43 protein-coding genes and 1 pseudogene (1 of these 44 cut by a window edge) are annotated in these 47,640 nt (G+C 72.7%); 22 read left to right on the top strand and 22 right to left on the bottom strand.

Translation table 11 applies throughout. From position 1 onward, the window contains the following. Nucleotides 1-188: 188 nt before the first annotated feature. The 4 genes from ACF1BN_RS32260 (at nucleotide 189) to ACF1BN_RS32245 (ending at nucleotide 6,788) form a co-directional block, all read left to right on the top strand. Entirely contained in the window at nucleotides 189-1,382 is a 1,194-nt protein-coding gene (locus tag ACF1BN_RS32260; protein WP_392335126.1) for an alpha/beta hydrolase, read from the top strand. Beyond that, entirely contained in the window at nucleotides 1,379-3,142 is a 1,764-nt protein-coding gene (locus ACF1BN_RS32255; RefSeq protein WP_392335125.1) for an ABC transporter transmembrane domain-containing protein, read from the top strand. The genes ACF1BN_RS32260 and ACF1BN_RS32255 overlap by 4 nt, the downstream gene beginning before the upstream one ends. Beyond that, a complete protein-coding gene (locus tag ACF1BN_RS32250) occupies nucleotides 3,139-4,905 on the top strand; it encodes an ABC transporter ATP-binding protein (RefSeq protein WP_392335124.1) in 1,767 nt (588 codons plus the stop codon). The genes ACF1BN_RS32255 and ACF1BN_RS32250 overlap by 4 nt, the downstream gene beginning before the upstream one ends. 254 nt (nucleotides 4,906-5,159) lie before the next feature. After that, nucleotides 5,160-6,788, top strand: a complete 1,629-nt coding sequence (locus tag ACF1BN_RS32245) for a hypothetical protein (RefSeq protein ID WP_392335123.1) — start codon at nucleotides 5,160-5,162, stop codon at nucleotides 6,786-6,788. Nucleotides 6,789-6,858: 70 nt separating this feature from the next. Here ACF1BN_RS32245 and ACF1BN_RS32240 read toward each other — a convergent pair whose 3' ends face one another. From ACF1BN_RS32240 to ACF1BN_RS32230, 3 genes are all read right to left on the bottom strand, one after another. Then, the gene (locus tag ACF1BN_RS32240) at nucleotides 6,859-7,824 is read right to left on the bottom strand and encodes an SDR family NAD(P)-dependent oxidoreductase (RefSeq protein ID WP_392335122.1); all 966 of its coding nucleotides are present in this window, start codon (nucleotides 7,822-7,824) and stop codon (nucleotides 6,859-6,861) included. A 205-nt stretch (nucleotides 7,825-8,029) separates the two neighbouring features. After that, nucleotides 8,030-8,710 carry an NADPH-dependent F420 reductase gene (locus ACF1BN_RS32235; RefSeq protein ID WP_392335121.1) on the bottom strand — a complete coding sequence of 227 codons (681 nt, stop codon included), beginning with the start codon at nucleotides 8,708-8,710 and terminating at the stop codon, nucleotides 8,030-8,032. Nucleotides 8,711-8,892: 182 nt separating this feature from the next. Beyond that, entirely contained in the window at nucleotides 8,893-9,093 is a 201-nt protein-coding gene (locus ACF1BN_RS32230) for a CsbD family protein (RefSeq protein WP_392335120.1), read from the bottom strand. Between the two features lie 323 nt (nucleotides 9,094-9,416). Here ACF1BN_RS32230 and ACF1BN_RS32225 point away from each other — a divergent pair, with 323 nt between their 5' ends. Together ACF1BN_RS32225 and ACF1BN_RS32220 are read left to right on the top strand one after the other, a co-directional pair. Continuing rightward, on the top strand, nucleotides 9,417-10,601 hold the full coding sequence (locus tag ACF1BN_RS32225) for a spore photoproduct lyase family protein (RefSeq protein ID WP_392335119.1): 1,185 nt from the start codon (nucleotides 9,417-9,419) through the stop codon (nucleotides 10,599-10,601). A gap of 338 nt (nucleotides 10,602-10,939) precedes the next feature. Continuing rightward, entirely contained in the window at nucleotides 10,940-12,124 is a 1,185-nt protein-coding gene (locus ACF1BN_RS32220; RefSeq protein ID WP_392335118.1) for an FG-GAP-like repeat-containing protein, read from the top strand. Nucleotides 12,125-12,760: 636 nt separating this feature from the next. Here ACF1BN_RS32220 and ACF1BN_RS32215 read toward each other — a convergent pair. Next, nucleotides 12,761-13,339 (bottom strand): annotated as a pseudogene (locus ACF1BN_RS32215) (TetR/AcrR family transcriptional regulator); the annotation flags it as partial. Between the two features lie 63 nt (nucleotides 13,340-13,402). Between ACF1BN_RS32215 and ACF1BN_RS32210 the strand changes: the two are divergent. Beyond that, nucleotides 13,403-13,918 (top strand): SRPBCC family protein, encoded by a 516-nt coding sequence (locus ACF1BN_RS32210; protein WP_392335117.1) that lies wholly within the window; start codon nucleotides 13,403-13,405, stop codon nucleotides 13,916-13,918. A gap of 940 nt (nucleotides 13,919-14,858) precedes the next feature. Beyond that, entirely contained in the window at nucleotides 14,859-15,380 is a 522-nt protein-coding gene (locus tag ACF1BN_RS32205; RefSeq protein WP_392335116.1) for a pyridoxamine 5'-phosphate oxidase family protein, read from the top strand. A gap of 193 nt (nucleotides 15,381-15,573) precedes the next feature. On the opposite strand, the gene ACF1BN_RS32200 is transcribed toward ACF1BN_RS32205, so the two are convergent. Continuing rightward, entirely contained in the window at nucleotides 15,574-15,798 is a 225-nt protein-coding gene (locus tag ACF1BN_RS32200; protein WP_392335115.1) for a hypothetical protein, read from the bottom strand. 372 nt (nucleotides 15,799-16,170) lie between these two features. Here ACF1BN_RS32200 and ACF1BN_RS32195 point away from each other — a divergent pair, with 372 nt between their 5' ends. Then, nucleotides 16,171-16,557, top strand: a complete 387-nt coding sequence (locus ACF1BN_RS32195) for a hypothetical protein (protein ID WP_392335114.1) — start codon at nucleotides 16,171-16,173, stop codon at nucleotides 16,555-16,557. A 51-nt stretch (nucleotides 16,558-16,608) separates the two neighbouring features. After that, the gene (locus ACF1BN_RS32190; protein WP_392335113.1) at nucleotides 16,609-17,022 is read left to right on the top strand and encodes a hypothetical protein; all 414 of its coding nucleotides are present in this window, start codon (nucleotides 16,609-16,611) and stop codon (nucleotides 17,020-17,022) included. Between the two features lie 121 nt (nucleotides 17,023-17,143). Here ACF1BN_RS32190 and ACF1BN_RS32185 read toward each other — a convergent pair whose 3' ends face one another. Both ACF1BN_RS32185 and ACF1BN_RS32180 read right to left on the bottom strand, forming a co-directional pair. Then, nucleotides 17,144-17,674, bottom strand: coding sequence for a hypothetical protein (locus ACF1BN_RS32185; RefSeq protein WP_392335112.1), 531 nt, complete (start codon nucleotides 17,672-17,674; stop codon nucleotides 17,144-17,146). 111 nt (nucleotides 17,675-17,785) lie between these two features. After that, nucleotides 17,786-19,189: an MFS transporter gene (locus ACF1BN_RS32180; RefSeq protein ID WP_392335111.1), complete on the bottom strand. Its 1,404-nt coding sequence runs from the start codon at nucleotides 19,187-19,189 to the stop codon at nucleotides 17,786-17,788. Nucleotides 19,190-19,559: 370 nt separating this feature from the next. Between ACF1BN_RS32180 and ACF1BN_RS32175 the strand changes: the two genes are divergently transcribed. Beyond that, the gene (locus ACF1BN_RS32175; protein WP_392335110.1) at nucleotides 19,560-19,853 is read left to right on the top strand and encodes a hypothetical protein; all 294 of its coding nucleotides are present in this window, start codon (nucleotides 19,560-19,562) and stop codon (nucleotides 19,851-19,853) included. 132 nt (nucleotides 19,854-19,985) lie between these two features. Then, nucleotides 19,986-20,924 (top strand): MerR family transcriptional regulator, encoded by a 939-nt coding sequence (locus ACF1BN_RS32170; RefSeq protein WP_392335109.1) that lies wholly within the window; start codon nucleotides 19,986-19,988, stop codon nucleotides 20,922-20,924. A gap of 156 nt (nucleotides 20,925-21,080) precedes the next feature. Here the strand turns inward: ACF1BN_RS32170 and ACF1BN_RS32165 are convergent, their stop codons facing one another. Both ACF1BN_RS32165 and ACF1BN_RS32160 read right to left on the bottom strand, forming a co-directional pair. Continuing rightward, nucleotides 21,081-22,430, bottom strand: coding sequence for a phosphatidylserine/phosphatidylglycerophosphate/cardiolipin synthase family protein (locus ACF1BN_RS32165; RefSeq protein ID WP_392335108.1), 1,350 nt, complete (start codon nucleotides 22,428-22,430; stop codon nucleotides 21,081-21,083). Further along, the gene (locus tag ACF1BN_RS32160; protein WP_392335107.1) at nucleotides 22,423-23,262 is read right to left on the bottom strand and encodes a hypothetical protein; all 840 of its coding nucleotides are present in this window, start codon (nucleotides 23,260-23,262) and stop codon (nucleotides 22,423-22,425) included. Before ACF1BN_RS32160 ends, ACF1BN_RS32165 begins: the two co-directional genes overlap by 8 nt. 547 nt (nucleotides 23,263-23,809) lie before the next feature. Here ACF1BN_RS32160 and ACF1BN_RS32155 point away from each other — a divergent pair. Next, complete coding sequence (locus tag ACF1BN_RS32155; RefSeq protein WP_392335106.1) at nucleotides 23,810-24,133, top strand: hypothetical protein; 324 nt, start codon at nucleotides 23,810-23,812, stop codon at nucleotides 24,131-24,133. Nucleotides 24,134-24,199: 66 nt separating this feature from the next. On the opposite strand, the gene ACF1BN_RS32150 is transcribed toward ACF1BN_RS32155, so the two are convergent. Next, a complete protein-coding gene (locus ACF1BN_RS32150) occupies nucleotides 24,200-24,523 on the bottom strand; it encodes a hypothetical protein (protein ID WP_392335105.1) in 324 nt (107 codons plus the stop codon). A 189-nt stretch (nucleotides 24,524-24,712) separates the two neighbouring features. Between ACF1BN_RS32150 and ACF1BN_RS32145 the strand changes: the two genes are divergently transcribed. Then, nucleotides 24,713-25,309 (top strand): RDD family protein, encoded by a 597-nt coding sequence (locus tag ACF1BN_RS32145; RefSeq protein ID WP_392335104.1) that lies wholly within the window; start codon nucleotides 24,713-24,715, stop codon nucleotides 25,307-25,309. A gap of 160 nt (nucleotides 25,310-25,469) precedes the next feature. Here ACF1BN_RS32145 and ACF1BN_RS32140 read toward each other — a convergent pair whose 3' ends face one another. The 5 genes from ACF1BN_RS32140 to ACF1BN_RS32120 all read right to left on the bottom strand — a co-directional run bounded on the left by ACF1BN_RS32140 (nucleotide 25,470) and on the right by ACF1BN_RS32120 (nucleotide 30,710). After that, the gene (locus ACF1BN_RS32140; protein ID WP_392335103.1) at nucleotides 25,470-26,966 is read right to left on the bottom strand and encodes a protein kinase; all 1,497 of its coding nucleotides are present in this window, start codon (nucleotides 26,964-26,966) and stop codon (nucleotides 25,470-25,472) included. Next, nucleotides 26,963-27,709, bottom strand: a complete 747-nt coding sequence (locus tag ACF1BN_RS32135; protein ID WP_392335102.1) for an FHA domain-containing protein — start codon at nucleotides 27,707-27,709, stop codon at nucleotides 26,963-26,965. Before ACF1BN_RS32135 ends, ACF1BN_RS32140 begins: the two co-directional genes overlap by 4 nt. A 346-nt stretch (nucleotides 27,710-28,055) precedes the next feature. After that, nucleotides 28,056-28,796 (bottom strand): alpha/beta hydrolase, encoded by a 741-nt coding sequence (locus ACF1BN_RS32130; protein ID WP_392335101.1) that lies wholly within the window; start codon nucleotides 28,794-28,796, stop codon nucleotides 28,056-28,058. 212 nt (nucleotides 28,797-29,008) lie between these two features. After that, entirely contained in the window at nucleotides 29,009-29,452 is a 444-nt protein-coding gene (locus ACF1BN_RS32125; protein WP_392335100.1) for a hypothetical protein, read from the bottom strand. A 295-nt stretch (nucleotides 29,453-29,747) separates the two neighbouring features. Next, nucleotides 29,748-30,710, bottom strand: coding sequence for an ArsR family transcriptional regulator (locus ACF1BN_RS32120; protein ID WP_392335099.1), 963 nt, complete (start codon nucleotides 30,708-30,710; stop codon nucleotides 29,748-29,750). An 84-nt stretch (nucleotides 30,711-30,794) separates the two neighbouring features. Here ACF1BN_RS32120 and ACF1BN_RS32115 point away from each other — a divergent pair, with 84 nt between their 5' ends. Beyond that, nucleotides 30,795-31,868, top strand: a complete 1,074-nt coding sequence (locus ACF1BN_RS32115; protein ID WP_392335098.1) for an alpha/beta hydrolase family protein — start codon at nucleotides 30,795-30,797, stop codon at nucleotides 31,866-31,868. A gap of 105 nt (nucleotides 31,869-31,973) precedes the next feature. Here the strand turns inward: ACF1BN_RS32115 and ACF1BN_RS32110 are convergent, their stop codons facing one another. Next, nucleotides 31,974-33,488, bottom strand: a complete 1,515-nt coding sequence (locus ACF1BN_RS32110) for a multicopper oxidase family protein (RefSeq protein ID WP_392335097.1) — start codon at nucleotides 33,486-33,488, stop codon at nucleotides 31,974-31,976. A 131-nt stretch (nucleotides 33,489-33,619) separates the two neighbouring features. Between ACF1BN_RS32110 and ACF1BN_RS32105 the strand changes: the two genes are divergently transcribed. After that, nucleotides 33,620-33,766: a hypothetical protein gene (locus ACF1BN_RS32105; RefSeq protein ID WP_392335096.1), complete on the top strand. Its 147-nt coding sequence runs from the start codon at nucleotides 33,620-33,622 to the stop codon at nucleotides 33,764-33,766. 305 nt (nucleotides 33,767-34,071) lie between these two features. Here the strand turns inward: ACF1BN_RS32105 and ACF1BN_RS32100 are convergent, their stop codons facing one another. After that, on the bottom strand, nucleotides 34,072-35,193 hold the full coding sequence (locus tag ACF1BN_RS32100) for an amidohydrolase family protein (protein ID WP_392335095.1): 1,122 nt from the start codon (nucleotides 35,191-35,193) through the stop codon (nucleotides 34,072-34,074). Nucleotides 35,194-35,276: 83 nt separating this feature from the next. Between ACF1BN_RS32100 and ACF1BN_RS32095 the strand changes: the two genes are divergently transcribed. Beyond that, nucleotides 35,277-35,906 carry a MarR family winged helix-turn-helix transcriptional regulator gene (locus ACF1BN_RS32095; RefSeq protein WP_392335094.1) on the top strand — a complete coding sequence of 210 codons (630 nt, stop codon included), beginning with the start codon at nucleotides 35,277-35,279 and terminating at the stop codon, nucleotides 35,904-35,906. A 689-nt stretch (nucleotides 35,907-36,595) separates the two neighbouring features. Here the strand turns inward: ACF1BN_RS32095 and ACF1BN_RS32090 are convergent. The 3 genes from ACF1BN_RS32090 to ACF1BN_RS32080 form a co-directional block, all read right to left on the bottom strand. Next, nucleotides 36,596-37,288, bottom strand: coding sequence for a hypothetical protein (locus ACF1BN_RS32090; RefSeq protein WP_392335093.1), 693 nt, complete (start codon nucleotides 37,286-37,288; stop codon nucleotides 36,596-36,598). Between the two features lie 222 nt (nucleotides 37,289-37,510). Beyond that, on the bottom strand, nucleotides 37,511-38,989 hold the full coding sequence (locus ACF1BN_RS32085; protein WP_392335092.1) for an MFS transporter: 1,479 nt from the start codon (nucleotides 38,987-38,989) through the stop codon (nucleotides 37,511-37,513). Then, nucleotides 38,986-39,675: a TetR/AcrR family transcriptional regulator gene (locus ACF1BN_RS32080; protein ID WP_392335091.1), complete on the bottom strand. Its 690-nt coding sequence runs from the start codon at nucleotides 39,673-39,675 to the stop codon at nucleotides 38,986-38,988. The genes ACF1BN_RS32085 and ACF1BN_RS32080 overlap by 4 nt, the downstream gene beginning before the upstream one ends. 496 nt (nucleotides 39,676-40,171) lie before the next feature. Between ACF1BN_RS32080 and ACF1BN_RS32075 the strand changes: the two genes are divergently transcribed. The 4 genes from ACF1BN_RS32075 to ACF1BN_RS32060 all read left to right on the top strand — a co-directional run bounded on the left by ACF1BN_RS32075 (nucleotide 40,172) and on the right by ACF1BN_RS32060 (nucleotide 45,030). Then, a complete protein-coding gene (locus tag ACF1BN_RS32075; RefSeq protein WP_392335090.1) occupies nucleotides 40,172-41,884 on the top strand; it encodes a hypothetical protein in 1,713 nt (570 codons plus the stop codon). 421 nt (nucleotides 41,885-42,305) lie between these two features. Beyond that, nucleotides 42,306-43,037 carry a hypothetical protein gene (locus ACF1BN_RS32070; RefSeq protein ID WP_392335089.1) on the top strand — a complete coding sequence of 244 codons (732 nt, stop codon included), beginning with the start codon at nucleotides 42,306-42,308 and terminating at the stop codon, nucleotides 43,035-43,037. Further along, nucleotides 43,034-44,317 carry a hypothetical protein gene (locus tag ACF1BN_RS32065; protein ID WP_392335088.1) on the top strand — a complete coding sequence of 428 codons (1,284 nt, stop codon included), beginning with the start codon at nucleotides 43,034-43,036 and terminating at the stop codon, nucleotides 44,315-44,317. The genes ACF1BN_RS32070 and ACF1BN_RS32065 overlap by 4 nt, the downstream gene beginning before the upstream one ends. Before the next feature lie 32 nt (nucleotides 44,318-44,349). Continuing rightward, complete coding sequence (locus ACF1BN_RS32060) at nucleotides 44,350-45,030, top strand: hypothetical protein (RefSeq protein ID WP_392335087.1); 681 nt, start codon at nucleotides 44,350-44,352, stop codon at nucleotides 45,028-45,030. Nucleotides 45,031-45,160: 130 nt separating this feature from the next. On the opposite strand, the gene ACF1BN_RS32055 is transcribed toward ACF1BN_RS32060, so the two are convergent. Together ACF1BN_RS32055 and sigK are read right to left on the bottom strand one after the other, a co-directional pair. Further along, nucleotides 45,161-45,913 (bottom strand): anti-sigma factor, encoded by a 753-nt coding sequence (locus ACF1BN_RS32055; protein WP_392335086.1) that lies wholly within the window; start codon nucleotides 45,911-45,913, stop codon nucleotides 45,161-45,163. Beyond that, entirely contained in the window at nucleotides 45,910-46,503 is a 594-nt protein-coding gene (gene sigK / locus ACF1BN_RS32050) for an ECF RNA polymerase sigma factor SigK (protein WP_392335085.1), read from the bottom strand. Before sigK ends, ACF1BN_RS32055 begins: the two co-directional genes overlap by 4 nt. A 1,033-nt stretch (nucleotides 46,504-47,536) precedes the next feature. Between sigK and ACF1BN_RS32045 the strand changes: the two genes are divergently transcribed. Further along, a protein-coding gene (locus tag ACF1BN_RS32045; RefSeq protein ID WP_392335084.1) for a fasciclin domain-containing protein crosses the window boundary here: on the top strand, nucleotides 47,537-47,640 show its beginning. Its footprint extends 544 nt past the window's final position; only the first 104 of its 648 coding nucleotides appear in the window; it begins with the start codon at nucleotides 47,537-47,539; the stop codon falls past the right edge of the window.

Here is a 47,640-nt window from a genome sequence, read left to right as displayed (position 1 = left end):
CCCGGGGGCCGCGGGGCGCCACCCGGGGCGGGCTGGGCGGCGCCACCCGGTGATCCCTGGTGTCCACCGCGGCAATACCGCGCCTGTGTGGCCTGGGCGGGGGGGGGGGGCCCCGGGGGGGGGGCCCCCCGGCCGCACACGTACCCGACGCCGGTCCGCCGGCGACATCGACGCAGAAAGTGTGAGTCATGGCTGATCCGTTGGTCGAGCGGCTGTCGACCGGTGAGTGGAGCCCGGAGAGGTTCGGACGACACCTCCGTGAGGCGGGTGCGCCGCTGGTCGCCCGGGTCTCCCCGGACGAGGTGGAGGTGACCTTCGTCGACGAACCCGGCGACGACACGACGGTCACCCTCTCGGTGGTGATCGGCCCCAGAATCGGCTTCAACCCGATCGGGACGCTCGCCCCGGTGCCGGGGACGCCGTTCCACGCCCTCACCCTGCGGATGCGTTCCGACCTGCGTTTCTCGTACGTGTTCACCCGACGCGGGCCGACCGGCGGGGACGAGCGGGTCCCGGACCCGTTCAATCCGGCGCCCCGGTTCTCGGAGTGCTCGGTGGAACGGTTCTCCGGCGCGTCCGTGGCGGTGATGCCCGACGCGGAGCCGCTGCCCTGGCTCGACCGGGCCGAGGCGGGGCCGGCCCCGGCGGTGGATTCCGCCCTGCTGGCGAGCGAGATCCTGGGAGACGAACGGCGCGTCTGGGTCTCGATGCCCCCGGCGGAGTTCTCCGACGGGGCCGCGCTGCCTCTCGTGATCCACCTGGACGGAACGCCGGACCACAGCGCGCCGAGCGTGCGCGACGCCGTGGTCCGCGCGGGACTGATCCGCCCGTGCGTGGTGGTCCTCGTCGAGCAGCCCGCGCGGCGCCGCGACCAGGAGCTGCTCTGCGACCCGGCGTTCTCCCGGATGCTGGTCGAGGAGCTGCTGCCGTGGCTGCGCCACCGGTATCCGATCTCGCGGGACGCCGGTGACGTCGCCCTGGCCGGCGAGAGCTTCGGCGGTCTGTGCGCCGGATGGACGGCGCTCCACCACCCGGCCGCGTTCGGCAACGCCATCCTCCAGTCCCCGTCGTGCGGCCACCACCCCGGCCTCCGGTGGGGCACGGGACCGGACGAGCTGCTGCGCCGTACCCCCGTGCCGACACTGATCAGCGACTTCCTGGACGCGGAAGCGGCTCCGGTCCGCGTCTTCCACGACGTCGGCGAGCTGGAGAGCTCGCTCACCCACAGCCGCTGGCTGGACCAGGTACTGACCGGGAAGGGCTGCACCACCCTGTACAGGGAGTTCGCGGGCGGGCACGACTACGCCTGGTGGCGCGGCCTCTTCGCCGAGGCCCTGCTCTGGTGCTTCCCGCTGTCGAGCGGCGATCGGGGTCAGGCGTGAGTGACTCCGCACGTGCTTCGGGCGCCGACCCCGCGGGGCTGGGGCGAGGACCGCTGACCCGCCGGCTGCCGGTGCTTCTGCTCGACCCCGCCGAGCCCGTCGGGGACGGGCCCTTCGCGTCCGGGCCGGGGACCACCCCGGGCCGGTTCCTGCTGCGCGTGATCCTCTCGGTCAGGCGGATCACCGTTCCCGCGATGCTGCTGGCGATCGTGTGGCAGGTGGGCGAGTCAGCGGTCCCGGTGGTGATGGGAGTCGCGATCGACCGCGCGGTCGCGACCGGCGACGCGGGCCAACTGGTGCTGTGGCTCGGCGTGCTGGTGGCTCTCTACCTCGCGCTGACGTCGGCGGCGCGCTTCTCGCTGCGGCTGACGGCCCACGCGGTGCAGGTGGTGCAGCACCGGCTCCGCGGCACCCTCTCCGTCCGTGTGCTGCACCCGGTCGGCGGCACCGTCCGCGCGCCCGGCGGCGGCATGGTCTCGGTGATGACGAACGACGTCGCCCGCCTGGCCAACGCGGTCATCCTGACGATCATCCCGGTGTCCAGGGTCGCGGCCATCGGGTTCATCGCGGTGTCCCTGCTGGCCACGCACTGGGTGCTCGGACTGGTGGTGCTGCTGGGGGCGCCGGTCGCGGTCTGGTCGACGGGCCTGCTCAGCGAGCGGCTGTCCCGCGACACCCGCGCGTACCAGGAGCTGCTGGCCTCCACGGTCGGCAAGGCCACGGATCTGGTCGCCGGCTACCGGGTCGTCAAGGGGCTGCGGGCCGAGGCCGAGGCCACCGGCCGGTACCGGCGGGCGAGCCAGGAGACCCTGGCAGGCGCCAGGCGCAACGCCGGCCTGCTGGGGAGGTTCCTCGCGGGCTCGGGTGCGGTCAGCGGCACGTTCGTCGCCGCGGTGCTGGGGCTGGCGGGCTGGTTCGCCGTCGACGGGCAGCTCAGCGTCGGCGGTCTGATCACCGCCGTGGGCCTCGCCCAGGCGCTCCTGCCGCAGATCCAGGCCATCGCGAGCACGTCCATCCCGAACCTCGCGAACGCCCGCGCCTCGTCGGTGCGTGTCCTGGACGAGCTGCGCCGGCACGCCGCGTCGCCGGCGGGACCCGACGACGCGGGCACGCGGGAGGTCACCGCGCTGCCGGAGCTGGACGTGGTCGTGCCGCGTACCTCCCGGCCCGGTACGACGATCCGGGTCGCGCCCGGCGAACTCGTGGGCCTGCGCGCCGACGACCGGACCGCCGCCCAGGTCGTCGAGGCGCTGCTGGACCCGCGGGTCGAAGGTGGGATCGAGGTACGGCTCGACGGGATCGCCGCACGGGACCTGCCTCCCCTCCACTACCGTTCCCGGGTCTTCGTCGCGCCCCACCGCGCCACGCTGTTCAGCGGCACCCTCCGCGACAACGTCGCCGCGGTCGCGGGCGCGCCCGAACGGGTGGACGCCGCGGTGCGGGCCGCCGCCTGCGACGACTTCGCGGCCGACCTCGACGCGCCGGTGGGCGAGGCCGGCAACCGGCTCTCGGGCGGCCAGCGCCAGCGGGTCGCGCTCGCCCGCGCGCTCGCGAGCGACGCGCCGGTGCTCGTGCTCCACGACCCGACCACCGCGGTCGACTCGGTCACCGAGCACGCGATCGCCGGCCGTCTGCGGGATGTCCGGGCCGGCCGCTCGACCCTGCTGATCGCCTCCAGTCCGGCGCTGATCGCCGCCTGCGACCGCGTCGTCGAGCTGCCCGACGACGTATCCGTTCACTCAGGGGCGGTGGCGCGATGAGCGGCACCCCCACCGTGCCCGAGGCCACGCCCCCGGGTTCCGGGCTGTCGGGTCTTCCCGTCGCGAGCGGCCGCGAGACGGTCGGAGAGGTGTGGCGGCTCAGCCGCGGGCACCGGCTCCGGCTCGTCGCGACCGGAGTGCTCGGGGTCGTCAGCACCGCCGTCGACCTCATCGTCCCCGTCGCGATCGGATCGCTCGTCGACCGCGTGCGGGACGGCTCCGCGGAACTCGGCACCGTACTGGCGATCACCGCCGTCATCGTGCTCTCCGCGGCCCTCGGTGCCGCGGGCACCGCACTGACGATCGTGCTCGCCACCCGTGTCTACCACTCCCTCCTCGCCGCGTTGCGCGAGCGGCTCGTGGGACGCGCGATGGCACTCCCCCAGCACTTCGTCGAGCGCGCCGGCACCGGAGACCTGATCTCCCGGTCCAGCGACGACGTCACCGCGGTCGCCGACGCCGCCCCCGCCGTGATCCCCGTGCTCACCGTCACCGCCTTCACCATCGTCGTGTCGCTCGGCGGGCTCGCCGCACTGGAGTGGCCCTACGCGGCCGCCCTCGCCGCCGTCCTGCCGGTCTACGCGGCGGCCGTGCGGTGGTACCTGCGTGTCGGGCCGGGCGTCTACCGCGCCGAGCGTGCGGCGATGGGCGCGCGTGCCCAGCAGGTCGTCGAGTCCCAGCGCGGCTACGCCACCGTGCTCGGCCTCGGGCTCGCCGGGCAGCGCCACCGTGCCTTGATGACGGACTCCTGGCACGTCGCGGGCCAGACGCTGCGGGCCCGCACCGTGCTGAGCATGCTCAACGCCCGGCTCAACCTCGGGGAGTGCCTGAGCCTGGCCGTCGTCCTCGTCGTGGGCTTCGTCCTCATCGAGCACGGCGCGTCGACGGTCGGCGGCGCCACCACGGCCATGCTGCTCGTGCTGCGCCTGCTCGGACCGGTCAACCAGCTGCTGATGGTCATCGACACCCTCCAGTCGGCCCTCGCGTCGCTGAGCCGGATGGTCGGGGTCATCACGATCCCGGCGAGCCAGCCGGAGGTCCCCGCGCCGCCCGTGGACACCGGTACCGCCGTGCGGCTCGACGGGGTCTCCTTCCGTTACGGCGAGGAGCCGGGGGCGCCTCCGGTGCTCGACGACATCACCCTCGGCATTCCGTCCGGTCAGCACGTGGCCGTCGTCGGCGTGTCCGGGGCGGGCAAGACCACGCTCGCCGGAGTGATCGCCGGCATCCACCTTCCCGGGGCCGGACGGGTCTCCCGTCCCGGCCGGACCGCGATGATCACCCAGGAGGTCCACGTCTTCGCGGGCACCCTGCGTGAGAACCTCACCCTGGCCGCGCCGGAGGCCACCGACCGCGACCTCCACGCTGCGCTGGAAGCCACCGGCGCCGCGTCGGCGCTCGACGTCCTCCCTCACCGGCTGGACACCGTGCTCGGCGTCGGGGGGCACTCCCTCACCGACGCCCAGGCCCAACAGCTCGCCTTGGCCCGCCTGCTGCTGGCCGACGCCGATCCGGTCATCCTCGACGAGGCGACCGCGGAGGCCGGCTCCGCCTACGCCACACAGCTCGACCTCGCCGCCGAGGCCGTCCTCGCCGGGCGCACCGCCGTCGTCGTCGCCCACCGCCTCTCTCAGGCGGCGGCCTGCGACCGGATCGTGGTGATGGAGCGCGGCCGGATCATCGAGACCGGTACCCACGCCGAACTGGTGGCCGCCGGCGGGGTGTACGCCGGTCTGTGGGCGGCGTGGGAGGCGACCCGCTGACGACATCCGATCAGGTCGGCCGCCGGTGGTGGTGGTTCGGGCCGGTCCCGACGCGTTCCCGCGTCGCGTGTCGGGCCCTCCTCGGGCGGCCGGACGTCGGTCCAGCCCCTCGGGCGGCGGGCGTCGGTCAGGCCCTCGGGCGGCCGGGCCGCGGTGCGGCCCGAAACCGCCTTGTCGACATCGCCGTTCCGGCGGTTGGGTCGCTGGAGCGGCACCGGCCGGGGCCCGCGCGACGCCGAGCGGACAGGATGGCGATGGGACGCAGGGAGAAGCAACTCGATCCGTCGGCCGGGCCCGTGGCGGCGTTCGCGCACGCGCTGAGGAGGCTGCGGCAGGACGCGGGAGGCCCTTCGTACAGCGCCATGGCACGTCGCTCCGGGGCGTACTCGGTGACGACCTACTCCCGCGCGGCGGGCGGCGGGCAACTGCCGACCCTGCCCGTGGTGCTCGCGTACGTCGCCGCCTGTGACGGTGATCCGATGGAGTGGGAGGCCCGCTGGCGGCGGGCGTACGAGGAGGCCGAGGCCTGCCGGTGGTCGGAGGAGGACGAGCCGTCCCCGTACCGGGGTCTGGCCCGTTTCGAACCGGGTGACACCGACCTGTTCTTCGGCCGCGACCGCTCGGTGGCCGACCTCCTGGAGCGGGCGGACGAACACCGGCTGGTCTGTCTCTTCGGCGCCTCGGGGAGCGGGAAGTCCTCCCTGCTGCGCGCCGGGCTGATCCCGCGACTGCGCGATCCGGCGTACGCCGGGGAGCGGCCGGCCGCCGTGCGCATCCTCACGCCGGGGGAACGCCCGCTCTCCACGCACGGTTCCGCCCTCCTCGCCGCCGACTCCCCCGGGGACACCTGGCTCGTCGTCGACCAGTTCGAGGAGGTCTTCACCCTCTGCGACGACGTCGAGGAGCGCACCGGATTCATCGAGGCGCTCCTCGCGGCCGCTCGGCCGTCCCGTCGTCTCCGCGTCGTCCTGGGGATCCGCGCGGACTTCTATCCGCACTGCCTGGAGCATGCCGGGCTGGCGGCGGCGGTCCGGGACGCGAGCCTGCCCATGGTCGGGATGACCCAGGCGGAACTGCGGGAGGCGATCTGCGGGCCGGCCGCCGTCCGGCGGCTCGTCGTGGAGCGAGCGCTGACGGACGCGCTCGTCGAGGAGGTCTCCGGGCGGACCGGCGGTCCCCCGATGCTGTCGCACGCCCTCCTGGAGACCTGGCGCCGGCGCTCCGGGCGCACGCTGACCCTTGAGGCGTACGAGCGGGTGGGCGGCATCCGGGGCGCCATCGCGCAGAGCGCCGAGGCCGCGTACTCCCGGCTGGACCCCGCCCAGGCCGAGACCGCCCGGCAGATCATGCTCCGCCTGATCACTCCGGGCCACGGCGCGGCCGACACCCGGCGCCCCGCCACCCGCGCTGAGGTCACGGCCATCGGCAAGGGCGGCGGTGAGGCGCGGGCCGTGCTCGACACGCTCGCCCGGGCCCGGCTGGTCATCGTCGACAGGGATCGCGTCGAACTCGCCCACGAAACCCTCATCACGGCATGGCCCCGGCTCCAGGGCTGGATCGAGCGGGATCGCGAGACGCTCCGGGTGCACCGCTGGCTGACCGAGGCCGCGGACGCGTGGGAGGCCGTGGGTCGCGATCCCGGGGTACGGATATCCCCGGTACGCCTGGCCCAGCTCGGCGACTTCGAGACGGAGGCGGGCCGCCGCCGGCTCACGTCTCTGGAGGCGGACTTCATCGCGGCCGGTCTCGCCACCCATCGCCGGACGATCCGCGACCGGCAGGTCGTCGGCGTGGTGATCCCCCTCCTCTCCTCTCTGGCCCTGGTCTCCGGAGCCGTCGCCTGGCGGCAGCGCCGCCGGAACCGCGCCCCCACGGCCTGGTGAGGCGCGTGCGTTCCGTGGAAAGGGGCCCGGCGGATTCAGGTGCCCGGTGGGGGCGGGACGAGCCGGCACGTCACCGGGCGGCGAGGCCGCTCACGTGCTGCCACAGCTGAGCCCGGGTCTCGTCGTCGTCCCTGCCGGGGCCGACGGCATAGGTGGCGGGCCGGGGCCGGCGGTCGTGCCAGAGCGTGCCCGTGCCGACGAGGGGCTCGTCCGAGGACCCCAGCCAGACGACGGTGTCCGCTCCCTGCTCGGGGGTGCGGATGATCGGTCGCGTCAGCGCGCGGAACACAGGCAGCCACGACCGCACCCCCTTGGTGTCCGCCCAGCCCGGATGCGTCGCGTACACGTGGACGTCCTGCTCACGCAGGCGGGCGGCCCATTGTTCGGTCAGGACGAGTTCGGCCCGTTTGGTGCGTGCGTAGATCTTCTTCGGGCCGTACGCGTCGCGCTCGGACTGCGGGTCGCCCACCGGGAGCGCCTGCCCGTACTGGCCGCCGGAGACGACGTTGATGACGCGGGACGGCGCGGCGCGGGCCAGCGGATCGGTCAGCCCGTCGACCAGCACCCAGGGGCCCAGGACGTGGGTGGCGAAGGTGAGCTCCACGCCGTCGGGACTGTGTTCGCGGGTGTCGGGCATGACCCCGGCGTTGTTGACCAGGACGTGCAGGGAGTCGTGGCGCTCGCGGAACCCGCGGGCGAAGCCGCGCAGCGAAGCGAGGCTGCTCACGTCGCACACCCCGGGGTGCACCCGGTCCGCGGCCGAAGGCACGCGGTGCCGGATCAGGCGAGCGGCGTCCTCGGCCCGTTCCCGGTTGCGGGCCAGGGCATGGACCTCGGCACCGAGTCGTACGAATCCCACCGCCGCAGCCTGCCCGATGCCGGACGCGGCCCCCGTCACGACCACGACCTTGCCGTCCATCCGGCCACCGTCCGCGGGCCAGCCGGGCATCCGGCGCCGTACGTACAGGCCGGGCCTGCCGTAGCCGAGTGCGACCGACCGGTCCAGGACGGTGTCGACCACCGACTCCAGGTTCATACGGGGCGGCTGCCCACGCCCGTCGCCGCCACACCTGAGTCGGCCGGGGACGAATGACGCCCCCACCCCTGACGTCCAGGAGCGGGTCGTCAGGACCTTGCGACCTCCGTGGGGACGGCGCCCGTCGCCGCGCCGCTTCCTCGACACCCGCCCACCGGACGGGTCCGGTGCCGCGCCTGGAGCCGGTCTGATCGGCGGGGCATCGCTAGACGCCGGGCGGGGCGCTCTCGCGGGCCGCCGGGAGCACGACCCGGATGCCGAACTCGTAGGTGCCCGTCGCCCGGGCGATGGCGATGAAGAGGTCGGCGAAGAGCTCCTGGCCCCGGGCCGTGCTGATGCCACCGAGGTCGAGGACCGATTCCTCGGACCAGCCCAGATCGGCGAGCAGGCCCCGCACCGCCTTCTTCGCGTCCGCGTCCTCACCGGAGAGGAACACGTTGCTCGCCCCTTCGAGGGAGTCCGGCGCGACCATCACACCCCGGTCGACGGTGGAGAACGTCTTCACCACGCGCGTGTCCGGGAACGCGCGCTGGATCTCCTCGCCGAGGCTGACGACCGGGTGGGACGGCGCCCCGTCCTCGCGGAAGCCGACGGCGACGTCCAGCAGGACCTTCCCGGCGAGCGCGGGAGCGCCGATCCTGTCGAGCAGGGCCACCGAGGCCGTGCCCGGGGTGGCGTTCACCAGCACGTCCGCGTGCTCGGCCGCCGCCGACGGGTCCTCGACCCGTACGCCCTCCGCGACGACCTCGTCCAGCTCCGCGAGGAGCACCGGGTCCCGCGGCCGTCGTGAACCGAGGACCACGTCATGGCCGGCCCCCGCCCACGCCGTCGCGAGTGTCCTGCCCACATGCCCTGTACCGAGGATTCCTATCCGCATGCGGATCATCCTGCCGCCGCAGGCCCGTCCCGCACCTCGGCCCGAAGACCGCACTGACTTCGTTCTCCCGTCCTAGGCCGGACGCCTCGCCTGCGCCGAAGGGAGGGAGGGTGGCACTGGGGTGCGGGGCCGGAACGGGGTCAGGCCCCCGGACGCGGGGCGTCGGGGGCCTGACGGGAGTGCTGGGGGGGTCAGGGCTTCTGGCGGCCCCGCAGGGAGTCCTTGACGCCTTCGGCCTGCTTCTCCACCTTGCCCGCGGCCTCGCGCGTCTTGCCCTTGACCTGGTCGGTCTTGCCCTCGGCCTGCATCCGTTCGTTCCCGGTCGCCTTGCCGACGGCCTCCTTGGCCTTGCCCTTGGCCTGCTCCATCTTGCCCTTGGCCTTGTGTGCCATGGGACGACTCCTTTACGAGATGAACATTCACTCACAACCTAGGACAAACAGAAATGTTTCGCTCATCGAGTCGAGGAGGTGTGGTCCGGGGGGCTGACGGACGTCTGCGCCGCGTGGACCGGACAGGCCGCCCGTCGACACAACTGCGCCGGGATCCTGCGCATGAGCGGGAGGACCGCCTCCCTCGCATGCCGGACGATCTCCCGTACGTAGGGCCGGAATCAGGTCGGCAAGGGTGGGGCGCGGCAGCCGTAGACTGGGGCAAAATCATCGGAATCGGAATCGGAATCGGAATCGGAATCGGCTACGGCAGCGGAGTGGGTATGGGAAGGCGGCCACCGGAGCCGGGCGGGGAGGCCGAGGGGCTGTTCGGGGTGGAGGAACTCGTCGCCGCCTCAGCGCCGCCGGGCGGGGTGGAGGAGGGCCGGGCGTTCCGGGACGGGGCCGAGGCGGCGCGGCTGCTGCGGGTGACGGAGATCCACGCGGAGCCGGGCGCCACGGCGTCCCTGCGGGGGCGGCAGATCATCGCGCGGTTCCCGGACGCCCGGCTCGTCGAGACCGGCTCCCACTGGCGCATCCCGCACCTGCACGGCAACGAGGGGAACGTCGAGCGCTGGGTGCGGGTGAAGCGCGAGACGCTCGTCCTCGGCGAGCGTTCCTCCCTCACCGTCCGCCCCAACGGCCGCTCGGCCGACTGGATCGCCCCCGGCCTGTCCAACGGCTGCGCCATGGCCTGCGCGTACTGCTACGTGCCGCGCCGCAAGGGCTTCGCCAACCCCATCACCGTCTTCACCAACGTCGAACGGGTCCTGGCCGCGATCGGCCGGCACATCGCCGCGACCGGACCGAAGAACGAGCCGAACCAGTGCGACGAGCGGGCGTGGGTGTACGACGTCGGCGAGAACGGCGACTGTGCGGTGGACGACCTGATCAGCGACAACACCGCCGACGTCGTCCACGCCTTCCGCCGGTGGCCCACCGCGAAGGCGTCCTTCGCGACCAAGTTCGTCAACCCCGATCTGCTGCGGCTCGACCCCCGCGGGCGCACCCGGATCCGTTTCTCGCTCATGCCGCCGGACGACTCCCGGCTCCTCGACATCCGCACCAGTCCCGTCCCCGCCCGCCTGGAGGCCGCCGGCGACTTCCTGGACGCCGGGTACGAGGTGCACTTCAACCTGTCGCCGGTGGTCGTCAGGCCCGGATGGCGGGACGCCTGGGGCGAGCTGCTGCGGATGATGGACGACGTGCTCCCGCGGCGGGTGAAGGACCAGGCCGCGGCGGAGATCATCATGCTCACCCACAACGAGGACCTGCACGGCGTCAACCTGGGCTGGCACCCGCGTGCCGAGGACGTCCTGTGGCAGCCGGGCCTCCAGCAGCCCAAGAGGTCGCAGAACGGCGCCCTGAACGTCCGCTACCGCACCCCGGTCAAACACGAGGCGGTCGAGGCCCTGACCGGCATGATCGCGGAACGGACGCCGTGGCTGCGGGTGCGCTACGCCTTCTAGGGCCGCGCGCCGAGGGGCGCGGTGGCGGGGGCCTGCCCCGGCTCGGCGCCGGAGTGCTGCTCTCGACGCAGCGGCTGAGCGGGCTGCGGATGGCGCTGCGGAGGTGGGGCAGCCCAAAGGTTGTCCCGCAACTCAGGACACCGCTTGCCGATGTCCGGTTCGACCTGCTTGGTCGGGGCCGCGTTGAGACCAGGAGTCGTGGCACAACCGGGCAAGCCGATCTGCTTGTGGTCCCCCATCAGCCTCTGGCCTGAGTCACGGGACAAACCTTAGGCGTGTACGGTCCTGCTCTCGGCGCCACTCGAAAGTGCGTGCGCGCCGTTTGAGGGAGGGAATGTATGCGTAAACCCCTGTTCCGACGTGTGGTCTCTGCGGCCGCCGCTCTGGGGCTCACTTCGTTCGCGCTGCTCGGCGCGGGCGCCGCGCCCGCGCAGGCCGCGGTGAGTGACTGCCCGTCGGGCTACTTCTGCGCCTGGGCCAACGGCAGCGGCGCGGGCACGATGTTCAAGACGAACACGAACAAGGCGACGCTGGGCACCTGGGACAACAAGTTCCAGCTCGTGCACAACCGGACGTCGCTCATCGCCTGCGGCTACGAACTGGCGAACTACAACACCGCCGACGGCTACGGCGTCTTCGATCCTGGCGAGCCCTACGCCACCGGGATGGAACCGGGCTACATCAGTTCTCTGAAGCTTGTCCGCACCCTGCGGGAGTGCGAGACGTATCCGTACCCCTACTGGTACTCGGAAACCTCGACCAAGGCCGCAGGCTTTGGCGACATGAACGCCGACAAGCGATCGGACATCCTCGTCCGTGATCGCGCCGGACGCCTGTGGTTCCTGCCTGGCGACGGCACCGGCAAACTCGTCGGCACGGGCGGCTGGAACGCCTTCAACGCCATGGTCCGGCACGGCGACTTCAGCCGGGACAACCGCGAGGACGCGATCGTCCGCGAGGCAGCCACCGGCAAGCTGTGGCTCTACCCCGGTACCGGCACCGGCGGCCTCGGCACGCGCAAGCTGCTCGGCTCCGGCGGCTGGAACGCCATGAGCCGGATCGCCGCGCTCGGCGACCTGACCGGCGACGCGCGCTCCGACCTGCTCGCCGTGGAGAAGACCACCGGGAAGCTGTGGCTTTACCCGGGGACGCCCACCGGCACTCTGGGCGCCCGCAAGCTCATCGGCAACGGTGGCTGGAACGCCATGAACTCCCTCACCGGTGTCGGTGACATGAACGGCGACGGCCGGGCCGACCTCTACGCCCGTGAGGCGTCGACCGGCAAGCTCTGGCTCTACCCGGGCAAGGCCGGCGCGCTCGGCTCCCGCGTCCTCATCGGCTCCGGCGGCTGGAACTCCATGGCCTCGCTCCTTGCCGTCGGCGATTGGTCCGGCGACGGCCGACCCGACCTCCTCGCCATCGACAAGTACGACGGTTTCCTCCGCTACGAAGGAACCGGCACCGGCGGCCTGCGAGCCGGCGAACAGATCGACCTCTGGTGGGCCCTCAACGGCACCCTCTGACCCATATGTGCGGGCCCTCGGCCGCGTAGGGCCCGCACATCCTGGTCGGCGCCGACGCCAGTGCACACCTTCTGGCTCACCACACTCGGCGGTCACCTGCCGATCAGCCGCGTCAACAACGCTCCGGGTCAATACAGCTAAGGGTTGCCCGTAACTCAGGCCAGAGGTTGATGGGGCACCACAGACAGACCGACTTGTCCGGTTGCGCCCGACTCGTGGCTTAACGCGACCCCCACCAAGTAGGTCGAACCGGACACCGGAAAGCGGTGTCCTGAGTTGCGGGACAACCCTCAGGCCTTCCCCATGGCCTCCGGGCGCGTGTCCCGCGCGGACTGGCCCGCGAGCACGCTGCCGCCGTCGCTCGGAAGGAGCGCGAGAGATGCCGACGTGCCACGCCGTCTCACAGGGGCGCTGGTGAGGCGGCTGGCACTTTGGGACGGCTGACGAGCCGGATACGCGCGACCGTGGACCCCGCAACTCTGTTCAGGGTCAATGACGTTGACCCGCCCCCTCGGGAAGAGCCGACCGTACGGCCAACGGCCGGCCAGGGGGCGCCACGGGGGCGCCGGGCGGCCAAGGGGCTCCGGGCGGCCAGGGGCCGGCGGGCGGGGCGGCGCCCGGCCACCGGCTAGGGGCGGCCAGCAGCTCCGCCGCGCAGTCCTCGGCGAGGTCCTCGGCGTGCGGGGGCAGCGGCTCGCCGGCGCGCAGAGGCCGCCGGACGATCGAGAGCGGCAGGTCGATCAGGGCCAGGACGATCCGGTCCCGGCCTCTGGCATCCGTGAACCCGAGGGCCGCGGCGAGGTCGCCGATGGCGGCGAACACGCGCTCGTTGCCGGAGTCGGCGCGCCGGATGTGCTCTTCGGACCAGTCGGCGCGGCCGAACTCCGCCGCACCGTGGAGCAGGAGGGCGGCCTCCTCAGGGCGGGTCCGGCTCCATGCGACGACGTGCCGGGCGGCTGCACGGGCGGCCGTACGGGGGTCGGGATCGCTGTGCAGGCGCGCGAGGTAGCCCTCCTGGAACCGCTCGACGGTCCGTAGCCAGACCTCGGCGAGCAGGGCCGAGCGGCCGGCGAAGCGGTGGTACATGGAGCCGCTCGGTGCGCCGATCGCCTGGGCGACGGCGGACATGGTCACACCGGCCGGCCCGGCCGAGGCGGCCAGCCGTACGGCGGCGTCGAGGATCTGGTCGGTGTCGAAGCGGGGTGGTCTCGCCATGAATCAGAGAGTACCCTCCACAATATTAGAGAGATCTCTCTAATATTGTGGAGGGGAAGACCGATGGGCGTCTACAACGTGCATGAACGCGTGCTGAGCGCTGAGGCGGACCGGGTCGGCGCATTGATCGACACGCTGTCCTGCGGGGAGCACGACCAATTGTGGCCGGGTCGGCTGTGGCCGGAGATGCGGCTGGACCGTTCCCTGGCCGTCGGGGCGGCCGGCGGCCACGGCCCGGTGCGCTACACGGTGGCCGCGTACGTCCCGGGGACCTGGGTGCGCTTCGCCTTCACCGGGCCCCGCGGGTTCCACGGCTTCCACGAGTTCACCGTGCTGCCCGCCGACGGCGAGCGGACCACGCTGCGGCACACCCTCGCGATGAACCTCAGCGGCGTCGGCCGCCTCACCTGGCCACTGGCCTACCGCTCGATGCACGACAGCCTCCTCGAAGACTGCCTGGACCGCGCCGAACTCGCCTGCACGGGCGCCCTCGCCCACCGGGCCCGCTGGTCCCTGTACGTCCGCCTCCTCCGCCACCTGGCACGCCTGACGGCGGCGAGCCGGCGCCGAAAGTCCTGATGAAGGGCGTGGGACGCGCCGGTGGCATGAGGCAGGCGGCGAGGACCGGTGATCGGCGTCGCACTCGTCCGTCCAGCCTCTCCCCTGGACGCCGCTCCGGGCGCGGCGAGCACGCGGGCGTCCGTATAAGGGAGAGCCAGATACGGTCCGGGCGCGTGGGTCTCCCGTAGCACTGCCCGACGCCGCTCCCTCGCGCACCGATCGCCACGCTCGCGCCGGTCGGCCGCCAAGGCCGGGGCAGGGGCGGGGGAGTCGCCGAGCGCGGGCCTCTTCGGGGTGACCGACCACGCGACTGTCACGGTCTTCGGTACTCGGCGGGGCAAGTACTTTCGGCGCCACTCCTGATGGTCGGGGTGGGTGCAGCCGATGTCGACGGCGGGGGGCCACTCCATGGCGGTTCGGCGGCGTTTCCACGCCAGAGGAGCAGGGGACGCGGCGATGCCGCGTCAGGGCTGCGGGGTACGGCGGCAGGAAGCGCCGGTTCCGACACACGTGGGGCGAGCGTCGTGCGCGTGTCCGCCGACCGTGGCCGGGGTGCGGCATGGCCGCAGAGGCGGATCCGCGAGGCGAGGTGGCCCGCAACCCTCCTGGCCCTGGGCCGGGTCGAGGCCATCCGCCACGTGTGAGCCTCTCTCAGCGGGGCCACGGCTCACTGCTGGGCCGCCGCACCAGCCCGACCATCGAGCCGCCTCGCCGCACCGACTCGCCAGGTCGGGCGAGGAGGCGAATCGCCGTGCGCGCCGGCGGAGCCGGTCGCGGAACGACCGCAGCAACGTCGGCCGGCCGCGGCGGAGCGCTTCCGTCACCGCGTGGCGCCACGCGGGTCCACCGTGCCCACCGTGCCCACCGTGCCCACCGAGCTCAGCCCGCCCGGTGAAACCTCAGCGCTGCTTACTCAATGGCGACAGAAGGTGTCCGCTTTACGGCCGACGATGGACGTATGCGCGAAACCCCAGAAGAGCTCGACAAGCTCCAGTCCCTCCTCGACTCCTCCCTCTCCGGCTCAACCTCGCACCTCCGCTCGATCGTCGAGGGCCGCACCATCACGGCGGCGCAGCTCACCGGCGTCCTCACCGGCATGTGCACACTCGCCCTCTCCACGGTGACCGCCAAGGGCGAACCGCGGGTCAGCGGAGCCGACGGGCACTTCCTGCACGGCCGGTGGCACTTCGGCACAGCTCGCAACGCCACCAAGGCCCGCCATCTCGCCGCCCGCCCTGCCGCCAGCGTCGCGCACCTGCGCGGCGAGGACCTCGGCGTGTTCACCCACGGCACGGTGGAGGAGATGAACCCCGAGGACGCCGAGGCCACGGCCGACTGGCAAGAGCTCCTCGCCCACCTGAAGGACTTCTACGGCGACGAGGACGCCTTCGACTGGAACCACGAGGTCGTCTACTACCGGCTGAACCCGCACTGGATGACCGTCTACGCTCCCGATCCCGACAAGCTCACCGGCATGTGACCTCGGGCCGCTACGGGGACGGTGCGGGGGACGTCGTGACGGGCGAGGCCGCCTCCCGGGACAGGGCGGGCGCGCACCGCGCGGTCGGACGAGCGCCGCCACGCCCCGTACCCCTCCGTACACCCTCGTACGCCCTCGTACGCCCTCGTACGCTCCGGAGCACGCTCATCGCCGGGAGACGGTTTCGTCGACTTCAGGCCGCGTCCCACTGGTGAGCGCGGCCTCCACGCCACTCCACCCACGCCGGGTCGTCCACAGCCGCCTCCGGGTCGGGGACGCCCGCCCGGTCGAGGAAGACCACCAGATCGCCGTCCGAGTAGGCCACGCCGAGGATCTCGTCGTGACCGTGCCGGTGCGCGGTCACCCGACGTCCCCCGGTCGGCGAGGGCCGGTGAACGGTGATCGGCGTCGCATTCATCCACCCAGCCTCTCCCACGCTGCACATCCGGCTGCAGGCGCGGGGCGGGGCCGGGCCTGCCGCACATCCAGGACATCCAGGACGGGATGGAAAGCCATGTGCAGCAGGGGGCTCCGGGGTCCCCGCCCGCAGCACTGCCCGACACGTCTACCCCCACATCGTCCCTTCACTCTCAGGAACCGGGCCGGTCACTTGCCCGAGAAGGACACCACCCCGGTCGGCCTACAGCGTGCCGCCTCCAGCCGGCCTAGGTGACTCCAGCGACGGATTGCGGCACGCCCTCCTCACCTATCTCATTACCGATGAGCCGACCGTCACGCCGTGTGCCCATTTCATCGCACTGCGTAGCCCTAGTGAACGAGAGAGTGCCCAATGCGTCGTTTCACCCTGCCCTGTGTCGGAGCTGTCGCGGTGGCTGTCGCCCTCGCCCCTCCCGCCCAGGCGGCACCCGAGCCGTCCTTCGCGCCCCACACGCAGGCCGCCGCCAAGGTCGCGGCCAACGGGACGCTGCTGAAGCAGAAGAACGTGGTGTCCAGCAGCAAGTTCCAGACCGGTGGCTACTGCGTGAAGGTCGGACCGGACTCCATCGACCTCGCCGACAGCATCGTCCACGTCACCGGCGGCCCGGCCGGAGGCAGCGTTCACGCCTACGAGACACCGACCTCGCAGTGCGGCAACGCGACTGACGCCATCCTCGTCTACGTCCGCAATCTGAACGGGGCCGCCATCGACGACGGCTTCACCCTCACCGTCCACTGACCGCCGGTCCGGACGAGCGAACCCCGCTCGGGCTCCTGAGAGGCAGCAACCGTGTTCAAGACCAAGAAGGCACGCATCACCGTCATCGCCGCTTCCGTCGTCACCGCGGCGGCTCTGACAAGCGGCATCGCACTCGCCACCGGCATCGGCAACCCCGTCAGGGCGCCGCACGCCCAGGCCTCCGGTCTGATCAAGTACAACGGCGACGTGGACCGCGGCACCGGCATCGCCGAGGTGACCAAGGGCGGCACCGGCATCTACTGCATCCGGTTCGTCGACCCCAAGCTGACGGCCCACAACATCACGCCCCAGACCGTGCCGGTCGCCGGCGTCCCCTTCGGCACCGACGCCTACCCCGCGTACACGAGAACCGCGCAGTGCGGCGACCGCGACGACACCCTCACCGTCACCGTCGGCATCAACGGCCAATACGCCGACCAGGGGTTCTGGCTCCTCGTCCCCTGAGAACACCAGGAGCACGGCCCCGGTTCCGAGCATTCCGAACCGGGGCTGTCCGGTGCGGCGGGGTGCCCACCGACTGAAGGCCGGCATCGGCGAAGGCAACGCCGAGACAGCAGCGAAGCGACTACGCCTCCCCGTCATCCTCAGAATCGGATTCCCGTACGAACCGGAGGTCGAGGGTGTATTCCTCAGCTCGGGGGCAACGGCTCCACTCCGCCACGGTCCCTTCCGAGTCCCCTTGCCCTTCAGCACCCCGCTGATTGCACACATCGCAGCAGGCCGCTACGACTGCTCGCCCGCTCCAGGTCGCATGACCTTCGTAGACGCCGGGTCGGGGCATGACCATCTCCCCCGCCGGCCCGAGGGTGACCTGGCCGATGACGAGCCGGCCCGTCTCCGATTCCAGCGAGACGGGGACCGTGCCCTCGGCGTCTTCCGGGGGCTGCCGGGGGGCGTCCCAGACCCTGATCGTCACCCGCACCGCGATGTCCGGATGCCGGGTCTGCAGGTACAGGTGGAAGCCGTCCCCGGCGACCACCTCGACCCTCGACCGGGCATACGCCTCGTCGCCGCCGACATAGGCGTCCGCGTCGTACACCTCCACGAGCCCACGATCCGGCCGAGCGGTGACGCTGTATTCGGCGATGAGAGACACGAGGGCTCCGTCAATGGTCAGAAAGTGGTTCCGAGGGAGAGACCGCAGACCGTACAGGACCTCACTGACGTTGCCTCTGAGCCTCTGACGTGTATCGGTCCGGTCTGACGTTCAAGACTGACGCGGGGATTCGGGAGCCTCAGCAGCGGAGGAACTCGGCCCGGTGCCCTGCGCGCAGGGCGAGCCAGGCGGGGCTGCGGAGGCTGCGGAGGCTGCGGAGGCTGCGGAGGCTGCGGAGGCTGCGGAGGGATCTTCGCCGTCGGCAGGCTCTTGGGTGAACAGGGACCCTTCACCAATGGTCGGGCCGGCCGGCTTCGGGTTCCTGCGGGAACAAGCCACGGCCGCGAGCACCGTCACGCCGCCCGCGAGCGCGAAACACGCGCCGAGCGGCAGCCGTGCCGCCAGCAGACCGGCCGCCGCCGTGCCGCCCGAAATGCCGGCGTTCACCGCCGTGTTGACCCAGGCACCCGCCTGGGTGCGGCGCCCCGGCGGTGCCACCTCGTCGGCGAGCAGGTACGCCGTGGTGAGCGCCGGGGCCACGAAGAATCCCGCACACGCCACGGCCCCGGTCAGCACCCACACGCCCGGCGCGAGCCCCGCGGCGGCGACGGCGAGGCCGAACCCGGCGGCCAGCAGCGGCAGTCGGACGCGGGCCCCGCTGCGCCAGTTGACGGCACCGTTCAGCAGCCCGCCGACCGCGCTGCCCGCAGAGAGGGCCGCGAGCACCCAGGCCACGACGTCGTCACCGTGATGCCGTGCTGCCGCGAACGCGAGGACCAGCAGATTCACAGCGCCCAGGGACAGCCCGACCCCGCCCGCCACCAGGGCCGGCGTCAGCAGCGCTCGCGCCGCCGGCAGCCGGGCTCCGGAGCGTGCCGACGTCTCGGCGACCGCGGCCGGCCGCACGTCCCGCACGGCCGGCGACATGACGAACGCGAAGGTCCCCACCCCGACGAGCAACGCGCTCACCAGGACCCCGGCCGCTGGGGGCGCGATCTGTACCAGTACGCCGACCACCAGCGGACCGGACACGAACAACACCTCCTCCGCGACGCCGTCCAGGCTGTACGCGCGCTGCAGCAGCGCCTGTTCAGGGGTGAGTTCACGCCATATGGCCCGCATCGCGGGGCCGAGCGGAGGGGTGACGGCACCGGCGGCAGCGGCGAGGACGCCCAGCAGAACAGCAGGGGCGCCGGGCCGCCAGGAGGCCGCCGCGAGGGCGCACAGAAGGGCCGCGTAGAGCAGGGCCATCGGCAGGAGCGCGGGACGTGGGCCGTGGCGGTCGACAAAGCCCGCCCGTATCGGGGACAGGAAGACACTGGTGGCGCCGAACAGCGCCATGACCGTACCGGCGACGGCGTACGAGCCGGTGGCCCGGGTCACCGCCAGCATGAGCGAGAGGACGACCATCCCGTACGAGAGCCGCCCGAGCAGGGCGGCGCCGAAGGTGCGTCGGGCGTACGGAACGCGCAGTGCGGCGGCATACGAGGGCCGCCCTTGAGCAGGCGCAGACATGGGAAAGTCCTCGGTCGAGGCGAAAGGAGGGACACCGGAGTGCCGCGAGCGCCGTGTGCGGGTCGCGGGCCTGGGCCTGCCTAAGCCAAGAGGAGGAACATGGCACTCAACGTAGCAGCGGGCACCAGGGGAAGCCAGTGGTCCCGAGCGACCCCAAGAGCAGCACGCGCCGGAACCCGGCCGCCGACAACCGCCGCATCAGGCGGCGCATCGGGCGCATCGGGCGCCGCATCGGACGGCGGACGGCCCGTGGAGGCGACGGGTGCCCGTCGTGACCGGTAAAGGCGGGTGCTCCGGCCCCTGCGGGAGCGGCCCACTGTCCCTCGGTACGATGCTCCGTTCAACAGAGCGTTCGAATAGGGAGGAATCCGTGACCACCCAGAGCGGCGCCCCGCGCACCGTCGAAAGCGCCACCCGCGAGGAGGTCGAGGCAGCCGCCGCCCGTCGCCGCCCCGCACACCAGACCATCACCCCCGAAGGTGAGTGGTACGTACTCGTCGGCGGAGCCCTGTACTACGCCCGCGACCTGATCGAGGACGTCACCGGCGTCAAGGACATCGTGCGGGCCCGAAAGCACCTGTTCCACAACCTCGGCTTCCACGTCTTCGCGCTGGCCGACGCCCGCATGATCGACGACGGCCACCCCCGGCACACCCGCCCTTGACCCTCTGCCCGGTGCCGACGGCACGGGTGCGCCCCGGGCCGGTCGGGTTCACCCCGGGATCAGTCCGGGGCGGGCCGGCGGATACGGGAAGGGACTTGCGTCTCCCATAGGGGGAGACACGAGGGTGGGGACATGAACGGCGACACGCTCTACTCGATCGGCGAACTGGCTCGACGGACCGGCCTCACGGTCAAGACCGTTCGGTTCTACTCCGATCGTGGACTCGTGGCGCCGGCCGACCGCAGCCCGGCCGGCTACCGCCTCTACAGCGTCGACGCCGTCGCGCGCCTGGACCTCGTGCGGACCCTGCGCGAGCTGGGACTGGACCTTCGCACGATCCGCAAGGTCGTGGACCGTGACCTCTCGCTCCCGGAGGTCGCCGCGGCGCACGCCGAGGCGCTGACGGTGCAGATCCGCGTCCTGCGTCTGCGGCGCGCGGTGCTGTCGGCGGTGGCCGAGCGCGGGTCCACACCTGAGGAGACGGAACTCATGCACCAGCTGGCCCGGCTTTCCGAGGACGAACGCAGCCGATTGACCGACGAATTCCTCAAGGCCGTCTTCGGTGGTCCCGACGCCTCCCCCGCCTTCGCGGGGGCGATGCGCTCGATGACCCCCGAGTTGCCCCGTAACCCCACGACAGAGCAGGTCCGGGCGTGGGTGGAACTGGCCGAGATGTCCCTGGACCAGGGTTTCCGCGCCGCCCTGCGCCGGATGGCCGAGGACCAGGCGGCCGAGCAGAACCGAAGCGGTGTGACGGTACCGAGCCGCGATGTCACCGCGGACGTCCGAGAGCAGGCCGGCCCGGCCCTGGCCGCCGGCATCGACCCGGTGTCACCGGAGGCCGATCCGATCGTCGCGCGGTTCACGGCGTCCTACGCGCAGCTCCTCGACCTCCCCGACGACGTCGGGCTTCGCCACCGGCTGGCGGCTCGGCTGGAGAGCGTGAACGATCCGCGTCGGGAGCGGTACCTCCAGCTGCTCGCCGTGGTCAACGGCTGGCCGGCACCGGAGAGCCTGGCTCCGGTGCTCGACTGGTCCGTTCAGGCTCTGCGCGCCGGGACACCGCGATGACCGGGCGGCCACCCGGCGGCACGGGGCGGAAACGTCGGCGCGACGGTCGGCGCGCAGCCGGCCGAGGAGTTCGGCCGGCGCACCGGGCGCGGGCGTGCGGGACGGGGCGGGAGCGCGGTCAGGCTGGGCGCTCATCGCCCGCGTGGGCGGGAGTTCCTACAGCTCGCGCTCCGCGAGGGAGGCCGCGCGCTGGTCCTCGAAGTTCTGGAGGTACGCGGCGAAGACCGCCGGGTCCTCGTACTTGAGGAGCGCCTCGTCGTTGTAGCGGAGGGCGTTCTCCGTGTAGGTGTGGCTGCCGGTGAAGACGATCCGCTTGTTGGGGCCGTTGTAGTAAGTGCCTTCGATCAGCAGGTACTTGGTGTGGGTGTCGGTGCCGTCCCGCTCGTCGTTCGCGAGGTCGTGCAGGATGATGCGGCCCTTGCCCGTGGTCGGTCTGGTCAGCCAGGGGGACACCTGCGAGTACGGGGTGCCCTCCTTGTCCCAGTTCTCGAGCGAGCGGTGGACGATCTCGACATGGCAGCCCGCCTGGGCGAGCTCCCACAGCTGCTTGGCCACCTCGGTCCGGGTGATGTGTCCCTGCGCGATGCGAATCTTCGTCCGGCCGTCCTTCGTGCCGACGCCGACCGCGGTGTTGCCGCCGCACGGGGTCGCCGTGCCGGCCGGGATCACCGTCCTGAGGATGTTGACGACCGTGTCGTCGCCCGACTTCGGGAAGAAGTACACCTTCGCGGCGCCCGCCGAGGCGTCGGTGACGTTGCTGGTCTGCGGCCCGCCCGCGGCCGCCGCCGCCTGGGTGTCGAAGTACGTCCGGTACGCCTGGTGCAGCGCGGTGTTGCCGACGACGGTCAGCGCGTCGTTCCACCACTTCGTGTAGTCGGTGCTGGTGAGGTTGCCGGACGACTGCACCACGACGTCGTCGACGTACACGTCTCCCGCCCCCTTGGTACGGGAGAAGAGGAAGAACTTCTGGTGGTTGACGTTGTCACGGGGGAAGGCTGCGTCCTTGGCGAGGCAGGCGTCGTGGACGACGGTCGCGTCGGGCTGCGTGACGGTCCTGCAGGCGCGGATCCAGGAGTGCGGGGCTGCGGTCTTCGCGAGGCCGGTCTTGAGGTTGGCGACCGCCGAGTAGCGATCGTCGCCGACGATCACCTGGACGTTGACGCCTCTCTCGTGGGCCGCGACCAGGGCCTTGGTCACCTCCGCGTCCCAGTGGAGGTAGACGGAGATCCGTATGTACGAGCCCTCCGCCGCCCCGCCGATGAGGTCCAGCAGGTGGCGTTTGATACGCGTCTCGGCGAGGCGGACGGGGTCGTCGGGCGCGCTCTCGGCGGTGCCCGCGGCTACTCCGCTGGGGTTGTTGAACAACGCGCCGGTGGTCACGGTCGGTTCCACCGTCGCCGAGGCCGCGGCGGAGGGGGCGATGGTCAGGGCGGCCCCGACCGACAGCGCGGACAGGGCCGTTCCGAGCTTGCTCTTGATGATCTTCACCGGCGCATTCTCACTCATGCCGGCGCGGAGGGGAGTCTGCGTGATGGTCCGACGGTTCGGCGGGCAACGACCGTTGGGCGCAGACCGCGCGGATCTCCTCCAGCAGGACCGGGTAGTGCTCCCCGTACGTCGCGATCGCGTGTGACACCGCGTCCAGGGCCGCGTGGAGCGGGGAGGTCTCGGCGACGGCGAGGACGGCGGGAAGGGCGAAGTGCGGCTGCGAGATCGGTCCGAAGTCGTGCCGTCGGGGAGCGAAGTGCGTCAGTTCCGCAGGGGTGACGGCTGCCGTGACGTTCCCGTCCGCAGGGGACGCGGCCGACAACTTGTCGTCGGAAACTGCTGGTCGGTCCCCTTCCGGCAGTCGGCCGAGTCTGTAGTGCCTCGCCCCGTCGTCGTCCGGTCCTCCGATCGGGATCCAGGCCCACCCCGTGGGTGCCGGAGGGAAGTACGGCGTTCGTTCGGGCGGCGTCGCCCCGCGCACCGGTGGCCCCGGCGGGAGTTCGGTGGCGCGCAGGGTCTCCCACATCCGGTCCCAGTCATCGAAGGGCGGCGGCAGCGGACGCCCCCGCGTCAGCGCGGTGAGCGCTCCGGCGACCCAGGGCACGGCGGTGAGACCGGCCGTCTCGCAGGCCCGGCGCGCGGCCAGCAGCGCCACGGAACGCTGGACACCGGGGTCCAGAGCGTCCAGGGCGTGCACAAGATCGGCGTCGTAGGCGAGCAGGCCGAGGACATTGCTCCCCTGGACGGCGCGGAGTGTCGCGCTCGGAGGTCTTCCTCCCCACTCCCACGTCTCGTAGTGCAGTCGCCGCTCTTCGGCGGCCCGTTCCTCGTCGTCGGCCGACCTGCGCACAGAACACCCCTTCGCTTCACCCGGGCCCGGCCTCAAAGGCCCCTGCCGGACCCGCCGTACCTCCCCGCATCATGGCGCAGGCCACTGACAGCGAGGCCAGGGCGGCCCCTCCCCCGCCTCGTCGTGGCCCCGTGCCCGGGCACGGGGCGCCCGCTCGTACCTCGTGGAGGCCGAGCGGACGGGGGAGGATGGAGACGAGTTCATCGCGGTGAGGAAGTGGGCCCTCGGTGACCGGACCCTGACGGCCGGCGTGGTCCAGCCCGACACCGACCTCCCGGTCATGGCCATCGTGACCCTGGAGACCGCCACCGCCACCGCCTGACGTGCGCCGCACCTGACCGACGGGGAGAGCATGACGTACTTGGGGCCGCTGGAACGGGTCGGTGACCGGTGGGTGGTCGGGGACCCTCAACGGGGGGACGGCTCGTGTGTGGTGCTCACCGCCGACGGCGTCGAGCACCATGTGCGGGGAGTACCGCGGCCCCGGGCGGTCATCGGGTGGGACAGGCTCCGACACCTGGAGTTGCGGGCGACCCTGCGGCCGTGGATGGCCACGCGGGCCGGCGGGGTCCTCACCCAGCTCGGCGGCGGTTACATGGACGGCGGCCTCGACGGCTGTTCCGTGTCGGGCGTCGTCGGCAGGTACGAGCCCTGGTCCGTGAACTACACCCACCACGAACGCACTTACACCAGCATGCACATGGCTCTGGCGTGCGATCTGTTCGCGCAGACGTCCGAGGCGAACCTCCTGCACCGCCTCGGTGACCCGGAGTGGCTGGACGGGGTGGTGGCCCGGCTGGCGCCGACACCGCGGTGGACGCCCTTCCCGGGCCGCCGCGTGAGCGAGATCATCGGCCTCCTCGGAACCTGACCGCTCGGCTCCCGGCTCTCGCCCCTCTCCGCCGCTCCGCCGCTCCGACCGAGGCGGTACGACGGTTCAGGCGCTCGCCTGACGCGGGCCGATGGCCCGCTGTGGTGCCGCGTGTCGGGTCGGTCCCCGACCCGGTGCGGCGTGGCGGGTCGGCTCCCGCACTGGTTCGGCCCGCAGACGGGAGAGCCAGAACGAGGTGGTGGTGAGGAGGCCGGCGAAGACGCCCAGGAGGAGGAGGCAGACCCACATCTGCCGACTCCCCGGACGAGCCCACGCCGACCAGGCCGCTGTGGACGCCCACAGCACGGCACCCGCGGCGTAGACGGTTCGGACCCGCCGCAGCTGGCGTTCGGCCCGCAAGGTCGTGAGGTGTTCGCTCATCGGTGCCATGTCGTCCCGTGTACCCCATCGGGCACGATCCAACGGGGCTCTCTCGGAACGTGCTTTCGGACCTGCGGACTCGGTCTACGCGTCGCGTCCACAGGGTGTCCACGGCGCAGGATGAAACCGTCCGCTCTCGTCGCCTCGCCGTCCGCCTGATCGGACAGCATGTCTCTCGGCCGAACTGAGGGGGACGGTATGGCGGCGTACGTGATGAGACGCTTCGGTGCGCGGGTGGTGGACGGATTCGTCGTCGCCCTGCCGGCGGTGGTGGCGGCGTGGGTGGCCCTTCCGTTCCTGGAGACGCTGCTGGCCCGCCGCGTCCGCCGACTGGCGATGCACGAGCTCGGGGAGATCCGCGCTTCCGGCTGGGACGGCCGCGTGGCGAGGGAGAGTCTGGGGGATTCGGTGTCGGTGATCGGCGAGACGATCGGCATGTTCGTCGTCGGGCTGATGATGTGCGCCTTCGCTCTCTGGCTCCTCTACGACTGGTTCGCGCACGCCCTGTTCGGCCGGACCCTCGGCAAGGCGGTCCTCGGGCTGCGGGTCGAGCGCTTCGACGGTGGTCGGCCTGGTGTCGTGTGCGGGCTGATCCGGTCAGGAGTGATCAACGGAGTGCCCCTGATGGTCATGGTGGTCGCCTGGATGTACACGCTCGCGGGCCGCACCGACTATCCGACGGCCGTCTCGGTGGCCCAGTGGGTGGTGTTCGGCGGCCTGTTCCTCGTCCTGCTGCCGGCCCACCGCACCCTGCACGACTGGGTCTCGTTCACGCGGGTGTACGCGACCCGGTAGCCGGAGGACGCGGCCGGGCGGGAGGGTCGGAGCACCGCCGGTCCGGTACGGCCGCCGGGGCCCCGGGTGCCGGTACGGCCGCCGGCGCCCCGGGTGCCGGTACGGCCGCCGGCGCCCCGGGTGCCGGTACGGCCGCCGGGGCCCCGGGTCCCGCCGTCGATCACCAGGGGACGAAGACGTCCGTGAGCGCGGTGAAGGCGGAACAGCTCGTGATCATCTTGTGCGACCGGGGCGCGTAGGTCCCCGCGAGGTTGCCCATGCTGTTCTCGGGGCTGCAGCCGGTACGTTGCGCCAAGCGGCGACGGTCCGCGTCGGCGGGGGTGTGGTCGGTGCCGCGGAAGTACGCCACCGCGGGGCGCTCCCCGTCCACGTTGTTGAAGATCGAACGCACCGGGTTGGTGTCCGCCCAGGCGCAGACCTCCTCGCCGGACGCCCAGTCGTTGTCGTCGCCCTGCCATACGCACAGGTCGCCGGTGCCGTTGTGTCCGCTGAAGAAGCAGAGGGAGTCCTCGGGGCAGCGGTGGTAGCCGTAGACGACTTCTCCGTCGGGCCCGGTGGGGAAGGCCTCGTCGCGGGGCAGGGCCGCGTAGACGGGCGTGCCGTCGTGGCGCGTGACGTGGCGGTGGGCGGTGAAGGCCGTGACCGCGGTGAGGATGAGGGTGATCGCGAGCAGGGTCGCGGTGACGGGATGCCGTCGCGGGAAGCTGGGGCGCAGCCGTGGCAGGCGGGCGGACCGGCTGGTCCCCGCGACGGCCTCCACCTCGCGGAGCAGCGCCTTCGCGGTCCCCCGCTCCTTGTGGGTGCGGGCCAGACACCTGGTGATGATCTCCCGCCAGCGCTCGGGCAGTTCGGGGGCCAGCCTCAGGTCCTCGGTGCCCCGGGCGTACCGTTCCGCGGCCTCACCGCGTGCCTGGGGGGTGGTGCCGGGGAGCGGGTGGAGGCCGGTGAGCACCTGGTGGGCCAGGACGCCGAAGGCCCAGATGTCCGCGGTCGGCCGGATCAGGGTCCCCCGCTCGGTGAGTTCGGGCCAGAGGAGTTCGGGCGGTGTGTAGTCGGGTGTGGCGAAGGCGGGGGCGTAGGCGTGTGTCCCCTCCATCTCGGCGGCCATGTTGAAGTCGGCGAGCCTGACGGATCCGTCGGCCATCAGCAGCACGTTGGCCGGCTTCAGATCGCCGTGCACCCAGCCGGCGTGATGGAGCTGGTGCAGCCCTTCGCAGATCTGGGCGAGAAGGGCCGGCCCGGCCTCCGGGACGGAGGTGGTGTCCAGGAGTTCACGCAGGGATGTCTCGGCCCGTTCGAGGACGAGGACGGTCGCTCCGTCCAGCTCGGGACGCTCCGGGTCGTCGACGGTCAGCGTGTCGACCATGCGGATCAGGCGGGGCGTGCGGAGTCGGTTGAGCACGTCGACCTCGCGCTCGGCCAGCTCACGCAGGTGGCGCAGCTGGCGCGGCGTGCGGGTGCCGGTGGGCAGGATCTTCAGCGCCACGTGGCGCGGCTCGTCGGACCTTCCCTTCGTACGGGGTGCGTCCTCGGAGGTTCTGCGGGCCGCGTAGACCGTGGCGAAGGCCCCGGACGCCAGTCGCGCGCGGACTTCCCACGGGCCGATGCGGTAGCCCTTGTCGACGGCGACCGGGTCGGCGGAGGGGCGGCCTGTCATCGGGTGGACCGGGCGGAGGCCGGGCCGAGGACCACGAGGTCGTCCTCGCGCACGAGGTCGAACCTGAGCGCCAGTGACACCAGCGTCTCCTTCTTGCCGTGGGTCCTGTGCCCGGGTTCCGCCTCGTGCGGGCCGGGGCGCAGTCGCAGCTTGACGGCGAGGTAGTCGATGTTCCAGTAGACGGCCGAGCGGGTGACGCCCGGCCAGGTGGGGCCCAACCGCTCCATGAGCTGCTCGGCCGCGGGCAGCGCGGCGTGCGGTTCGCCGCGCAGGCGGGGTTCGCAGAGGGCTACCAGCACCGCGAAGTAGCGCTTGGTGCGGTCGAGGGCGAAGGCGGGCGCCGTGGCGGCGCCGGACAGTCCGTCGCGGTCGGCGTTGCGGAAGGTGTGGCGGGGTGCCCACACGTCGAAGGCGAGCAGGTCGCCGGCCGCGGGCAGCACGACGCGGGAGAACTCGAAGGGGATCGGCGCCTCGGCGCGGCCGGGCGCGACCTTGACGTGCTCGCCCGCGCCCTCCGGGTTCTCCACCACGTAGGTCTGGTTCTCGCTGAGGTTGCTCAGCAGCCAGTAGGCGGGGAAGGCGGTGATCTCGCCGGCGATCCTGGGGACGCCTTCGTGGGCGAGGGCGAGGTCGTGGCCCTCGGTGTGGCCCGCTCGCCCGAACCGCAGCCGGTCGCCGGGCGAGAGCCGGAACTGTTCGTCCTGTGCCGTGCCTGATGGTGGTACGACGACGATGCTGTACACGAGCCGTTCCCCCCTGCCCTGATGCGACGCTCGGCCGATCGATCAGTCGAAGAGTAGTGACATCGCCGAGCAGGTTCGAACCGTTGTGCCTGCGGCGTGGCTCGGAAGGGCCTGTCGGATCCTCGGTGGCCGCGCTCCGGTCGGCCGGTCGGGAGATCGGTCGGTCGGTCGGGAGGTCGGGAGGTCGGTGCGGGGCCCGGTGGGTTCCGCGTGAGAACGGGCAGAGCTCCGGAACCGCCCGACAGGCGTTTCCGGAGCTCTCACGGCCGGCGGCCCTCGCGTCGGTGTGACCCGCCGGAAGCCGGCCCGACGGCCCGGCCCGACCTCAGATGTCGACGGCCCGGCCCTACCTCAGATGCCGGATGAAGAAGTCCGCCGCAGCGTCTCCCGCGAACCGGGGGACGCCGGTGTGCCCGCCCATGTTGGCGTGCAGCGTCTTCTCCTGGGAGCCGAAGGCGTCGAACAGGTCCAGGGCCGCCTGTCGGTCGTTCCTCTCGTCGTCCCACTGCAGCAGGACGTGGAGCGGGATGGTGACCTGCCGGGCCTCCTCGAACATGGCGCGAGGCACGAAGCTCCCGGCGAAGAGTCCGGCGGCGATGATGCGAGGCTCGACCACCGCCAACCGGATGCCGATGGAGATCACTCCCCCCGAGTACCCGACCGGGCCGCCGAGCCCGGGCTGCGACAGGAGGGCGTCCAGGGCGGCCTGCCATTCCGGAACCGCCTGGTCGACCAGCGGAAGGATGAGGGCGTCGACGATCTCGTCGCTCACCGGCTCATCGGCTTCCATCGCCCGGCGCAGGTCGGCGCGGGCCTGCTCGGCGGCGGGCAGGCGGGGTCGGTCGCCGCTTCCGGGGAGCTCGACGGTGGCCGTGGCGAAGCCCGCTGCCGCGGAATGCCGGGCCCGGTCCAGCAGTCGGGGGTACATGGCGCGCAGCCCGAGGGGAGGGTGCCCGAGCAGGATTAGGGGCACCGGCGCGGTCGCCGACGCTGAGACGGGTGTCCAGAGGATGCCGGGGATCTCACCGAGGGTGAATCCGCGTTCGCGGACACCGCTGTCAAGGTGTTGCTCCGAGGTGAAATGCATGGTCGTGCCTTTCGGGAGTGCTCTGCAACGGCGCTCCCGGACGATCTGTCTATCGCCCGACCGTGACCCCGGAGGGGAGCACCCATGGAGAAATTACGTTCACGGGTACCACCTCCTCGATCGTTCGCACGGCCTCCGGAAACGTAGCAGTGGTCACTCTCGTCCGCCAACGAATTGTGCGGGAGCCTCCGTCCGGTGACGCCACCCCCTCCTCACTGCAAGGCTCCTGCGCGGCGGCCCTCGGCGAGCAGCGCTTTCACCAGTCGTGAACGCACCCCCGACGCGAGGAGCGTGAGGGGTTTCGTGCTCTGGTTGCGGCGGATCTCCATGCGATGGGCTCCCATGTAGAGCTCCACGACCGTGGTCTGCTGGATGCCGGTCACGTCGCTCCATGCCACGGAGTCGGTCACCCGGCCGAAGCGGTTGGTCACGGCCACGCCGCCCGCCAGGAGATAGCACCGGTTGATACCGAGCCGGGCACTCAGCAGGCGCCATCCGAACGTCACGGTGTAGACCACGATCACCACCGCCGTCGTCCAGGCGAGGTTGCCCTCGACCTGATCGGGGGTGCACACGGTGCGACCGGCCATGAGGACCCAGGCGATCAGCATGAAGCCCCGGAGGATGTGCAACAGGGTGCCCGCGAACGGAGTCATGAGGCCGTGGTCTCCTCGGATCGGGCCGAGGCCCAGTCCGGACACGCGAGTGCGCACGCTTTCCCCCTCAGCAAGATCGGGTCCGAGCCCTGACGTGCGGTCGGCAAGGCACGGCATACCCCGGCACATGAAGCGTCGAACACACGCGGCTGGGATCGTGGCGGCTGGTCCCGGGGCAGGGGCACGGAGGCGGGGTCTGGCTGCGCGGTCGTCACGGGCGCCCCCGTGCGCGAGGGCCGCCGTGCCGTCCCGGAAGCGGGCGTGTGAGGGCCGACAGGGACCGTCTCGCGGTGCGCTACGGCGGCCGGGCGCCCGCGACCAGCGTGCCGAGGGCCGTGCGCCGGTGGGTGACCGAGCGGCCCGCGCGGGCCGTCGTCGCCATGCCCGCCGCTCGCAGCGCGGCCGCGTGGGACGACGCCGTCGCGTTGCTGACGTGGAGGGCACGGGCCAGGGAGGTCGTGGTGTGAGGGTCGGCGAGGAGGCGCAGGGCGTCGAGCCGGGTGCGGCCCAGGAGAGCGGCCAGGGCCTCGGCGGAGACGTTCGTGCCCACCGCGGTGGGCGGCTGCCCGGGGCCGGCCGGGTACGTCAGGACCGCCGGACGGCCCGGGGCGTCCTGGAGGAGGGGGCCCGCCGGGTGGTGGAAGGTGGGCAGCAGGACGAGGCCGCGCCCGTCGAGGCGGACGTCGCGGTCCGGCGCGGCGGGCCATTCCCACACCCCTCCGTGGAGCCGGCTGCCGGGGGCCAGGCCCGTCAGGGTGGCGGCCACGCCGTGCTCGGCGACGGTCAGGGCGTAGCGGCTGAACTCCTCGCGGTGCAGATCCTGTACGACGGACCAGACCGGGGCGAGGACCGTCTCGAACGCGGCCCGCTGGGCGCGGAGCACAGTGCGCCAGGCCGTTTGGTCGCCGGCGTGGAGGCCTCGGATCCAGGGAGGGGCGGCCACCGCCCCGTAGACCCGCTCCAGTTCGGTCCGTACGAGACGGGGGTCGGTGGCTCGGATCTGTTCGTGGCCGTCGGCCAGGGTGTCGCCGATGACGTCGAGGAAGGCGGGCGGGCGGCCCGCGGGGACCAGGTCCGCGAGCGGGCCGGTGGCGGCTGGCAGGGAACGCAGGACGCGGCCGCGCCACGGTGCGAACAGCGGCCCGCCGCGCCGGGTCACGGCTGTCGTCAGAGCCGCGTGCAGTTCCTGGAGCGGAGCCGGGCGGGGTGCGAACCGTACACGGGCGAAGTCCTCCGCGGTGAAGTGGACCCGCAGCACTCTCACAACTCCTCGTACCGGGCGAGCCTTTCGGCCAGGGCCTGAACCTTCGCGTCCCGACGGCCCCGCGCCAAGGATGATCGTATGACTTCACGACGCGTTCTTCTGAAGGGCACCCTGTACGGGAGTGCCGCCGCCCTGCTGCCCACGGCCGCGTCCGCATCCGATGGCGGTGCGCTCCCCCGGCTGCCGGCGCCCACAGGCCCGTACCCCGTGGGCATCCGGACGGTGCATCTGACGGACCCGTCCCGGACCGATCCGTGGGTGGGCGGTGTCCGGGAGCTGATGCTGACCGTCCTGTACCCGGCCCGCTCGGTGGGCGGCTTCGCCCGAGCTCACCAGCTCACGCCCGCCGAGGCCGCCGTCTTCTCCGCGTACGCACCGGCCCGCCACCCGGGGCTCCCACGGCCTGGATCGGTGGACTGGGGCGCGGTCCTCACCCATGGCCACGCGGGTGCGCCGCCGCTGCCCGGGCGCAGGCCCGTCCTGATGTACTCACCGGGCGGCGGTGACTCCCGCACGCTCGGCACCACCCTCGCCGAGGACCTGGCGAGCCACGGCCGCGTGGTCGTCCTGGTCGACCACCCCGGTGACGCCTCCCAGGTCGAGCTGCCGACCGGGCTGCGGACGACCGTCCTGTCCGGGCCGCCGGACCCGGCGACCTTCCGCGCGATGGTGGACACCCGGATCGCGGACCTCCGGCATGTCCTCGACCGGCTCGGCAGCCTGCCGCTCGCCCGGGTCATGGACTCCCGCCGGATCGGGCTGTACGGGCACTCGGCGGGCGGCACGGCGGCCGTGCACGCGGCCTCGGCCGACCGCCGGGTCGGCGCGGTGGCGAACCTGGAGGGCTACCTCGACCTGGACTCGTCAGCGGCCCGCCTCGGCCGGCCACTGCTCCTGTTCCGCACGGACGGTTTCGACGGCGCGGACCGCGTCGACTCGTCCTGGGCGGGCCTTCCCGGCCGCCGCGCGATGCTCCCCGACGCGAGCCACTGGGCGTTCACCGACTACGGCTCTCTCCTGCCTCCGCTCCAGGCCTCCGGTCTCGTGACAGCGACGGCGCGGACCGCGCTCGTCGGCCCCGGCGAGCCTGAGGCGGCACTCGCGGCCGTACGACGCCGGGTGGGGTCCTTCTTCGCCCGCCATCTGTCGTAGCGGGACGAGGCGGTGTCCGTGTCCGGACAGGTCCCACCGGACGCCGGGGGCTCCCGCGGAGCGGTTGCGCTCCGCGGGAGCCCCCGGGGTGGGATCGGGGCGTGGTCAGTGGTGGCTGCCCGGGTGCGGGGCGATGGGTGCGGTGGGGGTCTGACCCGGGTCCAGGACCATGAACTGGCCCATCATTCCCTGGTCTTCGTGGTAGAGCATGTGGCAGTGGTACATGTACGGGACCTTCGGATCCGCGTAGTCGGCGAAGCGCATGATGAGCCGCATCGTGGTGCCCGGGGGCAGGAGGACGGTGTCCTTCCATCCGGACAGGTGCGGCGGTGGCGTCCTGCCGTCGACGGTGAGCACCTGGAACTGCACATCATGCACATGGAAGCTGTGGAGGGTTCCGTCTCCGCTCCGGATCTCCCAGATCTCGGTGGTGCCCCTCAGGACGGTGAGGTCGATGCGGTCCGGCGCCATCCTCCGTCCGTTGATGGTGTGCTCGGCCAGTTCGAACGTCCTCCGGTCGACGGCAGCTCGGGCCGGGATGCGGGGTACATCCGCGAGCCGCGCGGGAAGGCGCGCGGAGGGGGTCAGGGTGGTGGCCGCCCGCAGTTGGAGCACGTCGAAGCGGTCCGCGCCTCCGTCGCGCTGGACGAATCCCGCACCGGTGTCGGGGTCGGAGCTGCGCAGGACGACACGTTCGCCCGGTACGAGAGCGACGACGATCTCGGCGCGTTCCCCCGGTGCGAGCTGGACACGGTCGGTGCGGTGGGGCGCGGGGAGCAGTCCGCCGTCGGTGGCGACCAGGTCGAAGCCGCGGTGGTCGGCGAAGTGGAAGCGGAAGACGCGTGCGGTGGAGCCGTTGAGCAGGCGAAGGCGGGTGCGCCGGGACGTCACGTCGAGGTAGGGGCCGAGCGTGCCGTTGACGAGGATCCGGTCGCCGAGGAATCCGGTGGTCCCGGCCATCGGCTCGTCGGGGTCGAGCAGTCCGTCCGTGAGACGGAGGTCCTGCACGATCAGGGGGATGTCGTCGATCCCGTACCTGTGGGGCAGTTCCGGCGGGGCCGCGTCGTCGTCGACGAGGAACAGGCCTGCCAGGCCGCGGTACACGTGCTGGGCGGTGCGGCCGTGGGGGTGCGGGTGGTACCAGAGGGTGGCCGCCTGCTGGTGCACCGTCCAGGAGGGCGACCAGGTGGTGCCCGGCCGGATCATCTGGTGCGGACCGCCGTCCATGGAGGCCGGCAGGTGCATGCCGTGCCAGTGGAGGGAGGTGGCCTCGGCCAAGGTGTTGGCGGCGTTGATCCGTACCGTCTCGCCGCGGGCGGCGCGCAGGGTGGGACCCAGGTGGGCGCCGTTGATCCCCCACGTCGGTGAGGGGCGGCCCGGCGTGAACTCGGTGCGGCCCTCGGCGATGGTGAGGTCGAAGACGCGTCGTCCCTGCCCGTCGGTACGGGAGGGGGCGAGGGGCGGCGTGCGGAGCGGCCGGTCGAAGGACACCCGGCCCCAGGTGTCGACCCGCCGGCGGGCCCAGGAGACGGCGCCGCCGAGGGCGGGCAGCGCGAGTGCGGAACCCCCGAGAACGCGGAGCAGCGTACGCCGGGGCAGGGTGCGCCGAGGCAGGCTCATGCCGTCGCCCCCTCTTTCCGTGCCCGCGCCGGGGACGGCGTCCGGGGGCTCGGAGGGGAGGGTGAGGGCAGTGCGCGTATCCGCATCAGTGTCATGACGGACACGCCGAACATGAGGACCCCGAGCGGGACATGGAGCTCGCGGACGTGCGCGAAGCCGAGTGCGGCCTGCCCGAGCGTGAACAGCGGGAGCGGCGCGGCCTGGAGGACCGTGCGGGCTGCGACGGCGCCCCGGCGCCTGGCCACGACGGCGGCCACGAGATGAAGCAGCACTGCTGAAACGACGGCGCCGGCCATCGCGCCGTGCACCGTGCGGCCGACGGGGACGGAGGCCAGGAGCAGACCCGCCGAGACGGCCTGGGCGAGAAGAACCACGGCCTGCGCCGCGGCTGTGGCCCGCAGGACGCGCAGCGCGCGGGGCGGGCGTGGAGGTGGAGGTGGAGCGGGATGTTCCGACATGGGCTCACTTCGTGTTCTGGAGGTGGCGAGACGCGGAGCGGGAGGCGCGTGGCCTGACGGCTGACGGCTACCTGCTAACGGCAGGCAGTTTGCGAAGGCCTGGTGATGCGTGGCGGCGGATGGGGTCAGCGGGACTGGCGTACCCCGCGCCGCCAGACGTCGGCGATGTCCCGGACGGCCGTGATGTCGCGGGTGGGGTCGCCCTCGACGAGGACGAGGTCCGCCCGCAGGCCCGGGGCGATCCGGCCGCGGTCGTGGAGCCCGAAGTGCCGGGCGGGGGCGGCCGTGGCCGCGTGCAGGGCCTGCGCGGGAGTCAGACCGGCCGCCGTCAGGAGTTCGAGTTCGCGATGCATGGCCTCGCCGTGGAGCGGGGCGAACGGCGTCGCGTCGGTACCGGCGAGCAGGGGCGCGCCGGCCGCTGCGAGGGCCGCGACGACCTCGGCGGCGTACTCGCCACGATCAGGACGCCCGGCGCCGGAGGCTTCGGCGTACGAGAGGGTGCTGACCACGAAGACGCCTCGGTCGGCGGCCTGCGCGGCCAGTTCCTCGGTGGGAGGCGCGCCGGCGCCGTCTGCCCACCAGGCGTGCGCGAGGCCGTCGACTCCGGCGGCCAGGGCCGTGGCGGCCTCGCCGGCCGTGGCGGCGTGGGCGATGGTCAGCAGTCCCGCGTCGCGGGCCGCCGCCACGAGTGCCGTCGCGGTGTCGGCCCCCAGGACGGGCAGGGCGCCGCCGGCCGTCGAACCGTCGTCGATGACGATCTTGAGATAGTCGCTGCCTTCTCGGACGCGGGCGGCGACGAAGGCGGGGGCTTCCTCGGGTCGGGAGACAGTGTCGAACGGCCCGACGGCATCCCCGAACCCGTCGGCCATCAAGGACATGAGCGGGGAAGGGTGCCCACCGGGGGCGGTGGCGAGGACGCCGGAGCTGCGCAGATCGGCGACGTCGTCGCGCGTGGCAGCCAGGGCCCGCTGGCGCCGGAGGTTGGCGGGCAGGCAGAACATGTCCAGTTCCGTCGTCACACCGTGGCGCAGCGCCGCGGCGAGGCTGCCGTCGAAGGTGTGGGTGTGGGCGTCGATCAGTCCGGGCAGCAAGGTCCGTCCGGATCCGTCGATCTCCACATCGGCGGATCGTGCGCGGGCGGGGGCGGTGATCCTGTCGCCGTCGAGGAGCACGTCGGCGCGTTCGAGGACGCGAGCACCGTCGAAGACGCGGACACCGCGGATGTGTGTGCGGGCAGGGGTGGGCACAGCGGCCTCCTGGCTGTTCTGAAGGTAGTTCGCTAGATGATAGTACTCCAGCTAACTATCTTCAGGTGAATAGGATGCCGGGCATGAGCGGAGACGAGGGAGCGCGGGGGCGCGAGAGCGAGGATCGTGGCGCACGCGATCCACGGGACGAGCAGGCCGCGCGGAACCGGCGGGACCTGCGGAGCGAGCAGGACGTGCCGGACGGCGAAGACGTGCCGGACGGCGAAGACGTGGTCGACCGGATCGCGGCCGACTGGAAGCGGGAGCGGCCCGACCTCGATGTGACCCCGCTGGCTTTCGTGGGGCGGATCGCGCTCGTCGCCGAGACCCTCGTCGGACCTGCGGGCGAACGGGCCGTGGAGCGACACGGGATCAACAAGGGTGATTTCGACGTGCTGGCCACGCTGCGCCGGCGCGGAGCGCCCTACAGCGTGACCCCCTCGGTCCTGTCGGCGGAGCTGATGATGTCCCGCGCCGGGATGACGAAACGGCTCGACCGTCTGGAAGGGGCCGGTCTCGTCCGGCGCGCGCTGGACGCGGACGACCGGCGCAGTTTCCGGGTCACCCTCACCGATGAGGGGCTCGCCGTCGTCGATGCCGCGCTCACCGGTCTCGTGGAGTCCCTGGGCGCTCTCGTCGCCGGCCTCGACCAGGACCAGCGACGGCACCTCGACAACGCCCTGCGCACGCTGCTGCGTTCGCGCGAGGCCTGAGCGTCCCGGCGGGCCACCGCCACCCCGCCGCACTCCTCGCGGAAGCCGTCCTCGCCTCGCCGCCGGGGTCGCGTCCCGCTCGCGTCTCCGGACGCACGGGCCTTCGAAGGTGCGGGGCCTTCGAAGGTGCGGGGCCTTCGAAGGTGCGGGGGGTACGGGAGGCCGAGAGACCCGGCCCCGCCTCACCGGCCCCCTCGGGTGTCAGGCCTCGGGGGCTGCGGACACCGCACGCGCAAGGATCAGGGGGGCAACTGAGGCAGCGGACCGCGACCGGCCGAGAGCCCGCGCCCTTCGGCGACCCTGTTCCGCGAGTCGTATGCCTCCGGGTCAACCTCGCGCTGTCGGCGACCCGCCGGGCCGGAGGGGCCACTTCCGCGACCGTGCCCGACTTCGATTCGGGTCCGCGGTCCGCCCGAAAGGGTCCCCGGCACGCGGGGCTCGACCTGCTTCGGGGAGGGCCGGCGGGCGCCCGTCGTGGCTCGCGGCCCGGCGAGCAGGAGCGCCGAGCGAGTGGGCCGGAACACTGGACGCCGCTCAGGGGCGCGGGTGCGCCCGACGGCGGCAGACACACCCGGCGGGCGGCACGGCTCCCCCACCCGCGACCCGCCCGCGTCGAGGGGGCGGGCCGCCAACTCCTCGCCGGCGAAGCCGCGGTCATCACCGGCACGCCACAGCCGTCGAGAAGAGGCTCACGTTCCCCCTCCGCCGAGGACGAGGTCCGTTGCCGGACGGCATGGCCTGCCGAGCGCCGCACTGCGCTGCTCGAACCCCGGAGGGAGCCAGCCGCGTTCCAGGAGACGGGGATGCGTGGGAAACCGCGTGAGCGCGGCAAGGGCGAACATCAGGGAAGCCCACGGGGTGGCGATGCGCATCGCCACCTGCGCCCCGTCCGTCGTGACGAGGTGGGTGTGGAAGACGTCGGGTGCGACCAGATCGATCGAGCGCAGGCCGGACCAGTACAACAGGACGGAGTCGGCCGGTTTGACGGGGTGGATGATGAACGCCCCCATCCGGCTGACCGTCACCTCGCCGGGGTCCCCCGCGACCCAACGCGGCTGAGCGTCACGAGCCGCGGCAGCGCGCCGGGAGGAGTTGCCGGCCGCGTTGCCGAGGAGGCTGCCGATCACGAACGCCGACGACCCCGCAGCCGCGATCTGGGTGTGGTGGTAGCTGCCGTCACCGAGAGCCATCCACTTGAACGACTGGGCCGGGCCGGTGACCAGCGCCCTGTCGCCCGGGGGCAGGGGCGCTACCGTCGCGACGAGAGGGCGCCGGTCGAGCTGCCCCTGAACCACATCGGCGACGATCTCGCAGGTGTGCCACAGATATTCGTCGAACTGCGTCCAGGGCGCCTGATCGGCCGGGGCAGGGTGCTGGGACACGGGCTCTCCTGTTCGTGGGAAACGCCGGTGGGACGGGCGACGCCTCAGCCTCGGTGGACGACGCCGAACTCCTCCAGGAACCTGCAACGGACCGCAGGAATCAGAAGACCAGCACCGGCGGCCAACACACCAGCTTCTCGCGCAAGTTCGGCGCGGATCAGCCCGACTTCGCCTCTACCGGCGGAAGCCGGGGCCCTCCCCCGAGGGAGCAGCGGAGCCTCCTCATCCCCTGTGAACCCCACCCCCTTGCCTTGCGAGCTCCGAACACGATCCTGACCTGCCGTCCGCGTCACCCGTGCCTGAATCGTCAACGCCTTCGTCTGGTGAACTGCTGGACGGGCGTGACGGCAGGAGCAGCGCCGGTATCAGTCCAAGGGCGGAGAATCCGGCGAGGACCAGCAAGGCGGGGCTCATCGACGGAGAGGACGTCGCTGTCGTGAGGGTGGAGCCGGCGGAGGCCCCGGCGCCGGCGGCCACGGCGATGCCGAGGGTCGGACCGATGTTCATGGCGGTCTGCTTGAGCCCGCCCACGACCCCCGCGTACCCGGGTGGTGCGTCGCCGACGACGGTTCCGGTGGCGGTGACCATCACGGCGGCGAATCCCGCGCCGAGCACGGCGAAGGCGGCTCCCGTGTACGTCCAGGTGCTCGACGGGCCGAGTCCGGACAGCCCGACGATGCCGGCGACGACGAGAGCCGTGCCGACCGTCGCGCCGGCGCGCGCACCGTACCTGCGCAGTGCGGTGGCGGCCACGGGCGCGCCGAGGACCATGAGCACGGTCAGCGGAAGGACGCGCAGGCCGCATGCGAGCGCGTCGAGGCGGAGTACGTCCTGGAGGTGGAACGTCGCGGTGAAGAGGGTGCCGAACAGGCCGGCGGAGATGACCAGAAGGGTCACCATCGATGCGGTCACCGGCACCGACCGCGCCACCTCGTGCGGCACGGTCGGATGCGCGGTGCGGCGCTCGTGCCACGTGAGCACGGCCGCGAGGGCCGCGGCGCCGACCAGTCCGAGCACGGTCGGCGCCCCGGTCCATCCGCGCTGCGGTACACCGGCCAGCGTGTGGACGAGGAGTGCCAACGCGGCCGCGAGCAGGGTCGCACCGGTGAGGTCGAGGCGTCGCGAGGCGATCCGCTCCGGACTCGGCGGCCGGACGGTGAGGACGAGCGCCGCGATCACGACGGCGACGGGAGCGTTGATCCAGAACACCGCCCGCCAGCCCCCGTACGCGACGAGGACGCCGCCGAGCACCGGGCCCGCGCCCGCGGCCAGCGCGATGGCGCTGGTACGGATGGCGATCGGCCTCCCGATGCGGGACGGCGGGTACGTCAGTCTCAGCAGCGCGAGGGTCGCCGGCTGGAGCAGTGCACCGAACACGCCCTGGATGACGCGCAGGGCGATCACCCATGGGAGGGACGGCGCGAGCGCGATGCCGGCCGACGCGGCACCGAATCCGAGCACGCCGATGAACAGCAGCCGCGCATGCCCGTACCTGTCCCCGAGCCGGCCCGCGATCACGAGAAGGGAAGCCACCGCGAGCAGGTAGCCGGTACTCGTCCACTGGGTCTGCTCCACGCCCGCGCCGAAGTCGCGCTGCAGGCTCGGCTGCGCCACGAGGAGGATCGTGCCGTCGAGCGCGACGAGCATCGCGCCGGCCACACTGACCAGCAGGGCGCGCCAAGACCGTGAACGCGCGGTCATGCGGCCGTGTCCAGGTGCGCGTTCAGTACGGCCGTGAGGAGTGGTTCGAGCAGGTCGTGGTCAGGGGTTCCATCGGGCAGCGAGGCCCCGATGGCGAGCTGGAGACTCCCCCACGCCCACAGTTGCGCGATGCCGTGCAGGTTCGACCACAGGGCGGCAGCCGTCACGGTCGGCGTCGGTACGGCTCCGTGCGTCGGTACGACACCATGCGTCGGTACGGCTCCCTGCGTCGTCCCGGGCCTGTGCGCGGTGTCCGTCTCCGCCTGGCACTGCGCCACGAGCGTGACGACCCGCTCGAAAAGAGGGAGGGTCGCCTTGCGCAGCTGTCGCTCACCGTCGCCGTTCTCCTCGCTGTCGAGCAGATCGTGGCGGAACATCAGCTCGAACATGCCGCGATGCTCCAGCGCGTACCCCACGTAGACCCGCGCGACGGCCCGCAACTGTGCCCGCGGCGGCGCCCCGTCGGCGATCGCGGCCATGAACCGGGCCCCCAGGTCCTCGAAGCCCCGCTGGGCGATCGCCGACAACAAGGCGTGATGCGTGGGGAAGTACCGACGCGGCGCCCCGTGCGAGACACCGGCCCGGCGGGCGATCTCGCGCAACCCGACCGATGCGGAGCCCTCGGTCGTCACGAGATCGACGCCGATGTCGACCAGCCGCTCCCGCAGTGGTTTCTCGTTCTCCATAGACACTGTCTACCAGTCTGGGTAGACAGTGTCTACGGGCGGTGGCGTCGGGAACGGCGCGCGCGCCGCCGCGCAGACTGAGGCGACAAGACGACCTTCAGGGCGGCGGCAACATCGCGCCCAGGGAGAAGCCGCTACCGTCCCTCACGACCTGCGTTCGTGCGCGTCAACGGCCGAGCCTCCGGCGGCGCGTCAGGTCAGCCGGCGGGCCTGCCGGTGTACTGGCCCTGGTCCCGCCGCGCGCTGCTGAGCACTGTCACTCGCAACTCACGGTCGGCGCCGGCAGGCGCGGACATCGTCACGGAGCGACTGCCGACAGCTGTGCGCTCCGTGTCGGGCGCTGCCTTTCCGAAGGGCTCGGCCGGATCGCCGAGCGCTCGGTATCGGCCGGCGGCGAAGGTGCCGATCACGAAAAGTTTCAGTTTGGCGACGGAGGGTATTTCCCGCCCTTGTGGGGCGGCCCTGGGTGGGATGGTCGTCCGGGAGGGCCGCCGGCGTGGGGACGCCGACGGGGAGCGGCCTGGTCGGCTGGGGGTGGACGGTGGTCACGCGCTGGTGGCGATCCGACGGGTCCGTCGGGGGCGGATCCGCGGCGGGCAGGTGGTTAGGGGCGCTGCTGGCGGTCGCCCTGGTCCCCGCCTGTACGGGGTCGAGCGGGGACGGGTCGGGCGGCGGGCCGGGAGGAGCCGACGGCGGGCCGGACACGAAGGCCACCGGTCGGGTGGTGCTGGTGGTCACCGGCACCGGTGAGGCCGACCGTTCGCAGGCCCCACGCTCCGGCGGCGTCCGGGCGGGAACCGACGGACGCGACCTGCGACAGACGGCGTCCGGCGACTCCGCCTACTTCGGAGTGGCAGCCTCCGCGGGGCTCGCGGTGGCCGTGGGCGTCGACCCGAGCGGGCGCGGCACCGTGCTCCGCAGCGCGAACGGGCGTCGGTGGCACGATCCTGTGACGGTCCCCGACCCGCTGGTCGACGTGGCCCACAGCCCGGACGGCACCTGGCTCGCCGTCGGCCGCGCGCGGGACGTGGAGGACTTCGCCGGCGCGATCGTCGTCTACCGGAGCACCGACGGCAGGACCTGGAAGCCGGTGACCCGTCACGAAGCGAACGATGGCCGCTACGGCCACCGGCCCCTCGCGGTGGCCTACGGCGGCGGCCGGTGGTTGATGCTGGTCCACGACTGCGCGGGGGCCAGTCTGTGCGGGGCGCATCTGCTGAGCAGCATCGACCGGGGTGTGTCGTGGACACGGATGCCGGAGGAGGAGGAGCCGCAGGGACGGGACGGCAGCGTGCCGAACGCGCTGCTCGGCCTCGGCCGGACGGCCGGACTCGCCCATGACGGGCGCCGGTTCGCGGTCATCGGCGGACGTGACCAGCGGTCCGGGAGCACGGCCAAGCCCAGCGCCGTGGTCGCGACCAGCGCGGACGGGGTGACCTGGGAGAGGCCCGAGGGTGAGGTGCGCGAGGCGGTGCCGACCGGACTCACCTGGGGCGGCGACACCTGGCTCGCCGTCGACGGCCCGTCGTCCGGACCGGCCAACGCCGCGGCGGGCGCCTCGACCCCGCCGGTCAGCGACGCCGGGCGCGGCGTCTGGGCCGGGACCGACCTCCTGGGCTGGACCAAGCTCGCGACCCTGGACGCACCGGTGCGCGACATCGCCGTACTCGACCCCGACCGAGCACCCGCGCCGACCGGGCGCGCTCCCGCGGAGTCGCTGCGCCTGAGGCCACAGGCACTGGAGTTGATGGCGGACGAACGCACGGTCAAGAAGACCTTCCGGTACGACGCGAGCCCGACCGGGGCGATCGCCGCGCTGACCGCGCTGTACGGTGCCCCCGCCGCGCCCCTGTTCCGGGCGGGCGACGGGATCTGCGTACCGGACCGGACCGAACTGCGCTGGGACGGGATCACCTTGACCGTACCGGGCCGGGAGCCGGGGGCGGCACGCTCCTTCGACGTCCGGCAGGAGGCCGCCGGGGCGACCGAGCAGGACCCGGCACGGCTTCGGACCGTCCAGGGGATCGCCCTGGGCACCACCTGGGAACAGGTCAGAGCCCTGGCCCCCGGCAGCCCGGCCGGCAAGTCCGCTCACGGTGAACTGGTGCTGACGGAGTCCCAGGACGGAGAGAGCGGCGTCCTGGTGCACCTCGCCGAGCGGCGGGTGTCGTGGATCGCCGCACCCGGCGCGCTGGTCGACGTCTGCTGACACCGCCTGTCGCGTACCGCTTCACACGGCGCGGCACCTGACGCAGCACATGACCCCGCAAGAACGAAGGACGGCGGACGGAGGACGCATGAGTCAGCCACCGGGTGCTCACGGGCAGGGTGGTCCGCCCCCGGGAGGGACACCCCCGGGAGGACCACCACAGGGCGTACCACCCCAGGGCGGCGCGCCCTTACCACCGTCCGCGCCACCACCAGCCACGCCACCACCGGTCACACCTCAACCGGCCGTACCACCACCGGCCACGGCGCAACCGGCCGCACCCCAACCACCCCCACCCCAGCCGGCCACAGCGCAGCCGACCTCACAACAACCGGCCACCACGCAGCCGGCCGCCTCGCAGCCGGCCGCGCCGCCGGCGGCCGGTGGCAGAGGTCTGGCGTGGCGGCGCCGATGGATCCGGATGCGTCGGGGCACGCGCAGGCTGCTCGTGGCCGGCGGGTTCGGCGTCGGGTTGATCACCGCGATCGCCACGATCTTCGCCACGCCCTTGGGCAACTGGCTCTCCAAGCCGGAGACGGCCCCGAAGGCGGCCGTGTGGGCGGACGGGTTGGACGAGTGCGCCATGAGCTGGATGGTGCCCGGCTCCTCCGCCGGGCTCAAGGCCCCGGGGGACGAGCCCCTGATCGCCTGGGCCCGTGACCTCGGAGGCGTGCCGGCGGCCAGGGACGAATTCGGCTTCCACGTCCAGGGCACCTCCGAGGCGCAGGTGGTGCTGCGTCAGATCCGGGTGGTGGTGGACAGCCGGGAGGCGCCGGTGAGCGGCACCTGGACCGGCGTCGGCTGCGGCGGACCGAAGGAGATCCGGCACCTCGACATCGACCTCGACGAGCCGTCCCCGAAGGCGAAGGCGGTGGGAGTCGACGCGGACGGCAAGGCGATCGACTTCCCCTACGAGGTCTCGAAGGGGGAGTCCGAGTTGTTCGCGGTGGTGGCCCACGGCGAGCGGAACGACGTCCGGTGGCACCTGGAGATCGACTGGGTCTCGGACGGCAAGACCGGCACGCTGGTGCTCAAGCGTGACGGTCAGCCGTTCCGGCTCACCGGGACGTCCGCCCGGACGGCACGCTGCCTCTGGGGGCCCGACCGGACGACCCTCTCGGAGCGTCTCTCGGTCGGCTGCGAGAGCCGGTGAGAGATTCCGGGCCCGGTCGGGGGGCGAGGCGGCGTGCGCTCACCGCGCTGCTGGCGCTCGTCCTGCTGGCGGCGGCCGGCTGCACGGACGGCACTCGCCCCGCGCCGTCGCCCGGTTCGGGCGCGGACGCCCGTTCCGGCTCCGCCGCCACTGGTGCCGGTACCGCTCCGGTGCTGGAGCGCTACCAGCCCGGCGGGCGCATCGATCTGGTGGAGACCTCGGAGACCGGCGGTCCCGTGGCCGTCGCCGGGGGCGCGCTCTGGTGGCCCGCCCCCGATCACGCGTCGTTCACGGGGCGGCCCCTGTCCTCGTTGCGCGCCATGACCACGATCCCCACGCAGGCCGAGGACGCGGCCGTCCCGAGGGTACGGGTCACGGGCGCGGCCCGCAGTGTCCTCCAGGCGTTCGGCTCGCTCTGGGTCGCGGGGCCTCACGAGGTGCTGCGCCACGACCCGAAGGCCCTGCTCGACAACCCGGGAACGGCGCCGCGGGCGCGGATCCGGCTGAACGAGCGGATCGACGAGCAGTGGGTCTTCGCGGAGCCCATGTTCGCGGCCTTCGGTTCGGTCTGGGTGCTGGCACCCGGGCCGGGTCCCACGGGCTCCCCCGACCGCCTGGGCGTGCGGCTGGTACGGATCGACCCGGTGCGCGGCACCGTGCTGTCCGACCTTCCGGTCGGGCTCCGGTCGGACCGCCCTGTCGCCCTGGCCGCCGGCCCGGACCGGGTCTACGCGGTGACGGCCGGTGCGGTGACCGCCGTCGATCCGGCGCGGGGCAAGGTGGCGCGTGTCCGACGGACCGAGGACCTCGGGCACGGTGCCGCCGTCATCGACTCCGGCACGCTGGTGGACGGAGCCCTGCTGCTCCAGGTGGGAGAGCGGCACGCGACGGTCCTCCTCACGCTGGATCCGGTGGCGCTGACCGTACGCAGCCGGGCCCCGTCGGTTTACGCCGGCCGGACCAGCTTCGTGCTGGAGCAGCTGATCCCCCATCAGGACGAGGCCTGGGCCGCGCTGACGTACGGCCTGGTCCGCATCGGCCTCCAGGGAGCCGGTCCACCCGGACACGGGTCCGCGGTGGTGGACGACCTCGTGCCGCAGGACGGCCTCCCCTGGATCTGTCCCTCGACGCCTTCGGCCGACCACCTGATGCTCGACGGCGAGGTGTTGTGGGCGAGCGGGGCTGAGGGGATCTGGGCGATCAGGACGGACGCGCTCCCGATGCTGCACGCGCCCGCACCCGAGTACACCGCGCGAGCCTGCCCGCCTGAACACTACTGATCCCGGCAGGGGTCGGAGAGGAGAGGAACGACATGACGACCACTCGGGCCGCGCTGGCGCGGACAGCCCTGCTGGCCGCGATGCTGCTGACGGCCACCACCGGCTGCAACGGGAGCGGCACCACCCCGGAGCCACCGCCCGCCTCGGAGCCCGCGGGGAGCGCGGACGGAGCGAATGCGGGTGCGGATGCGGATGCCGGTACGGGCGGGGACGGGGGCGCGGACACCGGTACGGGCGGGGACGGGGGTACGGATGGGGGTACGGACGCCGGTACGGGTGCGGACGGCGGTACGGGTGAGGGGGTGGACGCCGGTACGGGTACGGAAGGGGATGACACGGGAGGGGTCCGCTGGTCGGGAGGGGTCCGGCTGGACGTCGACACCTACCAGGACCTGGACGACCAGCCGTCCGGAGGTCGCGGATCCGCCTCGTCGGGTGAGCCGGAGGCGGACCTGCGGGTACAGCTCCGCCGGCTCACCTTCAAGCCCGGCGCGGGAGCCTCGAGTTGGCCGGGACCTCCGGAGCGTCCCGCTCGAAGTACCTGCTCGGCCCTGCTCCAGCCCCTGTCGACCCAGGAGACCGTCCCGCTGCCGGACGGGACGGTCTGGTGCTTCCGTACCGTTCAAGGACGTTACGGATTCTTGCAGGTGAAGCGGGTGGATCTGCATGCCCTCACCGTCGATGTGACGGTCTGGGAGGGCACTTCGGGCTGAGGAACGACACCGGCCGCCGGCCGGACGCCACTGGTGCGGTCGGGCGCCCCGCCGAGCAGGCGCAAGGCGGTGGTGTTGTCCCTCACCATCGGGGGTTCGGTGAGGGACCTCGTCTCGGAGTGGGGGGCGGTCAGGCGGGCATGGCCATCAGCAGCAGGGGCGCAGTCGTGGGCTGGGGAGATCCTCCGGCGGGTTCGAGGGTGAGGCCGACGGCGCCTGCGTCGGCGGGGTTGCCGGTGAGGATCACGGTGCCGTCGTGGTCGATCAGTCCGGCCGGCCTCATCGCGCCGTCGTGGTCGAGCCACAGTTGGTAGGTCTTCCCCGCTCCCGGTGCGGGCAGGTCGGCGGCGGTGAAGACGGCCTTGTTCTGCCCGTCCGACGCGACGACGGTGGTCAGGGCCCCGTTCGCGGCCTTGCCGTGGACGGTGCGGGCGTCCGGGGCCGCGAGTACGGCGCCGACCGCGTCGAGCTGCTGCTGGGCCTGACGCGCCTGCTCGGCGAGTTCCTGCCCGTTCCGCGTCTGCCACACCGCGACTCCGCCCAGGGCGACCGCGGCCACGCTCGCGGCCAGAGCCAGAGGGAGGGCCTTCCGGCGCAGGATGCCACGGAGGGTGGGCGCCGTGTGGGGGGCGGTGGGAACACGCGGGGGGAGCTGGCGTACGCCGTCGATGGCGGCCATCACCTGTGCCTTGGCCGCTGCCGGGGGCGGCTGGGAGACGGCGGCGGCGAGACGTGCCGTCGTGGCCGCGAACTCGATGGCCTCCTGCCGGCATGCGTCGCACGTCCGCAGGTGGGTGTCGAAGTCCTCGCGCTCGGCGTCGTCGAGGGCGCCGAGGGCGTAGGCGGCGGCGAGGCTGTGGGCGTCGGTGGTGTGGTGGTTCACGTGGTCACCCCCATGCAGTCGCGGAGCCGGATGAGCCCGTCGCGCATGCGTGTCTTGATGGTGGGAAGAGGCGTGCGCAGGGCTTCGGCGACTTCACGGTAGGTCAGACCCTGGTAGTACGCCAGGGTCACGGCCTGGCGCTGCAGTTCGGTCAGACCGCGCAGACAGCGGCGTACCTGTTCTGACTCCAGGCGGGTCTCGACCTGTTCGGTGACGTCGTCGTACGCGGTGGCGTGCTCGCGGGCCGCCTGAGCGTGCTCGCGGTCTGCCGCCGCCTGGGCGGAGCGGACACGGTCCACGGCCCGGCGGTGGGCGATGGTGGCCGCCCACGTCCTGACGGATCCGGCGTCGCTGCGGTACCGGGCGGCCTGACGCCACAGGTCGATCATGACCTCCTGAGCGACCTCCTCGGACTGGGCCCGGTCGCGTACGACTTTGACCACGATGCCGAAGACCAGGGGGGCGAGGGCGTCGTACAGGGCGGAGAACGCCTGCTTGTCGCCTCGGGCGACCTGGCTCATGACGTCGGTGAGGTCATGCCCCTCCGCGTCGGCGGGACGGCCGCCGCTGAAGCGAATCGGTTGGTTCACCTCCGACGCTCCGCCCATGGGCAGAACGCGCAGGGGCGGCCTGGGGCGGCCGTCGGTGGGCGGGGCGTCCATCGCATGCCGCTCCTCGTGTCGTCGATCTTGCAGGGCGGTACGCGCCGGGGAGGCGTCCGGTCCTGGAGACCTGTGCGTGTGTCATCTGTTCTTCGGAGCGGACGGGCGTGCGGATGGGGTGGACTCTTGATCATTTGCTCTCTCGCACGTGCTCCACCTCTTCGAGGGGCGCGCGAGGCCCGGTCGAGCCTCTGGGAGAGCGGTCCCGAAGGCTGCGTACGGGGTCGGCCGGGGGCCGCCCGGGGCCGGTCCGGGGCTGTCCGAGGCCGTCCGGGGCCGTCCGGCGCCGAGAGTGTACGAGGGAGGGCGGGGACCCGGCGGGCGGTGCGGTCATGCTCGCCGGGGGGCGGTGGCGTCGCCGACGCGAGGGCACAGGGGAAGGCCGCGTCATCACTGGGCACGGGCTCGGGCGACCTCCTGGCGGTCGCCGCCACGCCCTGACGGCAACACGAACGAGCGGCTCACTCATTCGAGGGACAGACCCATCCGTCGGGCGAGCGCTGCCGAATGCCAGGTGTGAGCAGCTTCAGCAAACCCGTCCGCGCCGCCTTCGGCGCGTCGGCCGGGCTCCTGGCGTCCACGGCGCCGGCCGTGGCCGGGCTGAGGGCCGGACCGGTGCGCCGTGCGGCGGGGCCGGTGACGGTACCGGCACCTGGCGGCAGTGGTCCTTCCGCCGGAACGCCACGCCCGGCGGACACGGCATCGCCGTCCGCGCCACCGACAGCACGGCGGGGTCCGGACCGAGCGGCGCGCTCGGCTCCTTCGCGAGGGAGCGAGCGGCCGGTACACCTCTTCGTCACCGTCACCCGGACTACCGGACAGCCGCACCCCCGAGCAGCCGGACCACCGGACGGCCGGACCACCGGGCAGCCGAAGGCCGCACCGGACCCACCGGACCCACCGGACCGCACAACCACCTGAACGATCACACGCACAAACGCCCTTCGAGGAGTCCCCGATCATGAACGACATGAAGATCCGCCGCACCGCAGTCGCCGTCGTCGCAGCAGCCCTGCTGCCGCTCTCCCTGACCGCGTGCTCGGACTCCGACGGCGGTACCGAGGC

This window comes from Streptomyces sp. NPDC014861, from assembly GCF_043081625.1.
Classification (GTDB): Bacteria; Actinomycetota; Actinomycetes; order Streptomycetales; family Streptomycetaceae; genus Streptomyces.
Note: the sequence above shows the minus strand (reverse complement) of the source record. Positions and strands in the feature narration are given on the sequence as shown.

Excerpts from the sequence above, each read along its gene's own strand:
- ACF1BN_RS32165 (WP_392335108.1), bottom strand. The coding sequence starts at position 22,430 with ATGAGTGAGAATGCGCCGGTGAAGATCATCAAGAGCAAGCTCGGAACG.
- ACF1BN_RS32200 (WP_392335115.1), bottom strand. The coding sequence starts at position 15,798 with ATGAATGCGACGCCGATCACCGTTCACCGGCCCTCGCCGACCGGGGGA.
- ACF1BN_RS32205 (WP_392335116.1), top strand. The coding sequence starts at position 14,859 with ATGCGCGAAACCCCAGAAGAGCTCGACAAGCTCCAGTCCCTCCTCGAC.
- ACF1BN_RS32225 (WP_392335119.1), top strand. The coding sequence starts at position 9,417 with ATGGGAAGGCGGCCACCGGAGCCGGGCGGGGAGGCCGAGGGGCTGTTC.
- ACF1BN_RS32195 (WP_392335114.1), top strand. The coding sequence starts at position 16,171 with ATGCGTCGTTTCACCCTGCCCTGTGTCGGAGCTGTCGCGGTGGCTGTC.
- ACF1BN_RS32115 (WP_392335098.1), top strand. The coding sequence starts at position 30,795 with ATGACTTCACGACGCGTTCTTCTGAAGGGCACCCTGTACGGGAGTGCC.
- ACF1BN_RS32110 (WP_392335097.1), bottom strand. The coding sequence starts at position 33,488 with ATGAGCCTGCCTCGGCGCACCCTGCCCCGGCGTACGCTGCTCCGCGTT.
- ACF1BN_RS32235 (WP_392335121.1), bottom strand. The coding sequence starts at position 8,710 with ATGATCCGCATGCGGATAGGAATCCTCGGTACAGGGCATGTGGGCAGG.
- ACF1BN_RS32125 (WP_392335100.1), bottom strand. The coding sequence starts at position 29,452 with ATGACTCCGTTCGCGGGCACCCTGTTGCACATCCTCCGGGGCTTCATG.
- ACF1BN_RS32170 (WP_392335109.1), top strand. The coding sequence starts at position 19,986 with ATGAACGGCGACACGCTCTACTCGATCGGCGAACTGGCTCGACGGACC.
- ACF1BN_RS32070 (WP_392335089.1), top strand. The coding sequence starts at position 42,306 with ATGCGTCGGGGCACGCGCAGGCTGCTCGTGGCCGGCGGGTTCGGCGTC.
- ACF1BN_RS32240 (WP_392335122.1), bottom strand. The coding sequence starts at position 7,824 with ATGAACCTGGAGTCGGTGGTCGACACCGTCCTGGACCGGTCGGTCGCA.
- ACF1BN_RS32140 (WP_392335103.1), bottom strand. The coding sequence starts at position 26,966 with ATGACAGGCCGCCCCTCCGCCGACCCGGTCGCCGTCGACAAGGGCTAC.
- ACF1BN_RS32145 (WP_392335104.1), top strand. The coding sequence starts at position 24,713 with ATGGCGGCGTACGTGATGAGACGCTTCGGTGCGCGGGTGGTGGACGGA.
- ACF1BN_RS32220 (WP_392335118.1), top strand. The coding sequence starts at position 10,940 with ATGCGTAAACCCCTGTTCCGACGTGTGGTCTCTGCGGCCGCCGCTCTG.
- ACF1BN_RS32130 (WP_392335101.1), bottom strand. The coding sequence starts at position 28,796 with ATGCATTTCACCTCGGAGCAACACCTTGACAGCGGTGTCCGCGAACGC.
- ACF1BN_RS32245 (WP_392335123.1), top strand. The coding sequence starts at position 5,160 with ATGGGACGCAGGGAGAAGCAACTCGATCCGTCGGCCGGGCCCGTGGCG.
- ACF1BN_RS32105 (WP_392335096.1), top strand. The coding sequence starts at position 33,620 with ATGGAGCTCGCGGACGTGCGCGAAGCCGAGTGCGGCCTGCCCGAGCGT.
- ACF1BN_RS32210 (WP_392335117.1), top strand. The coding sequence starts at position 13,403 with ATGGGCGTCTACAACGTGCATGAACGCGTGCTGAGCGCTGAGGCGGAC.
- ACF1BN_RS32230 (WP_392335120.1), bottom strand. The coding sequence starts at position 9,093 with ATGGCACACAAGGCCAAGGGCAAGATGGAGCAGGCCAAGGGCAAGGCC.
- ACF1BN_RS32085 (WP_392335092.1), bottom strand. The coding sequence starts at position 38,989 with ATGACCGCGCGTTCACGGTCTTGGCGCGCCCTGCTGGTCAGTGTGGCC.
- ACF1BN_RS32095 (WP_392335094.1), top strand. The coding sequence starts at position 35,277 with ATGAGCGGAGACGAGGGAGCGCGGGGGCGCGAGAGCGAGGATCGTGGC.
- ACF1BN_RS32080 (WP_392335091.1), bottom strand. The coding sequence starts at position 39,675 with ATGGAGAACGAGAAACCACTGCGGGAGCGGCTGGTCGACATCGGCGTC.
- ACF1BN_RS32155 (WP_392335106.1), top strand. The coding sequence starts at position 23,810 with ATGGCCACGCGGGCCGGCGGGGTCCTCACCCAGCTCGGCGGCGGTTAC.
- ACF1BN_RS32180 (WP_392335111.1), bottom strand. The coding sequence starts at position 19,189 with ATGTCTGCGCCTGCTCAAGGGCGGCCCTCGTATGCCGCCGCACTGCGC.
- ACF1BN_RS32250 (WP_392335124.1), top strand. The coding sequence starts at position 3,139 with ATGAGCGGCACCCCCACCGTGCCCGAGGCCACGCCCCCGGGTTCCGGG.
- ACF1BN_RS32150 (WP_392335105.1), bottom strand. The coding sequence starts at position 24,523 with ATGGCACCGATGAGCGAACACCTCACGACCTTGCGGGCCGAACGCCAG.
- ACF1BN_RS32060 (WP_392335087.1), top strand. The coding sequence starts at position 44,350 with ATGACGACCACTCGGGCCGCGCTGGCGCGGACAGCCCTGCTGGCCGCG.
- ACF1BN_RS32260 (WP_392335126.1), top strand. The coding sequence starts at position 189 with ATGGCTGATCCGTTGGTCGAGCGGCTGTCGACCGGTGAGTGGAGCCCG.